The 57,130-nt window shown below is 43.4% G+C and carries 56 protein-coding genes, 2 pseudogenes and 1 riboswitch (1 of these 59 only partly in view); of the genes and pseudogenes, 34 read left to right on the top strand and 24 right to left on the bottom strand.

The annotated features are described in order from the left end of the window. The 3 genes in view from gspL to L3V33_RS17315 are tightly spaced (at most 20 nt apart) and all read left to right on the top strand, a layout consistent with a single transcriptional unit that may run on beyond the window. Positions 1–12, top strand: the final stretch of a protein-coding gene (gspL, locus tag L3V33_RS17325; protein ID WP_237290905.1) for a type II secretion system protein GspL. Its footprint begins 1,236 nt before the window's first position; the window shows 12 of its 1,248 coding nt (coding positions 1,237–1,248); the start codon falls outside the window, past its left edge; it ends in the stop codon at positions 10–12. Positions 13–32: 20 nt separating this feature from the next. Further along, positions 33–521 carry a type II secretion system protein M gene (locus tag L3V33_RS17320; protein WP_017081685.1) on the top strand — a complete coding sequence of 163 codons (489 nt, stop codon included), beginning with the start codon at positions 33–35 and terminating at the stop codon, positions 519–521. A gap of 1 nt (position 522) precedes the next feature. After that, positions 523–1,302 carry a type II secretion system protein N gene (locus L3V33_RS17315; RefSeq protein ID WP_237290904.1) on the top strand — a complete coding sequence of 260 codons (780 nt, stop codon included), beginning with the start codon at positions 523–525 and terminating at the stop codon, positions 1,300–1,302. 136 nt (positions 1,303–1,438) lie between these two features. On the opposite strand, the gene cysQ is transcribed toward L3V33_RS17315, so the two are convergent. From cysQ to L3V33_RS23265, 4 genes are all read right to left on the bottom strand, one after another. After that, positions 1,439–2,266 carry a 3'(2'),5'-bisphosphate nucleotidase CysQ gene (gene cysQ / locus L3V33_RS17310; protein ID WP_017109205.1) on the bottom strand — a complete coding sequence of 276 codons (828 nt, stop codon included), beginning with the start codon at positions 2,264–2,266 and terminating at the stop codon, positions 1,439–1,441. Positions 2,267–2,302: 36 nt separating this feature from the next. Beyond that, positions 2,303–2,854: an ADP compounds hydrolase NudE gene (gene nudE / locus L3V33_RS17305; protein ID WP_065106065.1), complete on the bottom strand. Its 552-nt coding sequence runs from the start codon at positions 2,852–2,854 to the stop codon at positions 2,303–2,305. A 344-nt stretch (positions 2,855–3,198) separates the two neighbouring features. Beyond that, positions 3,199–3,783: a Fe-S biogenesis protein NfuA gene (gene nfuA / locus L3V33_RS17300; RefSeq protein ID WP_009848013.1), complete on the bottom strand. Its 585-nt coding sequence runs from the start codon at positions 3,781–3,783 to the stop codon at positions 3,199–3,201. Between the two features lie 109 nt (positions 3,784–3,892). Beyond that, complete coding sequence (locus L3V33_RS23265) at positions 3,893–4,606, bottom strand: ComF family protein (protein ID WP_346730230.1); 714 nt, start codon at positions 4,604–4,606, stop codon at positions 3,893–3,895. A 93-nt stretch (positions 4,607–4,699) separates the two neighbouring features. Between L3V33_RS23265 and bioH the strand changes: the two genes are divergently transcribed. Both bioH and L3V33_RS17285 read left to right on the top strand, forming a co-directional pair. Then, complete coding sequence (bioH, locus tag L3V33_RS17290) at positions 4,700–5,476, top strand: pimeloyl-ACP methyl ester esterase BioH (protein WP_145570080.1); 777 nt, start codon at positions 4,700–4,702, stop codon at positions 5,474–5,476. A 339-nt stretch (positions 5,477–5,815) separates the two neighbouring features. Further along, on the top strand, positions 5,816–6,289 hold the full coding sequence (locus L3V33_RS17285) for an ATP-dependent Lon protease (protein ID WP_146454085.1): 474 nt from the start codon (positions 5,816–5,818) through the stop codon (positions 6,287–6,289). Between the two features lie 125 nt (positions 6,290–6,414). Here the strand turns inward: L3V33_RS17285 and L3V33_RS17280 are convergent, their stop codons facing one another. Together L3V33_RS17280 and greB are read right to left on the bottom strand one after the other, a co-directional pair. Continuing rightward, positions 6,415–8,745 carry a Tex family protein gene (locus L3V33_RS17280; protein WP_237290903.1) on the bottom strand — a complete coding sequence of 777 codons (2,331 nt, stop codon included), beginning with the start codon at positions 8,743–8,745 and terminating at the stop codon, positions 6,415–6,417. Positions 8,746–9,461: 716 nt separating this feature from the next. Then, positions 9,462–9,944, bottom strand: a complete 483-nt coding sequence (gene greB / locus L3V33_RS17275; protein WP_017075897.1) for a transcription elongation factor GreB — start codon at positions 9,942–9,944, stop codon at positions 9,462–9,464. Between the two features lie 178 nt (positions 9,945–10,122). Between greB and ompR the strand changes: the two genes are divergently transcribed. Further along, on the top strand, positions 10,123–10,842 hold the full coding sequence (gene ompR / locus L3V33_RS17270) for a two-component system response regulator OmpR (RefSeq protein WP_009848007.1): 720 nt from the start codon (positions 10,123–10,125) through the stop codon (positions 10,840–10,842). A gap of 166 nt (positions 10,843–11,008) precedes the next feature. Beyond that, positions 11,009–12,310, top strand: coding sequence for a two-component system sensor histidine kinase EnvZ (gene envZ / locus L3V33_RS17265; RefSeq protein ID WP_054547981.1), 1,302 nt, complete (start codon positions 11,009–11,011; stop codon positions 12,308–12,310). A 114-nt stretch (positions 12,311–12,424) separates the two neighbouring features. On the opposite strand, the gene recG is transcribed toward envZ, so the two are convergent. The 4 genes from recG to gmk all read right to left on the bottom strand — a co-directional run bounded on the left by recG (position 12,425) and on the right by gmk (position 18,177). Beyond that, positions 12,425–14,503: an ATP-dependent DNA helicase RecG gene (gene recG, locus L3V33_RS17260; RefSeq protein WP_237290902.1), complete on the bottom strand. Its 2,079-nt coding sequence runs from the start codon at positions 14,501–14,503 to the stop codon at positions 12,425–12,427. A 489-nt stretch (positions 14,504–14,992) separates the two neighbouring features. Beyond that, on the bottom strand, positions 14,993–17,119 hold the full coding sequence (gene spoT / locus L3V33_RS17255; RefSeq protein WP_004735646.1) for a bifunctional GTP diphosphokinase/guanosine-3',5'-bis pyrophosphate 3'-pyrophosphohydrolase: 2,127 nt from the start codon (positions 17,117–17,119) through the stop codon (positions 14,993–14,995). A gap of 45 nt (positions 17,120–17,164) precedes the next feature. Next, positions 17,165–17,437, bottom strand: coding sequence for a DNA-directed RNA polymerase subunit omega (gene rpoZ, locus L3V33_RS17250; protein ID WP_004735648.1), 273 nt, complete (start codon positions 17,435–17,437; stop codon positions 17,165–17,167). A gap of 116 nt (positions 17,438–17,553) precedes the next feature. Further along, positions 17,554–18,177 carry a guanylate kinase gene (gmk, locus tag L3V33_RS17245; protein WP_017109197.1) on the bottom strand — a complete coding sequence of 208 codons (624 nt, stop codon included), beginning with the start codon at positions 18,175–18,177 and terminating at the stop codon, positions 17,554–17,556. 348 nt (positions 18,178–18,525) lie between these two features. Further along, a riboswitch (purine riboswitch) is annotated at positions 18,526–18,625 on the top strand. A gap of 58 nt (positions 18,626–18,683) precedes the next feature. Here gmk and L3V33_RS17240 point away from each other — a divergent pair. Next, positions 18,684–20,054, top strand: a complete 1,371-nt coding sequence (locus L3V33_RS17240) for an NCS2 family permease (protein ID WP_065207346.1) — start codon at positions 18,684–18,686, stop codon at positions 20,052–20,054. Positions 20,055–20,278: 224 nt separating this feature from the next. On the opposite strand, the gene L3V33_RS17235 is transcribed toward L3V33_RS17240, so the two are convergent. Further along, positions 20,279–20,848 (bottom strand): porin family protein, encoded by a 570-nt coding sequence (locus tag L3V33_RS17235; RefSeq protein WP_171328759.1) that lies wholly within the window; start codon positions 20,846–20,848, stop codon positions 20,279–20,281. A gap of 309 nt (positions 20,849–21,157) precedes the next feature. Here L3V33_RS17235 and L3V33_RS17230 point away from each other — a divergent pair, with 309 nt between their 5' ends. From L3V33_RS17230 to L3V33_RS17210, 5 genes are all read left to right on the top strand, one after another. Next, positions 21,158–21,982 carry a winged helix-turn-helix domain-containing protein gene (locus L3V33_RS17230; protein WP_171328762.1) on the top strand — a complete coding sequence of 275 codons (825 nt, stop codon included), beginning with the start codon at positions 21,158–21,160 and terminating at the stop codon, positions 21,980–21,982. Continuing rightward, positions 21,973–22,467 (top strand): hypothetical protein, encoded by a 495-nt coding sequence (locus L3V33_RS17225; RefSeq protein ID WP_054547976.1) that lies wholly within the window; start codon positions 21,973–21,975, stop codon positions 22,465–22,467. Before L3V33_RS17230 ends, L3V33_RS17225 begins: the two co-directional genes overlap by 10 nt. A 393-nt stretch (positions 22,468–22,860) precedes the next feature. Further along, positions 22,861–23,286: a phosphate-starvation-inducible PsiE family protein gene (locus L3V33_RS17220; protein WP_017079068.1), complete on the top strand. Its 426-nt coding sequence runs from the start codon at positions 22,861–22,863 to the stop codon at positions 23,284–23,286. Between the two features lie 212 nt (positions 23,287–23,498). Beyond that, the gene (locus tag L3V33_RS17215; RefSeq protein ID WP_114634193.1) at positions 23,499–24,131 is read left to right on the top strand and encodes an alternative oxidase; all 633 of its coding nucleotides are present in this window, start codon (positions 23,499–23,501) and stop codon (positions 24,129–24,131) included. A 470-nt stretch (positions 24,132–24,601) separates the two neighbouring features. Then, the gene (locus L3V33_RS17210) at positions 24,602–24,814 is read left to right on the top strand and encodes a cold-shock protein (RefSeq protein ID WP_004735656.1); all 213 of its coding nucleotides are present in this window, start codon (positions 24,602–24,604) and stop codon (positions 24,812–24,814) included. Between the two features lie 313 nt (positions 24,815–25,127). Here the strand turns inward: L3V33_RS17210 and L3V33_RS17205 are convergent, their stop codons facing one another. Then, positions 25,128–25,994, bottom strand: coding sequence for a YicC/YloC family endoribonuclease (locus L3V33_RS17205; RefSeq protein ID WP_114634198.1), 867 nt, complete (start codon positions 25,992–25,994; stop codon positions 25,128–25,130). Positions 25,995–26,277: 283 nt separating this feature from the next. Here L3V33_RS17205 and rph point away from each other — a divergent pair, with 283 nt between their 5' ends. Then, on the top strand, positions 26,278–26,994 hold the full coding sequence (gene rph / locus L3V33_RS17200) for a ribonuclease PH (RefSeq protein WP_004735726.1): 717 nt from the start codon (positions 26,278–26,280) through the stop codon (positions 26,992–26,994). A gap of 215 nt (positions 26,995–27,209) precedes the next feature. Beyond that, positions 27,210–27,851, top strand: coding sequence for an orotate phosphoribosyltransferase (gene pyrE, locus L3V33_RS17195; protein ID WP_237290901.1), 642 nt, complete (start codon positions 27,210–27,212; stop codon positions 27,849–27,851). A gap of 127 nt (positions 27,852–27,978) precedes the next feature. Here the strand turns inward: pyrE and lpxL are convergent, their stop codons facing one another. From lpxL to coaBC, 3 genes are all read right to left on the bottom strand, one after another. Beyond that, entirely contained in the window at positions 27,979–28,959 is a 981-nt protein-coding gene (gene lpxL / locus L3V33_RS17190) for an LpxL/LpxP family Kdo(2)-lipid IV(A) lauroyl/palmitoleoyl acyltransferase (protein WP_146454097.1), read from the bottom strand. A 39-nt stretch (positions 28,960–28,998) separates the two neighbouring features. Next, complete coding sequence (slmA, locus tag L3V33_RS17185; RefSeq protein ID WP_016768952.1) at positions 28,999–29,589, bottom strand: nucleoid occlusion factor SlmA; 591 nt, start codon at positions 29,587–29,589, stop codon at positions 28,999–29,001. A gap of 139 nt (positions 29,590–29,728) precedes the next feature. Continuing rightward, entirely contained in the window at positions 29,729–30,970 is a 1,242-nt protein-coding gene (gene coaBC / locus L3V33_RS17180) for a bifunctional phosphopantothenoylcysteine decarboxylase/phosphopantothenate--cysteine ligase CoaBC (RefSeq protein WP_237290900.1), read from the bottom strand. A 225-nt stretch (positions 30,971–31,195) separates the two neighbouring features. Here coaBC and radC point away from each other — a divergent pair, with 225 nt between their 5' ends. From radC to L3V33_RS17150, 6 genes are all read left to right on the top strand, one after another. After that, positions 31,196–31,870, top strand: coding sequence for a DNA repair protein RadC (radC, locus tag L3V33_RS17175; protein WP_029224970.1), 675 nt, complete (start codon positions 31,196–31,198; stop codon positions 31,868–31,870). 292 nt (positions 31,871–32,162) lie between these two features. After that, positions 32,163–32,399, top strand: a complete 237-nt coding sequence (rpmB, locus tag L3V33_RS17170) for a 50S ribosomal protein L28 (RefSeq protein WP_004728407.1) — start codon at positions 32,163–32,165, stop codon at positions 32,397–32,399. Between the two features lie 13 nt (positions 32,400–32,412). Continuing rightward, positions 32,413–32,580, top strand: coding sequence for a 50S ribosomal protein L33 (gene rpmG / locus L3V33_RS17165; RefSeq protein ID WP_002535344.1), 168 nt, complete (start codon positions 32,413–32,415; stop codon positions 32,578–32,580). Positions 32,581–32,963: 383 nt separating this feature from the next. Further along, a complete protein-coding gene (locus L3V33_RS17160; RefSeq protein WP_237290899.1) occupies positions 32,964–33,512 on the top strand; it encodes a hypothetical protein in 549 nt (182 codons plus the stop codon). A 2-nt stretch (positions 33,513–33,514) separates the two neighbouring features. Further along, positions 33,515–34,324, top strand: a complete 810-nt coding sequence (gene mutM, locus L3V33_RS17155; protein ID WP_237290898.1) for a bifunctional DNA-formamidopyrimidine glycosylase/DNA-(apurinic or apyrimidinic site) lyase — start codon at positions 33,515–33,517, stop codon at positions 34,322–34,324. Between the two features lie 103 nt (positions 34,325–34,427). Continuing rightward, positions 34,428–36,410 (top strand): alkaline phosphatase family protein, encoded by a 1,983-nt coding sequence (locus L3V33_RS17150; protein ID WP_237290897.1) that lies wholly within the window; start codon positions 34,428–34,430, stop codon positions 36,408–36,410. Positions 36,411–36,501: 91 nt separating this feature from the next. On the opposite strand, the gene coaD is transcribed toward L3V33_RS17150, so the two are convergent. From coaD to L3V33_RS17130, 4 genes are read right to left on the bottom strand one after another with little or no spacing between them, the layout of a single operon-like run. After that, positions 36,502–36,990, bottom strand: a complete 489-nt coding sequence (coaD, locus tag L3V33_RS17145; RefSeq protein ID WP_237290896.1) for a pantetheine-phosphate adenylyltransferase — start codon at positions 36,988–36,990, stop codon at positions 36,502–36,504. A 2-nt stretch (positions 36,991–36,992) separates the two neighbouring features. Continuing rightward, on the bottom strand, positions 36,993–38,024 hold the full coding sequence (locus L3V33_RS17140) for a glycosyltransferase family 4 protein (protein ID WP_237290895.1): 1,032 nt from the start codon (positions 38,022–38,024) through the stop codon (positions 36,993–36,995). A gap of 13 nt (positions 38,025–38,037) precedes the next feature. Then, positions 38,038–38,853 (bottom strand): glycosyltransferase family 2 protein, encoded by an 816-nt coding sequence (locus L3V33_RS17135; RefSeq protein WP_237290894.1) that lies wholly within the window; start codon positions 38,851–38,853, stop codon positions 38,038–38,040. Then, entirely contained in the window at positions 38,843–39,901 is a 1,059-nt protein-coding gene (locus L3V33_RS17130) for a glycosyltransferase family 9 protein (RefSeq protein WP_237290893.1), read from the bottom strand. The genes L3V33_RS17135 and L3V33_RS17130 overlap by 11 nt, the downstream gene beginning before the upstream one ends. Positions 39,902–40,045: 144 nt before the next feature. Between L3V33_RS17130 and L3V33_RS17125 the strand changes: the two genes are divergently transcribed. The 13 genes and pseudogenes from L3V33_RS17125 to L3V33_RS17060 form a co-directional block, all read left to right on the top strand. Continuing rightward, positions 40,046–40,432: a diacylglycerol kinase gene (locus L3V33_RS17125; RefSeq protein WP_146454114.1), complete on the top strand. Its 387-nt coding sequence runs from the start codon at positions 40,046–40,048 to the stop codon at positions 40,430–40,432. Between the two features lie 9 nt (positions 40,433–40,441). Then, positions 40,442–41,158 (top strand): 3-deoxy-D-manno-octulosonic acid kinase, encoded by a 717-nt coding sequence (locus L3V33_RS17120; protein WP_237290892.1) that lies wholly within the window; start codon positions 40,442–40,444, stop codon positions 41,156–41,158. Positions 41,159–41,188: 30 nt separating this feature from the next. Continuing rightward, on the top strand, positions 41,189–43,024 hold the full coding sequence (locus L3V33_RS17115; protein WP_237290891.1) for a DUF3413 domain-containing protein: 1,836 nt from the start codon (positions 41,189–41,191) through the stop codon (positions 43,022–43,024). 149 nt (positions 43,025–43,173) lie between these two features. After that, positions 43,174–43,665 carry a serine acetyltransferase gene (locus L3V33_RS17110; RefSeq protein ID WP_237290890.1) on the top strand — a complete coding sequence of 164 codons (492 nt, stop codon included), beginning with the start codon at positions 43,174–43,176 and terminating at the stop codon, positions 43,663–43,665. An 11-nt stretch (positions 43,666–43,676) separates the two neighbouring features. Next, complete coding sequence (pseB, locus tag L3V33_RS17105) at positions 43,677–44,690, top strand: UDP-N-acetylglucosamine 4,6-dehydratase (inverting) (protein WP_237290889.1); 1,014 nt, start codon at positions 43,677–43,679, stop codon at positions 44,688–44,690. Next, on the top strand, positions 44,687–45,862 hold the full coding sequence (gene pseC / locus L3V33_RS17100; protein WP_237290888.1) for a UDP-4-amino-4,6-dideoxy-N-acetyl-beta-L-altrosamine transaminase: 1,176 nt from the start codon (positions 44,687–44,689) through the stop codon (positions 45,860–45,862). Before pseB ends, pseC begins: the two co-directional genes overlap by 4 nt. Next, positions 45,862–46,551, top strand: coding sequence for a pseudaminic acid cytidylyltransferase (pseF, locus tag L3V33_RS17095; RefSeq protein ID WP_237290887.1), 690 nt, complete (start codon positions 45,862–45,864; stop codon positions 46,549–46,551). The genes pseC and pseF overlap by 1 nt, the downstream gene beginning before the upstream one ends. Beyond that, positions 46,548–47,744 (top strand): ATP-grasp domain-containing protein, encoded by a 1,197-nt coding sequence (locus tag L3V33_RS17090; protein ID WP_237290886.1) that lies wholly within the window; start codon positions 46,548–46,550, stop codon positions 47,742–47,744. Before pseF ends, L3V33_RS17090 begins: the two co-directional genes overlap by 4 nt. Positions 47,745–47,808: 64 nt before the next feature. Then, positions 47,809–48,726: a hypothetical protein gene (locus L3V33_RS17085; RefSeq protein ID WP_237290885.1), complete on the top strand. Its 918-nt coding sequence runs from the start codon at positions 47,809–47,811 to the stop codon at positions 48,724–48,726. After that, positions 48,719–49,207, top strand: coding sequence for an acyltransferase (locus L3V33_RS23215; protein WP_276574021.1), 489 nt, complete (start codon positions 48,719–48,721; stop codon positions 49,205–49,207). Before L3V33_RS17085 ends, L3V33_RS23215 begins: the two co-directional genes overlap by 8 nt. Continuing rightward, positions 49,204–50,220 carry a pseudaminic acid synthase gene (gene pseI, locus L3V33_RS17070; protein ID WP_237290884.1) on the top strand — a complete coding sequence of 339 codons (1,017 nt, stop codon included), beginning with the start codon at positions 49,204–49,206 and terminating at the stop codon, positions 50,218–50,220. The genes L3V33_RS23215 and pseI overlap by 4 nt, the downstream gene beginning before the upstream one ends. 819 nt (positions 50,221–51,039) lie before the next feature. Next, positions 51,040–51,240 (top strand): annotated as a pseudogene (gene tnpA / locus L3V33_RS17065) (IS200/IS605 family transposase); the annotation flags it as partial. Positions 51,241–51,413: 173 nt separating this feature from the next. Next, positions 51,414–51,638, top strand: a pseudogene (locus L3V33_RS17060) (transposase); the annotation flags it as partial. Positions 51,639–51,852: 214 nt separating this feature from the next. On the opposite strand, the gene L3V33_RS17055 reads toward L3V33_RS17060, so the two are convergent. Genes L3V33_RS17055 through lpxM form a run of 5 tightly spaced genes read right to left on the bottom strand, consistent with a single transcriptional unit; the run spans position 51,853 to position 57,084 of the window. Beyond that, positions 51,853–52,857, bottom strand: coding sequence for a glycosyltransferase 52 family protein (locus L3V33_RS17055; protein WP_237290883.1), 1,005 nt, complete (start codon positions 52,855–52,857; stop codon positions 51,853–51,855). Positions 52,858–52,862: 5 nt separating this feature from the next. Next, on the bottom strand, positions 52,863–53,786 hold the full coding sequence (locus L3V33_RS17050) for a glycosyltransferase family A protein (RefSeq protein ID WP_237290882.1): 924 nt from the start codon (positions 53,784–53,786) through the stop codon (positions 52,863–52,865). A 3-nt stretch (positions 53,787–53,789) separates the two neighbouring features. Beyond that, entirely contained in the window at positions 53,790–55,040 is a 1,251-nt protein-coding gene (gene waaA, locus L3V33_RS17045; RefSeq protein ID WP_237290881.1) for a lipid IV(A) 3-deoxy-D-manno-octulosonic acid transferase, read from the bottom strand. After that, entirely contained in the window at positions 55,034–56,092 is a 1,059-nt protein-coding gene (gene waaF / locus L3V33_RS17040) for a lipopolysaccharide heptosyltransferase II (RefSeq protein WP_102482937.1), read from the bottom strand. The genes waaA and waaF overlap by 7 nt, the downstream gene beginning before the upstream one ends. Further along, positions 56,089–57,084, bottom strand: coding sequence for a lauroyl-Kdo(2)-lipid IV(A) myristoyltransferase (gene lpxM, locus L3V33_RS17035; protein ID WP_102482938.1), 996 nt, complete (start codon positions 57,082–57,084; stop codon positions 56,089–56,091). The genes waaF and lpxM overlap by 4 nt, the downstream gene beginning before the upstream one ends. Positions 57,085–57,130 lie beyond the last annotated feature (46 nt).

Raw genomic sequence — 57,130 nt, 5'->3', positions numbered from 1 at the left:
CCCCATCAATAACCTGCGTAAGGAGATCAGTGATGAGAAATATGATTGAACCACTCCAAGCGTGGTGGACTTCAATAAGTCAGCGGGAACAACGATTAGTCATTGGTTGTTCTATTTTATTGATACTGGGTGTTGTCTATTGGGGATTAATACAACCACTTAGCCAACGAGCCGAGCTTGCACAAAGCCGCATTCAAAGTGAGAAGCAACTTCTGGCTTGGGTAACCGACAAAGCCAATCAAGTGGTTGAACTACGAGGCAGTGGTGGCATCAGTGCCAGTCAGCCTTTGAACCAATCTGTGCCTGCTTCTATGCGCCGTTTTAACATCGAGCTGATACGCGTGCAACCACGCGGTGAGATGCTGCAAGTTTGGATTAAGCCTGTGCCATTTAATAAGTTCGTTGACTGGCTGACATACCTGAAAGAAAAGCAGGGTGTTGAGGTTGAGTTTATGGATATTGATCGCTCTGATAGCCCTGGGGTTATTGAGATCAACCGACTACAGTTTAAACGAGGTTAATGTGAAACGCGGTTTATCTTTCAAATATGGCCTGTTATTCAGCGTCATTTTTATCGTTTTTTTCTCGGTAAGCTTGTTGCTGCATTTGCCTGCCGCTTTTGCTCTCAAGCATGCACCCGTCGTGCGTGGTTTAAGCATTGAAGGCGTTGAGGGCACCGTTTGGCAAGGTCGCGCTAACAATATCGCGTGGCAGCGTGTCAATTACGGCTCAGTGCAGTGGGACTTCCAGTTCTCGAAACTATTCCAAGCCAAAGCAGAACTGGCGGTTCGCTTTGGTCGTAACAGCGATATGAACTTATCAGGTAAAGGACGTGTCGGGTATAGCATGAGCGGTGCTTACGCGGAAAACTTAGTGGCATCAATGCCTGCCAGCAACGTGATGAAATATGCGCCTGCTATCCCAGTGCCAGTGTCTATTGCAGGGCAAGTTGAACTGACAATCAAACATGCTGTTCATGCTCAACCTTGGTGCCAATCGGGCGAAGGTACGTTTGCTTGGTCTGGTGCAGCTGTCGACTCGCCAGTGGGTTCGTTAGACCTTGGCCCTGTGATTGCGGATATTACTTGTGAAGACAGTACTATTGCAGCCAAAGGCGCTCAGAAGAGCGAGCAAGTGGACAGTGAGTTCTCAGCGAGCGTAACGCCAAATCAAAGCTACACCTCGGCGGCATGGTTTAAGCCGGGTGCTGAATTCCCACCAGCGATGCAGAGCCAACTTAAGTGGTTGGGCAATCCTGACAGCCAGGGTAAGTACCAGTTTACCTACCAAGGTCGTTTTTAACCCGGTATCGACTTCTGAACTCGCATCCGCTGGTTATTAAATCACGAGATATAAAAAATGGGCACCTCAATGAGGTGCCCATTTTGTTTGAGTGCTTAACTGCTTAACTGCTTAACCGCGACCAGAGCCCTCGAGTTTAGTCTTTACCTTGTAAGATTTCTGCCCAAGGTAAGTCAGCATCGCCAAGCACAATGAAGTTTGGATTCTCTAGAGTATCCCTTTCATTGTAAGAGAGCGGCTCTAATTGAGTGCTTAGGATTCGGCCTCCGGCTTCTTCAACAATGCACTGGGTTGCAGCTGTATCCCACTCTCCGGTTGGTCCAATACGTAGATAACAATCCACAGCGCCTTCTGCGACTAAACATGCCTTAAGCGCTGCTGAGCCAAGAGGAACCAAGTCGTAGTTCCAAGCAGAGCTCATACGACTAGTGATACGGTTGATGTCTTGACGGCGACTGATCGCCATCGCGATGGATTGGTTTGGCAGTTCATGGCGGTGTGTCTTAATCTTCACACTGTCATTAAGGTCTGGGATCTTCCAAGCGCCTTTGCCACTGTAAGCATAATAGCTCACGCCTGAAACGGGTGCGTACACGACGCCCATGACCGGCTTGTTATGCTCAATTAAGGCAATAATTGTCGCGAAATCACCACTTCTTGCAATGAACTCCTGCGTACCATCCAGCGGATCAACCAACCAGTAACGATCCCATTGAGAGCGTTGCTCTAGGCTGATGTCGGCGTCTTCTTCGGATAATACGGGAATATCAGGCGTCAATTCACTGAGTTTTTTTAATATCAGCTTATGTGCTGCAAGGTCGGCACTGGTGACCGGAGTGTCATCACTCTTGGTGAACTCTTCGTAATCCTTTTTCTCATAGATCTCTAAGATGAGCTGTCCAGCCGAACGAGCGATCTCAATGACTGGAGGGAGGAGGTGAGACAAATCTTTTGTTATTGGCATAAATATTCTCTTACTCTTCGAGCGAGCCTGAATGTTCTAGTTATTGTTTAATACACGAAGGGCTAATAGTAGAGCTGTAATACTGCGAGCCTCACAGAAGTCGAGATGCGTTAACAGTTCTTCGGCTTGAGCAAGTGGCCAGCGGACAATGTCTAGTGGCTCAGGCTCATCACCTTCTAGCTTCTCTGGATAGAGTTCTTCTGCGATAAACAGTGTCATTTTGCTAGAGAAATAAGAGGGGGCGAGAATCACTTCTTTTAAAGGTGTGAGTTTATTAGCGCCAAAACCAATCTCTTCTTTTAGTTCACGAACCGCGGCTTCATTTGGCTGTTCACCGGGATCAATCAGTCCTTTTGGGAAGCCGAGTTCATAGCGTTCAGTACCCGCTGCGTATTCACGCACCAGTAGAATATCGCCTTGCTCAGTAATCGGAACCATCATTACTGCGTTGCGACCGCTGGGCTTCATGCGTTCGTAGGTACGCTCTACACCGTTGGAAAAGCGTAAATCGAGAGACTCGATAGAGAATAGTTTTGATTGAGCGACAGTTTGTTGAGCCAAAATTTCTGGCTTGGTCCTTTTTGTCATTGCGCTCGCTCCTTAGCTCATTGGAATTCTTTCTTATAAAGTCATTCTAATATAGGGGAAATAGAGTTGAGTTCCTAGATCCTAGTTTTCATATCCTGAAATTATTGAATCAGGAACCGATTGCGATCACTTGAATACCTTACTCCAAATGGTAACGGCTCGTTATTATTGGCATTGAATGAGAAATAGACGGTTCGGAAGTACTCTTGTTGTTTTAAACACAAAAAAAGGTTGATGCTTGCGCATCAACCTTTTCATTAAATCTTTAACTTTCTACTGGCTAAGACTTCATGAGTACCTAATCGTGAAGTACCTAATCATGAAGTACCTAGTCGTAAAAGAGCTTAGTAGTAAGAATGCTCACCGCGATCGTGCTCAGTTGCATCACGAACGGCAGTCAATTCACCTTCGAATTGTTGAAGAAGTTCTTTCTCGATGCCTTCTTTAAGCGTTACATCAACCATAGAACAACCGTTACAACCGCCGCCGAATGCAACGATAGCAGCACCTTCTTCAGTGATCTCTACTAGGCTAACGTGACCGCCGTGGCCAGCAAGCTGTGGGTTCACTTGTGTTTGGATTGCATACTCAACACGTTCTATCAACGTTGCATCGTCTGATACTTTACGCATCTTCGCGTTTGGTGCTTTAAGTGTAAGTTGAGAGCCCATTTTGTCTGTAACGAAGTCAATTTCAGCTTCATCTAGGAATGGTAGGCTTAGCTCATCTACGTACGCAGAGAAAGCTTCAAAAGAAAGCTTTGTGTCAGACGCTTCGATAGCATCTGTTGGGCAGTAAGAAACACCACACTCAGCGTTTTGCGTACCTGGGTTTACCACGAACACACGAATGTTTGTACCTTCAGGCTGCTGTGACAGCAGATTGGCAAAATGAGTTTGAGCGGTTTCTGTAATAGTAATATTTGACACGACGAATACCTGAGTAGATTTGTAGGTTATTAGCGCCATTCTACTCCTGTCAGATTTGTAATTCAGCCCTTTTTTGTTGGATTGCTGTACAAGTAGCGATTCACAGCAATTATTCAGAGGGCTCAGGAGTGCGGCAGATGCAGTAAATATCAATCCTTTTCACGCCCACTTCAAGTAGTAATTGGCATAATTGATACACTGTACTGCCTGTGGTTACAACATCATCAATTATCGCGATGTGAGAAGGGACAGTTCCTTGAAAGTCTTGTTTTCGAAGCGTAAAAGCGCTCTTTAGATTATGTAAGCGTGCGGATTTAGTCAGCCCTTGCTGAGAAGCGGTTGAGCGAATTCGACGGAACAGCACCTCATCTTTAACGCCAAGTTCTTGAGCTGTGTAATTAGCGAGCAGCTGACTTTGATTAAAGCCTCGATGAATATATCGACGCCAATGCAGAGGTACGCTGGTGATCAGCGGAGCTGGATGCTCGATACGTGAAGCCAATAGCTTTGATAGATCGCGTGCAAACCAAAACTTATCGGCGTACTTCATTTGTTGAATGTAACGTGCTGTTGGAAAGGTGTAGTCCCCAACGCAATAGAGACGATGCCAAGGTGGAGGTTGAGATAAGCACTGTCCGCACTGCTCTACTGTGAGCAGTGTTTTTAAGCCACATTGTTGGCAACGAGGAACTGACTCAAAGAGATTAAGACAAGAATCACACCATCGAGGGTGAGCATCGCTGTGCGACTTATCTAGCTTGCATAAGTGGCATTGAGGTGTGACCAGACGTGGTGTGTGTTTTTGAAGCCAATCAGATAACATAGCTCGCAGTGCTTTTGGGTTATGGTGTTCTTTGTACTCACCATACTGAAACGTACCCTTGATGGTGGATGAAATAAGTAGGGAATAATGAGAATGAGTGACGCGTTGTATTGGCATGTTTCAGGGCAAGGGCCTGATTTAGTTCTGGTTCACGGCTGGGGTATGAATGGTGCGGTATGGCAGCAAACTGTTACCGCTTTAGAAGCTGACTTCCGAGTGCATGTTGTCGATCTTCCAGGGTATGGACACAGTGCTCACAGCCACGCTCAAGATCTTGAAGAGATTGCTCAACAACTGTTGGTCGACGCGCCCAAGCAAGCGATTTGGGTGGGTTGGTCGCTGGGTGGCTTGGTCGCGACACACATGGCTTTGCATCACTCAGATTACGTAAGCAAATTGGTGACTGTCGCTAGCTCCCCTAAATTCGCAGCCGCAAAAGAACCCGTATTATGGCGAGGTATTCAGCCAAACGTATTAAGCGCATTCACAGAACAGTTGGTTGAAGATTTTCAAACCACCATCGAACGTTTTATGGCATTGCAAGCCATGGGCAGCCCTTCTGCAAGACAAGATGTCAAACAGCTCAAGCAAGCGGTGCTGTCTCGTCCGCTACCGAATCCTGATTCTTTGTTAGCGGGTTTGAAAATGCTGTCAGACGTTGACCTCCGTGAACAATTACCGCAGATCTCTGTGCCTATGCTGCGCTTATACGGTCGATTAGATGGGCTTGTGCCAATCAAGGTTGCAAAAGACTTGGGCAAAGCCTTACCTCATACCGAACAATACATCTTCACTCAGTCTTCACATGCGCCTTTTATGACTGAAGCAGATGCCTTTTGCAGTGAATTGGTCAGCTTCGCGCGAAAATAATCGCTAAATTTATCGCTGGCTTGGTCGATATATAACCTAATACCAATCACAGTAAGTAAGTGTTCAAAAATAGCGTAGGAAAAAGGCTTGAGAACAAGGCTGAGCTTTTTGATAAGTAGTTATTCTACAATCAAAAGTTCTAACGCCGTTATCGAGCATTTTAACAAGCTAGGATGAGCAGTTATTTACTACGATTGGTATAACACCAAGGCGTTGCATGATACTCAGACCTAACTCTCTCCTGAGCTGATTGCGGTAAGTTGGGCTATGCCTGTTGTGCTGACTCACAGTGCAACAGCGTTATAGCAATAACGATGGGCGATTCTTGAGGAGTTCGCGATGATTGTGTCACCTGCAACTGCAGTGAGTGTGCCACTGATCGCCCCATCCGTTAATGTGCAAACAGAGCAAGTTGCGCGTGATAATAGAGTTCGAGAACCTGTCGCTCCCGCCGTAGCATTGGCAAAAACCAATGCAGAGCGAAAGGTAAAACCGGACGATAAGCGAAGGCAGCAGTCGGCTTGGGATCCTTCAGACCATCCAGGTTATGAAATGGAGAACGAGTCAGAGGCCAATTCGATTAGCCAAGAAGAGCCACAAGATCCTTTTGATAGGTTGTTCAGCTTATTGGCACTGAGAACATACAGTGCTGATCAAGGAAAGGGCTATACCATGCGTTTCCGCCTGCCAAAGCATGTTTTAGATGCGGCGATTCAAGAGGGACAGATGGAGAAACGACGTAAGGTCATAAAATACCATTATGGTCATGCTGTTGCGCCTCATGCTCCATCAGAGATGCTAGTCGTGTTATGAATTGAAAATTCATGATTCGACCATACTTCGATGTCTCTTTTGAACACATAATAAAAAACCTGCATACCCTAAGGGATGCAGGTTTTCTGTTTTAGGCGAATCAGTTTGCCAGATGCGCTAACGGATTATTTTTTCGCTTTAGCAAATGCAGCAGCGAACGCACCACCCATCGCAGCGTTTTGTTGCGGTTCCTCACGGCGGCGTTGTCCACCTTGTGAGCTTTGGTTCGGGCGGTTTTGTGTGCGAGGTGCACTTGAACGTTGTGCACGGTTGTCTTGGCCGGGTTCATCTTTCATACGCATGCTCAGTGCAATACGTTTACGTTGAACATCCACTTCCATCACCTTCACTTTGACGATTTCCCCCGTTTTCACGACTTCATGAGGATCAGAGACAAAACGATCGGTTAGCGCTGAAATGTGCACCAAGCCGTCTTGGTGTACGCCAATATCCACGAACGCGCCAAAGTTAGCTACGTTTGAAACCACACCTTCTAAGATCATGCCGGGTTCTAAGTCAGACATGCTATTTACGCCATCGGCGAAGGTTGCAGTCTTGAATTCAGGACGAGGATCTCGACCCGGCTTATCCAGCTCTTTGATGATGTCGGTTACCGTTGGTACACCGAAGTTCTCATTGGTGTAATCAACCGCATGTAAACCACGTAAGAAGTCTGTATTACCCACCAGAGACTTGATGTCTTTGTGGTTTTTCTCGGCGATGGTTTTTACCAATGGATAAGCTTCTGGGTGAACCGATGATGCGTCTAGCGGGTTCTTACCATCCATGATACGCAGGAAGCCGGCACACTGTTCAAAGGCTTTTGGCCCCAAACGTGCGACCTTTTTCAAGGTAGTGCGTGCTTCAAAGCGACCGTTTTCATCACGGAAGTCCACGATGTTCTGGGCGATGGTGTTAGAAAGGCCAGCAACACGAGTTAACAGTGCAGCAGAAGCAGTATTCACATCAACACCAACCGCGTTTACACAGTCTTCGACAATCGCATCTAGGCGCTTAGCGAGCATAGTTTGGCTCACGTCGTGTTGGTATTGGCCCACACCGATCGATTTAGGGTCAATCTTCACCAGCTCTGCCAGTGGATCTTGCAGACGACGAGCAATAGACACCGCGCCACGAATCGATACATCCATGTTCGGGAATTCTTTTGCCGCTAACTCAGACGCGGAATAAACCGATGCGCCCGCTTCGCTGACAATGATTTTTTGTGCTGTTAGGTTGCCACGCTTAATCACATCAGCAACAAAGCTGTCGGTTTCGCGTGAAGCCGTACCATTACCAATCGCAATTAGGTCAACGTTGAACTGACGAACCATCTGTTCAACAACATGAGCTGACTTCTCGTATTGCTTTTGCGGTGGGTGAGGGTAAATAGTCTCTGTTGCCAGAACCTTACCGGTTGAATCCACCACGGCGATTTTCGAACCAGTACGTAAACCCGGATCCAAGCCTAAGGTTGCACGAGGTCCAGCCGGCGCTGCCATCAGCAGGTCTTTAAGGTTAGTTGCGAACACTTCAATCGCTTCGATTTCACCGCGTTCTTTCATCGCGCCCATCAACTCGGTTTCCATGTGCATAGAAACCTTGATACGCCACGCCCAACTAATCACTTGCTTACGCCATGCATCTGCAGGAGCGCTGCTCAGGGTAATACCGTAGTGATCAGAGATGATGTTTTCGCAGTAAGAACCACGTACACCTTCTTCTTGCTCTGGGTCAGCATTCATTGCCAGCGTTAGGAAGCCTTCATTTCGGCCTCGCAACATCGCAAGCGCACGGTGTGAAGGTACTTTGTTGAGTGTTTCGTTGTGTTCGAAGTAGTCTTTGAATTTCTCGCCAGCTTGCTCTTTGCCTGCCACGACACGTGAAACGAGCTCAGAGTTGCGTGTTAGATGTTGGCGAATCTTTTCAAGTAGGTTTGCGTCTTCAGCAATGCGCTCCATGATGATTGCTCGTGCACCATCCAGTGCCGCTTTGGTATCAGCAATGCTTTTATCGCTGCTGATGAAGTTAGCGGCTTCGGTTTCAGGATCGTGCTGAGGTTCATTCCAAAGTGTATCGGCAAGTGGCTCTAAGCCTGCTTCGATTGCGATCTGACCTTTGGTACGACGCTTTGGTTTGTATGGCAGGTATAGATCTTCTAGGCGCGTCTTGCTGTCGGTTTGAGTGATATCACGCTCTAATTCTGGCGTGAGTTTGCCTTGGTCTTGAATCGACTTAAGAATCGTTTGGCGGCGATCGTCGAGCTCGCGAAGGTATGAAAGGCGACTATCAAGGTTACGTAGTTGGGTATCGTCTAAGCCACCCGTGACTTCTTTACGGTAGCGGGCAATAAAGGGAACGGTGTTACCGTCGTCAATTAGGTTGACTGCGGCGATGACTTGCTCTGAACGAACATTCAGTTCTTCAGCAATCAGTCGACAGATAGCTTGGCTCATCCGATGAATCTCTTATTTAATATCATGACAAATACATGGGGGTGAGCGTACGCTTTTTCTAGCTTTGGCTGTGTAATTATCGTGTCAGAAGTCGAATTTCCGTTTGTGATATCCGCTTTGTGCGAGATCTCTCACACGTGATGTAAGCCTAAGTCGCCTTAAACCTGTCAATATGTCTTAATTTAATTTTAAGTTGTTGATTTTTAATAATATGGTGTTTTAGGGCGTATTTCTCACTCGAAATGTTTTTTGGGACTATCTAGGAAACTCGCTCAAATACCGTAATATTTAACTTGTCGACAGGGAGTTGGCAGGAACAGGAAAAAGCCTAATGGACTAGGTATCTTCAGGATGAAGATTTGATTACTTAGGATGAGTGGTCAGCAAGGAAGTAATAATCTCTGGATGAGATTCGCCAGTCAGGATGACAGGCTAGAATGGACACCGCTAGGATGGCGATGAACAAAAAGGAAATTGGTTAAAGGATTTAGCCACTATCAAGGACAGATGCAGGGAGCACCTTATCTCGAAGAGATAAACAGTAGCCGGATTGCTGCGATAGAGACTTAACCCCGCCAGGCGCAAGCCTAGCGGGGTTTTCTTTTATCTGGAGTTTGGGTTTGTCTGCTCGATATTTTATGGCCGGTTAATCATGCTAAGCCATAAGCCATAAGCCATAAGCCATAAGCCATAAGCCAAGGCATGAGCAATAAACTTTACGCGTCGTCTGCGTAGCGAATCGAGTTAATGAACCACTCTTTATCGCCTTCCGGTGTGGTTACCGTAAACTCATCATCCACTTCCTTCTTCAGCAGAGCTCTAGCCATTGGCGAGTCGATAGAGATATAACCTTTCGCACCACCGTAGATCTCTTCAGGGCCGACAATGCGAAACTTCTTAATTTCCCCATCATCATTTTCAATTTCGACCCAAGCACCGAAAAAGACCTTACCTTCTTGTTGCGGTGAGTAATCAACGATAGTCACATCAGGTAGGAATTTTCTTAAGAAACGGACTCGGCGATCAATCTGACGAAGCAAACGCTTATTAAAGGTGTAATCTGCGTTTTCTGAACGATCTCCAAGGCTTGCAGCCCAAGTGACTATCTTAGTAATTTCAGGACGTTTCTCGTGCCATAAGTGGTCATGTTCTGCTTTGAGCTTGTTATAACCTTCTCGGGTGATAAGTTTGGTTTTCATGAATCTGACTTAATGAAATGATGATCTAAGATAGAATATATAGAAAGGCAACATACGTTAACAATTATTTAGGCGACTTTTTCTCCAATAATGTTACATTTTTAATGTCTTATACCAATATACAATTTACCAAGAATGCTTAACCTTAGGTTTAAGCTTTAATAGGTGGAACCATTACATGCAAGAAAACTACAAAATTTTAGTGGTCGATGACGATGCTCGTCTACGTGCATTGCTAGAACGCTATCTGTCAGAGCAAGGCTTTCAAGTGCGTAGCGTGGCAAACAGTGAGCAGATGGACCGCCTGTTAACCCGTGAAAATTTTCACTTGATGGTATTGGATTTAATGTTGCCTGGCGAAGATGGTCTATCGATCTGTCGTCGTCTAAGAAACGCAAACAACTCGCTACCTATCCTTATGCTGACGGCAAAGGGTGATGAAGTGGATCGCATTGTGGGCTTGGAAGTGGGTGCGGATGATTACCTGCCAAAACCATTTAACCCGCGTGAGCTATTAGCTCGTATCAAAGCGGTAATGCGTCGCCAAGTGATTGAAGCGCCGGGCGCACCAAGCACAGAAGAATCTGTGGTTGAGTTTGGTGAATTCCGCCTAAACCTAGGTACGCGTGAAATGTTCCGCGGTGAAGAGCCAATGCCTCTGACTTCGGGTGAATTTGCCGTGCTCAAGTCACTGGTCACTAACGCTCGTGAGCCAATGTCTCGCGATAAGCTAATGAACATGGCGCGTGGCCGTGAATATTCAGCAATGGAACGTTCTATCGATGTTCAGATTTCACGTCTGCGTCGTCTAGTGGAAGAAGATCCAAGTAAGCCTCGTTACATCCAAACGGTGTGGGGCTTGGGTTATGTATTCGTTCCAGATGGCAAAGCAGTCTAAACCGGTTTTGTAAGCTCTATATCAGCTTCATCGGTTCTGTGAATCAGAATTCTATATTTACGGGTCATCTCATTAATATGCGATGGCCCGTTTTGTATTCAGCACAATGGTTTACAGCTATAGTTCCCATTATATCCCTTTATCATCCCCTCAATTTAGGTCTTCTATGCGCATACGTAGCTCCTTTACTCAGTCGATAGTGCTCTTCTTAACCCTGTTGGTCGCTAGCCAAATCTTTTCTTATTACGCGGTGTTTAACTATGCATTGATGCCGAGTTTGCAGCAGTTTAATAAGATCTTGGCTCATGAGTTAAATCTCGTCTTGGACCAAGGCACTGACATGGATATCGAGATTGATGCGCCATTGCGTCAGCGTGTGCTTGAGCAGCTAGGAGTGACGGTTCACGCCAAGGACAGCGAAGCCGCGGGTGAGTATTACCATGCAGTAGCAATCGACCTGATGAGTGAGGAGATGACCAAAGAGTTGGGTTCTGAAACCGAAGTGCGGCTGATCTTGGGCAAAGAGAGCTACGTGTTGTGGATGGACATCGCGCAGCTGCCTAACTCCTTGATTCGTATCCCTCTGTCTGAGCTGCAAGAAGAAGACTTTGCGCCTCTGTTCCGTAACAGCCTGATCATGGCGCTGTTGATTGTCGCGGGTGGCTGGCTGTTCATTCGCTTGCAAAACCGGCCTTTGATAGCGCTAGAGAAAGCCGCCCAAGGTGTGGGGCGTGGCGATATTCCACCACCATTGCCAGTGCAAGGTGCGCAAGAAATCCGCTCGGTAACCCGAGCCTTTAATCAGATGTCGAAAGGTATCCAAGAACTCGAAGAAGACCGCGCTTTGTTGATGGCAGGTATCAGTCATGATTTACGTACTCCGTTAACGCGTATTCGCTTAGCGACCGAGATGATGTCGCCAGAAGATAGCTATTTAGCGGAAGGGATCATCAGTGATACCGAAGAGTGTAATGAGATCATCAGCCAGTTTATGGATTACCTAAAGCCCGTTGATCGAGATTCATTCCAAGAGGTATTTGTCGATGATATTGCCCGAGAAGTTTCTAGCTCTGAAGGTGGCTACGAGGTACAAATTGAAACCGATATACCAGATTCGATGAAGCCTGCACTAGGGAACCCGATCGCGATGAAGCGTGCCGTGAGTAACTTGGTGGTGAATGCGCTGCGCTATGGCAATGGTTGGGTCAAGGTATCGACTGGCATGACGGCCGATAATAAACTGGCTTGGGTAACCGTTGAAGATAATGGCCCGGGGATCCCGCAAGACCAAGTCGGTAAGTTGTTTGAACCGTTCACGCGTGGTGACACCGCTCGTGGCAGTGAAGGTACCGGCTTAGGCTTGGCGATTGTGAAACGTATTGTCAGCCAGCACCAAGGTGCTGTTGTGGTTAATAACCGCAGTGAGGGCGGCTTAAAAGCGCAGATCAGCTTCCCTGTTAAGCCTTAAATACTATTGGGAGTTGGGGACCTGTATAGAGATCCTCGCTCTTGCTTGATGAGAGTAACGCACAGTAAAAAGGCTTCCTTGAGGAAGCCTTTTTGTCTTTTTATGCAGTGTTAGCTAAGCCTTGGAGTAAACATCGCGTTCGCCTAGCCAACGGTTGATGATCGCCTTAGCATTGTCTGGGTAGCTATCGTGAATATGTCTTGCGATACGCTGAACCTCTGGGATTAAACGTTGGTCACGAATTAGATCAGCGATCTTAAAGTCGGCCAAGCCAGTTTGTTTGGTACCGAGCAATTCACCGGGGCCACGGATTTCTAAGTCGCGCTGTGCAATCACAAAGCCATCGTTACTTTCACGCAGCACACCTAAGCGCTTCTGAGCGGTTTTAGACAGCGGAGAGTGATACAACAGTACACAATGGCTTGCGACTGAACCACGGCCAACACGGCCTCGTAGTTGGTGCAGTTGTGCTAGGCCAAGGCGTTCTGGGTTCTCGATGATCATTAAGCTCGAATTCGGTACATCCACACCTACTTCGATGACGGTTGTCGCAACCAATAGATGCAGCTTGTTCTCTTTGAACTCTCGCATCACCGCTTGTTTCTCGGCGGGTTTCATACGGCCATGGACTAAACCAATTTTTACGTCAGGCAGTTTGCGTTGCAGCTCTTCTGCCGTATCCGCTGCAGCTTGAGCTTCCAGCACTTCCGATTCATCAATCAGCGTACACACCCAGTAGGCTTGTTTGCCTTCATTGAGACACGCATTTTTCACACGTTCAACAATGTCATCGCGCTTGGTATCGGGAATCGCGACGGTTTGAATTGGGGTTCGCCCCGGTGGCAGTTCATCAATAATAGAAGTTTCGAGGTCGGCATAGGCCGTCATGGCTAGCGTTCGTGGAATTGGTGTTGCCGTCATCACCAGTTGGTGAGGGTAATAACCTTGCTTTGCGCCTTTTTCACGCAGCTCTAGTCGCTGGTGGACGCCAAATCGGTGCTGCTCATCAATGATCACTAAACCAAGGTTGTTGAACTCGACATGCTCTTGGAATAGCGCATGAGTACCGACCACCATTTGCGCTTCGCCGCTGGCAATACGTGTTAGTTCAGTTTCACGAGCCTTACCTTTGAGTTTACCTGCTAGCCAACCGACTTGAATGCCCATCGCCTCAAACCAGTTGGCAAAGTTAATTGCGTGCTGCTCTGCCAGTAGTTCAGTGGGTGCCATCAATGCCACTTGTTGACCGTGTTCGAGTGCGCGAACCGCCGCCAGTGCGGCGACTAAGGTTTTACCTGAACCTACATCACCCTGTACTAAGCGCATCATAGGGTGCGGCTTTTCCAAGTCAGCTTCGATCTCTTTGGTTACTCGTGCTTGAGCGTTGGTTGGAGAAAACGGTAGTTGAGCTAACAACTTATCTTTGAGGGTGTTTACCTGAGGGAAAGGCATCGCTTTGTCTTGTTGCCCTTTACTACGAACAGACAGCATCGACAGATTTTGAGCCAGTAGCTCTTCCATAATCAGGCGCAGCTGCGCAGGGTGTTTACCTTCATCAAACAACTCTAGGTCAATGCCTGGAGGTGGCCTGTGAATGGTATGCAGTGCTTGCGCGAGGGTAATTTGGTGGTCGTATAAACCTGATGGGAGAAGCTCGTTAACCGCCGCTTTATCTATCAGCTCTAAGGCTTGGTCAGTGAGGTTACGCAGCGTGACTTGTCTTAGCCCTTCGGTGGTTGGGTACACCGGAGTTAGGTTGGCTTCAACGTCTGGCTGTTGCCTCGGCGCAAAGAATTTGTAGTCGGGATGGACAATCTCAAGCCCCATATTACCGCGCTTGATCTCACCATAAGCATGCACTTGTTTGCCTTCGGCAAAGTTATTCTTCATGCCGGCGGTGAAGTTGAAAAAGCGTAGGGTAATAGTGCCATTACCATCACTGATCTTTACTGCGAGCATCTTACGTTTGCCGAAAATGGTATCGACGTGCATTACCTTGCCTTGCACTGCTGCCCATAAACCAGCATGCAGTTTTACGATGGGATAGATACGCGTTCGATCTTCATAGCGCAAAGGCAGGTGAAATAGCAGGTCTTGTACATTGTTAAGCCCAACCTTCTCTAGTTTCTCTGCGACTTTAGCGCCGACTCCAGATAAAGAGTTGAGAGGGATAGCAGATAAAAGCTGTGACATAACAAGGCTCATAAACGTAAGAGAGATAATCTATTCAAGCATTTTACTGGATTTTTGTACAGGGTAAAGCTTAGAAGCAGATGAGGGATGAGAGTGAACGAGATTCGAAGGGAATAAGAGTAGATGCGGGATACGGGTAAACGAGATGCGAAAAGATTAGAGCAGATGCGGGATACGGGTAAACGAGATGCGAAGGGAATAAGAGTAGATGCGGGATACGGGTAAACGAGATTCGAAGAGATAAGAGCAGATACGGGATGTGGGTAAACGAGATTCGAAGAGATAAGAGTAGATACGGGATGCGAGTAAACGAGATACGAAGAGATAAGAGCAGATTCGAGACTTGGGTAAGCGAGCTAAGAAAAGAACAGGGCGGTACAAAAAATTAAAGCAGACTCGAAATACGAAGAGTTGAGGTGGTGAAAAGCTTTTGCTCTTCGCATCTCGAGACTCGTATCTCTCATCTGCTTTATTTATCTGCTGTTAGATCTAGTTCTTACGACGTTTTACTTTCAGCGCGTGTGGCATCACACGTAGCTTTTTCATAATACTTGCAAGATGAACACGATCTTTGGTTGTCAGCAAGATAGTCACTGTGTACAGGCGTCCATCACGTTCTTCGGTTGAAATACCGTGAATGTTCGAGCCCGTTTTTGAGATAACGTTCGTTAACTCTGCCAGTGCACCTTGGTGGTTTTGGATGTCGATCTGAAGTTCAGCTGTGAACTCTTGATCGTAATCGTCAGACCATTCCACTGCCATGTATTTGTCTGGTTCTTTTTGGTAGCCACGAACGTTTGGACACGTTTCACGGTGAACCACAAGGCCACGACCTGGAGATACATGAGCAATGATGTGATCGCCTGGGATCGGGTGACAACAATTTGCAAAAGTCAGTAGTAGACCTTCAGCTCCGCGGATAGCTAGTTTCTTCCTAGGCGCATCGCTGTTGTTTTTCACTTCAGTCAGTTCGTCAGCATCACCCAGTAGGCGACGAGCAATGACGATACTCATCAGCTCGCCAAGACCAATCGATGCTAGCAAGTCTTCAACGCTTTCTAGACGTAAGTCAGACAATACATGCTCAAGGTTCTCTTGGCCAATATCGGCAATAGAGTGTTCACCAAGTGCGTGATTCAGTAGACGACGGCCTAGGGTAATCGACTCTTCACGGCGCATTGTCTTCAGAACCTGACGGATCTTAGTACGAGCACGAGAGGTCACCACGTAGTTGAGCCATGCAGCATTCGGACGTGCGCCCGGAGCACTGATGATCTCAATGGTTTGACCGTTCTTCAGCGATTTGCTGAGTGGGTAAGGGTTCATGTCGACGCGAGCCCCTACACACATATTGCCCACATCGGTATGTACCGCATAAGCAAAATCGACCGCTGTTGCACCTGCAGGAAGTTCGACGATACGACCTTTCGGCGTGAACACGAAGATCTCATCTGGGAACAGATCAGACTTAACGTTTTCAATAAATTCGAATGAGTTACCTGCGCTTTGTTGAAGCTCAAGCAAGCTCTGCATCCAACGCTGTGCTTTAACCTGTGCGGTTGTCCCATTACTACTGCGTGAGCCACTGCCTTTGTAAGACCAGTGCGCCGCGACACCTTTGTCGGCCATTTGCTCCATATCTTCGGTACGGATCTGAACCTCTACAGGTACCCCGTGAGGGCCGATCATTGACGTATGAAGAGATTGGTAGCCGTTGGCTTTTGGTACCGCAATGTAATCTTTCATGCGGCCCGGACGTGGCTTGTACAAGCTGTGAGCCTGGCCAAGTGCGCGATAACAAGTGTCTGGGGTATCAACCACTACGCGGAAAGCGTAGATGTCCATAATGGTGTGAAAGCGCTGCTCTTTGGTTTTCATCTTGTTATAGATGGAGAACAAGTTCTTTTCACGACCTACGACGCGAGCAGACAAACCGACTTCTTCAAGACGGCCTTCAATTTCGCTATGGATACGTTGGATCATTTCCTTACGGTTACCACGCGCAGCTTTCACTACATTTCTGAGTACGCGATAACGGTTAGGGTAGAGGGCTTCGAAGCCCAACTCTTCTAGTTCGGTCTTGATGTTATGAATACCAAGACGGTGAGCTAGCGGAGAATAGATCTCTAAAGTTTCACGAGCAATACGACGCTTTTTGTCAGGACGAAGTGCCCCAAGCGTACGCATGTTGTGAGTACGGTCAGCTAATTTGATCAAGATAACGCGGATGTCTTGCACCATGGCGAGAACCATCTTACGGAAGTTCTCTGCTTGCGCTTCTTTGCGATCACGAAATTTAAGCTTATCCAGCTTAGATACACCATCAACCAGTTCAGCAACGGTATTGCCGAATTGAGCTTCTAGCTCCTCTTTTGTAACTTCAGTATCTTCAATTACATCGTGGAGTAGGGCGGCTTGCAGGGTTTCGATATCCAGACGCATTTCTGCCAGGATTCTTGAAACAGCAACAGGATGGATTATGTATGGTTCACCCGTTGAACGGGTTTGCCCTTCATGGGCATTTCTCGCTACCACATAAGATTGACGCAGAGCCTCAATTTGAGGCTCTGTTAGGTATTCTTGGGCAACGTCTTTGAGGCTATCGAATAGATACAAATTAAAGGCCCGGAAGGTTAATTAGTTCGAATGACGTTGATTCTATCAGCGAGTGTGAGCGATGCTGCTTACTGCTGCAAGTTCAGCCGCTTCTTGCTCTTGTTGCTCTTGACGCTCACGAGCATCTAGTACGTCTTTAGTGATAAGACCTTCTTCGATTTCGCGAAGAGCGATAACCGTCGGCTTATCGTTTTCTTCAGGCACTAGTGAATCTTTGCCGCCAGTTTGCATTTGACGTGCGCGGCGAGCCGAAATAAGAACTAGGTCGAAACGGTTGCCAACTTTTTCAACAGCGTCTTGAACAGTTACGCGTGCCATGAGGACTCCAAATAGTAATTAACTAATAAATTTTATATGACGAGAAAGTATACAAGTTTAACTAGAGACTTTCTAGTTCACCGTATACTTATCTCAATGGAAAATCCAGTTCTAGATTATTCCGCTAGTAGTGCTGTAAGCATGCCGCTGTATTTAGCTGCTTGCTTATCTTCTTTTAAGCGTTCCGCACGAATGATTGCTCTGAAGTCCATTAAGGCTGCATCAAAGTCATCATTCACGATCACATAATCGTATTCTGCATAGTGAGAAATCTCAGATTTTGCTTCGCTCATGCGTTTCGCAATAACTTCGTCGCTATCTTGACCGCGAACATTCAAACGACGCTCTAGCTCACCATTTGATGGTGGAAGAATGAAGACACTCTTCGCTTGAGGCATTTGTTCACGGATCTGACGAGCACCTTGCCAGTCGATATCTAGGAATACATCGATACCGCGGTTTAGGTTTTCTTCAATCCAAACACGTGACGTGCCGTAGTAGTTGCCGAATACTTCAGCATACTCTAGGAACTCACTCTTCTTGATGAGATCTTCAAAGTGATGTTTCTCTACAAAGTGGTAGTGAACACCATTTTCTTCACCAGGGCGCATACCGCGAGTGGTGTGTGAAACAGATACCTTCATTGCGTAGGTTGGATTGGTTTCCAGCATTGCTGAGATCAAGCTCGATTTACCTGCGCCACTAGGTGCAGATACGATGTAAAGAGTACCTATGCCCATCTGTATATTTCCACTGTTGGTTGGATTGAGTGAAGGCGATAAACCGACACTATAAAAGATAGCACTGACCCTAATTTTTGTTCCGGTGGTGCATCTACTAATTGTTTCGGTGGTTACATCGATAAAGAGGTAACGAGTGAAACTAATCGAGACAACTGGTGAAAATTAGGTCAGAAAAATGGAGGCGAAGAGTAGCATATTTAGATGATTGAGAACAACTGGCTTGATCGTTATTTATTCTCAAAAGACCCTCAGTCTGATCTTCGTTTAGATGTAATGACTCGTCATCTTCACTTTTTTATGTGATCTGGACAAAATTTGTTGAAGTTTTAATCTCAATCCTTACAATCCGCGCAAACGATTAAATGCTGTATATATCTAGTGATATGGACTAGATGTTTCTACTACCGAGCCTACCTTGGTGACTACAGTTTTTAGTGTAGAGATCCCTCTATTCTCACAGCATTTGAATCTCAAATTTCTTAATTTATTACATAGGTTTTGTTGTGAATACCGACTCCACCCTGAAAGCCCAGAAAACGTCTGGCTCGCTTGACACCATGTTCAAACTCTCAGAGAGAAAGACCACGATCAGCACTGAGCTATACGCAGGTTTTATTACCTTCCTAGCGATGAGTTATATCTTGGCGGTTAACCCAGCAATTTTGGGTGGTATCCCGGGGATGGACAAAGGGGCTGTATTTACGGCTACCGCTCTTTCTGCTGCTATCGCAACGCTTATCATGGGCATTTGGGGTAACTACCCAGTGATGCTGGCGCCAGGTATGAGCATGAACGGCTTCTTCAAAGGCTTACTGTTAAGTGGTTCAGTCGCTGTACTTTGGAATGAAGCGTTATTCGGCATCTTCCTATCGGGTATCCTTTATCTCGCTTTCTCGTTGACCAATATCCGTAAGTCGATGATTGAATCGATTCCTGAAGATTTGAAGCTAGCGATTACCGTATCTCTCGGCTTGTTCATTGCTTTCTTAGGCCTTAAGAATGCTGGCATCATCGTGTCTAACCCGTTTGTACTGGTTGGCTTAGGTGACATCTCAGACCCACAAGTGGTTATCGCTTATGTGAGTATCTTCATCGCTCTGGGCTGTATGGTTCGTGACATTAAGCTGGCAACGTTTATCTCGTTTGTTTCAGCGATTGCATTGACGATTTTGGCTGATGTGTTCTTAGGTACATCAAACGCACCAATCCCAGATCAATTCGTTTCTATGCCGCCAAGTATGGCGGGTAGCTTCGGTGCGATCTTTGATTTCTCAGCTTTCACCCCTGAGAAAATGTTCGACCTATTGTTCATCGTCCTTATCTTCCTGATTGTCGATTTCTTCGATGGCTTAAGCACGATTGTTGGTGTTGGTCGTGATGCGGGTATCATCGACAAAGATGGCAAGGTACCAAATGCGAAATCGGCTTTAGTTGCTGATGCAGGCGGAACAGTGATTGGTTCTATTTTAGGTACCACATCGATCACCGCGTTCTCTGAATCGGGTATTGCTTCTTCTCAAGGGGCGAAAACGGGCTTGGCAGCAGTCATGGTGGCTGGCTTATTCCTAGTGTCTCTATTTCTATACCCAATCTTCTCTATCTTCTCAGCGGCTATGGTTGCACCGGCGATGGTCGTGGTGGGTATCTACATGGTTGGCCGTCTTGGTCAGATTAACTGGGAAAAGAAAGAGTCACGCATTGCGGCTTTCTTCACCATCATGTTTACAGTGCTAAGCTTCTCACCAGCAAACGGCATGGCGATGGGCTTCATCAGCTACGCATTTACTATGGTTGTGGCAGGTAAGCGCAAAGAAGTACACCCACTTATCTACGGCCTGTGTGTGGTGTTCTTAACTTACCTGATTCTTCTATAAGGTTAATTCGCCACTACCAATTAGCCACTAAAAAGTCGCTAAGTAAAAGACAAACAGATGGCTCTGCAGTGAATGTGGGGCCATTTTTGTATCTGTTGTATCTTAAATTTATGCTCGTTCTTGCTGAACGTTGAGTTCAACTTACCGCCATTCTGCTGATGTTCATCTAAAAAGGGCGACGGTGGTCGCCTCTTTACGTTTACTAGCCAACGAAGTGTTCGTTATTAGAATTTGTACGTTGCGCCAGCGTAGAAGCTACCAAGTTGGACGGTCACATCATTGTATAACCAGTGGCCAGTATCAACGCTGAAGGTATCAACTTCGTAAGCCACACGGAAGTTTAGGTTCTCAAGGCTTGCTGGTGTGTATTCTACACCTGCGCCCAGACGCAATGCTGTTTCATCTTTGCTACCATAGTCATCAACATCAAATGAAAGCTGCGTTAGACCTATGGTACCAAATGGACGCCAACCGCTATCAAAGGTGTAGCCAAGGTTTGCAGCAATAGATATGCCTGCTGTCTCGATAGCATAACCTGACAAGCCTGATGCTGTTATATTACTGTATTTGGTGAATTGTGTTTCAACGCCAACAATGCGGTTAAATTGATAGCCACCAATCAACTTAAGCGTTGAGTATTTTGTTTCTAGTGTAGAAAACGCGGCATCGTCATCGTAAGTTGTGGTACCAAAACCACCACCTAGGTAAAAGCCAGATACGTCTTTCTCAACTGCTTGCTCTTGGGCACTGGCAAAGGCAGAAAATGCTGCCAGAAGGATCACTGCTTTTTTCATTAGATTCATCTCATCGGGGATAAAAAGTGGTGTGCATTATGTGTTCAATGGCAATATAAAACTAAAGATGGAATTCATATAAACTTCATGAGTTGTCGGTTTATTGATGATTTTCCTTTTATATGTTTTTATCTTTATTGCATAATTCATTGATATAGTTGATGTTGTATTTTTTCTGTAGGAACTTTTGCTTTAGGTAGATGGATTGTACTCAATGCTTACGCAGTTGACTTGGTAATGGTAGGATCCAGTTCTTCACGCGTGTGTTTTTTTGGTTACGTGAGCCCTAATTTCGGTAATAGTGAGTGTATGCATAGAGTCTGTTTTTCCAATTTGATTCTCGATCCAACGACTCTAACTTTATCGAATGTCGATGGGGAATGTATTCAATTACGCCCGCTTCCATATGCAGTGTTGAGCTTGTTACTTGAAAACCAGGGTGTTCACGTTACTCGTGAACAACTATTTGAAACGTGTTGGGGGGGCGCATTAGTCACTGACCAAGCGATCACTAATGTCATTTCAGGTTTAAGGAAAAACTTCGAGCAGTTGGGCGCGCGTGATGTCACCTTGAAAACAGTCAGCAAAATTGGCTACGTTCTGAACATTCACCGTGGCAAAGAGCCGATTAAGAAAATAGGAAACCGAGCAATTCGGGTTGGCCAAGAGCAAGAAATCGTCTTAGAAGAGGTGAGTCTTAAGCTTGCCCCTACCTTGAAAATGAACATGTATTCTTGGCATGGGTTTGTGACGGTATTGCTGCTAGCCTGTTTGGTGTTCGTTTTTTTTACTAAGCCTTTTATCCGAAAGCCACAGTTTCTCCAGCCTAGTGAGTATCAACATTTTCAGATTGGCGTGACCGATTTTTATCTTTATGACAGTGCTTATTTAATAAGTGACGGTCGACTGCTCGCATATGAGTTAGCGACTCAATCGTTTCCAACCTGTCATGCGGATATGTATCTGCGAATCGCAGAGTCTGCTTATGACGACGACGTTTATATGATTAAAACTTTTGCTTTTGCGAAACACGGCAGTAAGAACGCAAGCTACGTGAATCATTCGGTGAGTATTGATGATTTATCAGAGACGGTGGTGAAAGCAATTAGGAGGGCTCGATCAATATGCGGATAAAATCGGTCGTCGTTTTCAATATTGCGCTTGCTACCTGTGTCATCGGTGTGGCGTTGTATCAGTGGAAGTTTGAGCAACAACAGTTAGCGGGTAGTCGTTGGGCATGTGTTCAGCTTGATGAGGGGTTTGTTTCGCAAGGGTATCGTCACTATCAAGAGATCGCTGATCGCTCTATTTTAGAGTTTACCTCAAATGACAGTTTGCTGATTTTTCAGAAAGGTTATGTTCAGACACTTGTCGGAGAAACCAAGCCCTACGAAGTCTATTATGAAGCAAACTACATTGCTGAGAATGGTCTCCTATCGGTTGCCTATCAACATATCGACTGGAATCTAAAGCCAACTGGCAATGAGATCTTTGTTCGTGATATGGACGCTCTGGTAAGAGCTAAAATTGAACTGATGTATAAAGTGAAAGGTGACCAGTTGTTTTTGTTCAGTAAAGGGCATGCAGAAGAGAGGAATCATATCTGCTATTCCAAATGACGATTTTGAATCATAGTCACTCCGATATCAGCGTGTACTATTATGACACTTTCAAACCTAGGTACTTAATTTAATTGAGTTTATTTTTATTGGTTTTGGTTTGTATAAAGAAGTGCATCCACTTATCTACGGCCTGTGTGTGGTGTTCTTAACTTACCTGATTCTGCTTTAAGGCTAATTAGCCACTAAAAAGCCGCTAAGTAAAAGACAAATAGATGGCTCTGCAGTGAATGTGGGGCCATTTTTGTATCTGTTGTTTCTTACCTTTGCTTCTTCCTGGTGGTTACCGATGAATTGATGGCGTTATCCCCAAGTCGATGCTTTGACAGTACGCGACTTATATTGATGCATGCTATTGTAGAGACTGGATTAATTATTTTTTGAAGAGTGACTATGCCTTCTAACTTGCCTAAATCTTTTAGTAAGCCGTTTTTAAAAGTATTCCACATTATGGAAGCGGTATTGCTGGTGGCGATCACACTGGCGACCTTGTTTGCGATGGTCGAAGAGTTCATGCATGTCTTCGCTGAACGCCGAGTGCAATTGACCGACATTCTGCTGATGTTTATCTATTTAGAAGTGTTGGCGATGGTTCAGCAGTTTGTGATGAACGGTAAGATCCCAGTGCGATACCCCATCTACATCGCGATGATGGCAATTGCTCGTTATATCACTTTAGGCATGAAAGAACTCGATGCGGTATTGATCGTTTGGTTATCTTTAGCGGCATTTATCTTGGCCGCAGCAACACTCTTGATTCGTGTTGGGCATCATTATTGGCCATATGTCGATCTAAGAACCAAGCAGCCGGATGAGTAAATCAATCAGGTTATAAGCTAATAAGAGCCCAGCCATGTTGCTGGGTTTTTTATTGCTCTTGGTGTGTCTAAAAGACATAAAGATGTCTCTTTTGTTGCTGAAATTGTGCTGTCAATAAGACTCTAATTGTTGTTTTTACCTTGATGTACAAGGCTTTGTGTCTTGGCATGAATGTTGATTAGTAAGTATTAGACTCATATAAGGAACACGCTATGCATTTTGAAAGCACTCATTATAAACCTGAAATCTTCTCCGAAAAGGTTGCACTTCTTGTTACTCGACTTCTCAAAAAGACACTTAACTTGTTTTATGGAAAACACTTAGCCAAACGAGCCATGTTGTTGGAAACCATAGCGGCGGTGCCGGGCATGGTGGCGGGAGTGTTCAATCACCTCAAAGCTCTGCGCCGCATGAAAGACGATGGTGGTTGGATCAAAGAGCTACTGGACGAAGCGGATAATGAACGGATGCATTTGATGATTTTCCTTACCGTTACCAACCCGTCCATTATAGAGCGCATTTTAGTGATGCTATTACAGTTCATCTTTCTACTCATCTATGGATTGATTTACTTAGTCTCATCTAAAACGGCACATAGGATTGTTGGGTATTTTGAAGAGGAAGCTTGTAATAGTTACTCCGAATATATCTCGAAAATTCAAGATGGCACGTTGCCCAATCATCCCGCGCCTGAAATTGCGATTAAATATTATCGCTTACCCGAGAATGCTACGTTTTTGGATGTGCTCTTCTGCATAAGGGAAGATGAAGCTAAACATAGAGATAAGAATCACGACATTGCCGATCTCTATAAAACCCAAGACTTACCCGATCATCAGTGCTAATCATCAAAAAGACATAATGATGACAAATAAAGCTCAACAACCAGAAAATAAGGTCGTCTTAATTACTGGTTCAAACCTGGGATGGGGTTGAGCTTTTCTATGCATCCTAGAAATACGGACTTACCTGAGGGGGAGTGCTTAGAGAGTCGTACTATGAGTAAATTTCTTAAGATCAAAGCGTTATAAATGAGCTTAATGGCGTAGTAGGGCTGTAATTTAAGCCAACCGAACAAAAAAACATCAATTATTTTCAAATAAAGCTTTACAACCCGACCCAGATCACCAAGAATGGCCTCGCTCTGTTTTCAGAGTTATTAAATGAAACATCAGTTGTAAAGTAAAACCCTTAGTATTGCTTCATTGTTATTCTCAGTGTTTCCCTTGGCTTCATAGATACATTAAATAATTCAAGCTTTCAGCGCATCGCACTTTTGGCGATTAATTTTTTATTTTTATATAAGGGACACATCATGTCTAACAAAACAAACGGCGTAGTAAAATGGTTTAACGAAGAGAAAGGTTTCGGTTTCCTAACTCAAGACAACGGCGGCGCTGACGTATTCGTTCACTTCCGTGCTATCGCATCTGAAGGTTTCAAGACTCTTAAAGAAGGCCAACAAGTGTCTTTCGAAGTAGAGCAAGGCCAAAAAGGTCTTCAAGCTGCAAACGTTGTAGCTCTATAAGATTTTAAGTCGGCGCAGGTTGCATTAGCAACTTGCGTCACTTTCTCCCTTAAATCTTTCCCCTCTAGTTCCACCTGTAATACCCCCCTCAAAATATTCTAAAATCCTTTGCTACATCCGCTTCTCTGTTCTATCTATAGCTGTATCTATCTCTTGCTCCAAACAAATCTCCTGCGTAACAACCTGCTCACTTACTCATCCTGATTGGCATTATTGTATCCATAAAAAAAGCCCCTAAAACTAGGAGCTTATCTTGATCTAATCAACACTGATTCAGCTAATGGCTTATTCACAGCGTGTTACTGACAAACTGTTATTCAATATTCTGGATCTGCTCACGCATCTGTTCGATAAGAACCTTAAGCTCTACGCCTGATGCTGTGATGTCTGTGCTGATAGACTTAGACGCTAGCGTGTTTGACTCACGGTTGAACTCTTGCATCATGAAGTCAAGCTTACGGCCACAAGCACCACCCTTCTTCAATACGACATTTGCTTCTTTCACGTGAGAGTCTAAACGGTCTAGCTCTTCTGCTACGTCTGACTTCTGCGCAAGTAGGATAAGTTCTTGCTCAACACGAGAACCTTCAAGTTCAATTTTAGCATCTTCAAATTTGGTAAGAAGGCGCTCACGTTGCCATTCTAGGATCTCAGGCATGCGTGTGCGAACTTTAACCACTTCTTCAGTGATCGCATCTAAGCGCTGTACGATTAGCGCCTTCATGTTCTCGCCTTCACGAGCACGAGCATCAATGAACTCTGCGATGGCATCGTTGAATGCTTCCAGTAGATCTTTGTTGATGGCATCCATGTCTTGCTCTGGCGTTTCCATCACGCCAGGCCAGTTCATAACTTGGAATGGGTTCAGACGGCTGTCTTCACCTGTCATGGTCATTACTTGGTTAGCGGCGTTGATTACTTGCTGAGCCAAACCTTCGTTAATGCTTAGCTCGCCTTTCGCTGCTGGGTTTGCTTCAAAACGTAGGTTACATTCAACCTTGCCGCGAGCTAGACGCTTACGGAAACGCTCACGCAAGATCGGCTCTAAACCACGGAACTGTTCAGGCATACGGAAGTAAGTTTCAAGGTAGCGTTGGTTTACACTACGGATTTCCCATACTGCTGTACCCCAATCGCCTTTTACTTCTTTGCGTGCATACGCGGTCATACTATAAATCATCGAATTTTCCTGTCTTTTATCATTCTGAAAATAACGCGCACGCATAGTATCACGATACGGGGTGCACCCGAAGCTTGTCTCTTTTCCGCGATAAATAGCCTTTCACGGTAAGTACCTTTGAGTCGTAAGTCTCCTTAAGTCGCAAGTCGCTTTGAATGGTAAATAGATTTGAAAGATAAACTGCTATATAATCTTGCCCCAATCAAAACTGTCTCACCCCTTTCTTAGGTGATGCACTCTTTCGATAGTAAATCACTTCAGACTGTTAATAAGGTAGATACCAATGCGTCCAAATGACCGCGCTGTAGATCAAATTCGTCCAATTAAAATTACTCGTAACTACACAGCTTATGCTGAAGGTTCTGTATTAGTTGAGTTCGGCAACACTAAAGTTCTATGTAATGCGACGGTAGAAGAAAACGTGCCGCGTTGGTTAAAAGGCCAAGGAAAGGGTTGGGTAACCGCTGAATACGGTATGCTTCCACGAGCAACACACACTCGTAACCGTCGTGAAGCGGCGAGCGGTAAGCAAGGTGGTCGTACGATGGAAATCCAACGTCTGATCGCGCGTAGCCTACGTGCTGTTGTTGACCTGAAAGTAATGGGTGAAATCATGATCACTGTCGATTGTGATGTTATCCAAGCAGACGGCGGTACTCGTACTGCTTCTATCTCAGGTGCAAGCGTTGCAATGGCTGATGCTATCAACAGCCTACTAGCAAGCGGCAAACTGAAAAAGAACCCAATGAAAGGCCACGTAGCGGCAGTTTCAGTGGGCATCGTTGGTGCACAAGCACTGTGTGACCTTGAGTACGTTGAAGACTCAGCAGCTGATACCGACATGAACGTTGTAATGACGGAAGACGGTAAGATGATTGAGATTCAAGGCACCGCAGAAGGCGAACCGTTCAGCCACGAAGAGCTGATGCAGCTTTTAGCCCTGGCGAATAAGGGTATTACCGATATCGTCGAAGCGCAGAAAGCTGCGTTGGCCGACTAGTTTTTAGATAGCTCCCACATCGGGGGCTATTTTTTTATCTTCGTCGTATTCGCGCCCTCCGCGTTGTTAACTGCGCTTGCTCACCCGAATCACTTACTACTCGTAAGCTCACGAGGTTCGCAAGCTTGTTGCCTAGCGGAAAGCACGACTACTTAGAAGATACTAAGAAGAGTTTAAGTTAATTAAGTTTTATTGAATAAACGTAGAGGAAAAACATGAAAGCATATCAACGTGAATTTATTGAATTTGCACTAGAGAAAGAAGTACTTAAGTTTGGTGAGTTTACTTTAAAGTCTGGCCGTAAGAGCCCTTACTTCTTCAATGCTGGATTGTTTAATACAGGTCGTGACCTAGCACGCTTAGGTCGCTTCTACGCAGCAGCATTGGCAGATTCAGGTATTGAGTTCGACGTACTATTTGGCCCTGCGTACAAAGGTATCCCAATTGCAACGACAACAGCGGTTGCACTTGCTGATCACCACGATGTGGACACGCTTTACTGTTTCAACCGTAAAGAAGCGAAGAACCACGGTGAAGGTGGCAACCTAGTGGGTAGCGAACTTGAAGGTCGTATCATGCTAGTGGATGACGTGATCACTGCAGGTACAGCGATTCGTGAGTCGATGGAAATCATCCAAGCAAACGGCGCTGACTTAGCGGGCGTGCTTGTTGCGATTGACCGTCAAGAGAAAGGCAAAGGCGAATTGTCTGCGATTCAAGAAGTAGAGCGTGACTTCGGTTGTGCGATTATCTCAATCGTTAGCCTGACTGATTTGGTGACCTTCCTTGAAGAGAAAGGCACCGACGCAGCACATCTTGAATCTGTAAAAGCGTACCGCGCTCAATACGGTATCTAATTCGTAAGCTGAAGAAGTTGAACCTGATGGTTTAGCGCTCTAGGTTAAGAATCGAAAAAGCAAAAAGGCCCGAGAGATAACTCTTTCGGGCCTTTTACTTTTCTATTGAGATGAGCTGCTTTCTTATCTATTTATAACGAATGCCGCGTTCCATTTCTGGGTCTTCCATGGTTTTGAAGCGCTTGTGTAGCCACATCCATTGTTCTGGTGCTCGTAAGATAATTTTCTCAAGATAGCGGTTTAGATAAGCGGCTGCGGCTTTTTCATCTTTGCGTGGATAGTCATCTTCTATTGACTCATCCGCCATGATTTCATACTTACCATCGGCATTTCTAAACCCTGAACCCGGAACAAGAGCGCATCGGCTAGTGTAAGCCAGAATACTGGTGCCTGTTGTGGTACATGCATCTTCTACTGCGAAGAAAGGCACAAACACAGACTTGTTACGGCCGTAGTCATGATCCGGCAGATAGAAAAGGATCTCACCCTGACGCAGGATTCGAATCATACGCTTAACGTCTTTACGATGGATAAGGCGGTTGCCGTTCTGAGTACGACCACGGTATTGAATGAATTCGTAAGCTGGGTTGTTGTGCGGGCGATAAACACCTAAACCAGAAATACCAAGAACGGCCATTGCTCGCGCAGTGATCTCTAGGTTCAATGCATGCACACAGCACAACAAAACACCTTTACCGTTGGCTTTGTGAGTTCGTAGTGTTTGGGTGTCTTTATCTACTAGGATTCTTTTGAAGCGCCACGTCGGCCAAAACCAAGTAATGCCGGTTTCGATCAGCGCCATACCAGTATTCTTAAAATTCTCACTGACCATGGCAGCGACTTCGTCTGCTGGCTTATCTGGGAAGGCGAGTTCCAAGTTACGTGTTGCGACCGCTACGCGCTTTTTACCATAGCGAGCCCCAAGAGAACCCAATGAACGACCTAGCAGTAATAATATACGGTAAGGGAGAACATTAACGATAAGCGCCAATAGCCCAAAACCGAACCACACTCCCCAATATTTAGGGTGGAGCAGTGCCAGAGTAAAAGGTGGCTTAGTAATAACGTGTTGTGCAGTGCTGTTTGTCGGAGAAGTTTTCGTCGTCATAACCATCACTTAAGATTTGATTGCTACTTAATTTGATTGCTACTTAATCTGAGCGCTTAACAGAGCCCAGTAAGCATCAAAATTTTCGGTTGGTTGATATTTGAAGTCAGAACGTACAAATCGATTCAGACTGCCTTCAACCTGACCGAGCAGTTGAGCCGCTAAGATCTTCTCATCAACAGGGAACGATTTCCCTTCACGAAGCTTCCTTTCACGTAAGATCTGGCGAAGTTGAGTCTCAATACGCTCAAAAAGCTGATTGATGCGTTCACGCAGGCGCTCATTCTCAAACATTAGGGCATGGCCCGACAAAATACGAGTCAAACCAGGGTTGCGCTCAGAAAAGACTAAGATAAGTTGCATCACGAGGCGGATACGCTCAAGAGTGTCTTTTTCTTCATCGAGAATACGGTTGATTCGAGACATCAACGCTTCTTCAATGAACTCTATTAGGCCTTCAAACATGCGAGCTTTGCTTGGGAAGTGGCGGTAGAGCGCAGCTTCAGATACGCCGACTTGCTTGGCCAACTTTACCGTTGTGATACGAGAAGCACCTTCGGTCGATTCCAACATTTGTGCGAGAGCTTGTAGGATTTCTTCACGACGGTTTGATTTTCGAGTACCAGCCATCTATTTACTTCCTTTCCTAAAGATGAGGATTGAGTGAAGCAGGATTATAAACACCATTCAATTCTGTTTCCTAGTTTTGTGAGCCCTAGGTCAACAGAATCGAGAGGTGTCAGCAGATTGTCAGAGCAAATTTGTGCGTTTATGCACCAATAAGCTGTTGGATCTGATCGAGGATCTGGAAACCAAGTGTGTCTTTACTATCCAGTGGCAGAGATTTATCACCGTCTTTCCAATAAAGGTGCAATTCATTACTGCTGCTATTGAAGCCTTGGCCTTCGACAGAGACATCGTTAGCACAAATCATATCGAGGTTCTTTCTTTCCAGTTTGCCGCGCGCGTACTTCTCAACGTCTTGAGTTTCTGCAGCGAAGCCGACAGTAAATGGACGGCCTTCTGTCATTGAGGCAACAGAAGCGACAATGTCTGGGTTCTTAACCATTTGAATGGTCATGTCGTCTTTACCATCGACCTTTTTAAGCTTTTGGTCTGCAATGGACTGTGGACGATAGTCGGCTACTGCAGCGCAGCTAATGAATATATCGTGTTGAGCTGCATTGGTACTCACAGCATCAAACATCTGCTGAGCGCTGTCGACATCAATGCGATTAACCTTGTTTGGCGTCGCAAGTGAAACAGGGCCACTGATTAGAGTCACTGTTGCACCTTGTTTAGCGGCCGCTTCAGCCAGTGCATAGCCCATCTTGCCCGAACTGTGGTTAGTAATGTAACGCACAGGATCGATAGCTTCACGAGTTGGACCTGCAGTAATTAACACCGAACGGCCAGCAAGCGGCTTAGGTTGGAAGAAGTCTTCGCAACGGTGCACGAGCTGCATTGGCTCTAACATACGTCCCATACCCACATCGCCACAAGCTTGTTCGCCTGCAGCAGGGCCCCAGATTTCACAGCCACGACGTTTTAGCGTCGCGATGTTCTCTTGAGTTGCCGGGTGGCTGTACATCTGTTGGTTCATTGCTGGAGATACCGCAACTGGCGCATCGGTTGCTAAAAGCAGAGTGGTTAACAGGTCGTTACCCATGCCCGCTGTCATGCGAGCAATAAGATCTGCGGTAGCTGGCGCTAATAAGACTAGGTCAGCCCATTTTGCTAGCTCGATGTGCCCCATCGAAGCCTCAGCCGCAGGATCAAGCAAACTATCAGACACTGGCCTTCCAGAGACCGCTTGCATGGTGAGAGGAGTGATGAACTCCTTGGCCGCGTTTGTCATCACGACTTGTACCTGCGCTCCACGTTCAATTAAGCGGCGAGTCAGTTCGGCACATTTATAAGCTGCGATACCGCCACTAATACCGAGTAGGATTTTTTTCCCTGCTAGGCCTTGTTGGTCAGCGCTGCTCAGTTGATTAACCAATGTTTGCATGATTCTGTTCCTTAATTTCTCTGGGACTTACGATATCAGAACAAAGGATTAGTGCCTAGAAGCAGAATTGGAACAGATTTGACTCTCATCAAGTTGGCGCTATCAAACTTATCAATTACATGGTTTTTCTAGCGACTCGTTCCCTTTTCTCTTTATTAAAGGATCACTCGCGATAAGCTTATTAATCTGATGGGTCGTGTTTATGACCAACTGATTAGCTTTTATATGCCTATAAGTAAAATGCCTGCTGAATCGATGCCGAGAGAAAAACTACTGAGTCGAGGGCCTGATTCCCTGAGTGATGCAGAGCTGCTCGCGATATTTCTTCGAACCGGAACACAAGGAATGAACGTTTTAGAGCTATCTGACAAGTTGATCAAAGATTTTGGTTCGCTGCGTAGTCTTTTTTCAGCAACCGAGGCCGAGTTCTGTGCTCATAAAGGGATGGGGCAGGCGAAATATGTCCAGTTGCAGGCCGTTTTAGAGATGACGCAACGTTATTTGGCCGAAACTTTATCTCGAGGTGATGCACTCACTAGCCCAAGCCATACCAAGTTGTATCTTTCGAGTATATTGCGTGATCGCCAGCGAGAAGCCTTCTATATATTGTTCCTAGATAATCAAAACAGGGTAATAAAGGATGAAGTGATGTTTGAAGGAACCATCGATGCTGCATCGGTTTATCCTAGAGAAGTCGTCAAAAGGGCGCTTTACCATAATGCTGCCGCGTTAATCTTGGCGCACAATCATCCTTCGGGTGTTGCAGAGCCTAGCCAAGCAGATAGGCGAATTACCCGCAGATTAACCGATGCATTGGCGCTGGTTGACATCCGAATCCTCGACCATTTTGTTGTCGGAGATGGTGAAGTAATCTCTTTTGCAGAGCGTGGATGGATTTGAATCACATTTTAGGTTGTTAGTTGCGTTAAATCTGCTATTATTCCGCCCACATTTTAGAACCTTAAATCAGCTCTGATTACTCAAATAGCTGTACTGTTCAAAAAAAGATCACGAAATCCTTAAAAAGGATCTGTTCGGGTCTTGAGCAATGCATGTCAAGTTAGTATAATACGCGACCTTTGATAGCCTTGAATGGATTTTCCATTATGGTTTTTACCTCTATTTTCAGAATTGATAGAGAGGTTCGGCCACCAAGGTTGATATCGAGCTGAAACGATTTGGAGAGACATTCATGTCCCGAGTATGTCAAGTAACTGGTAAGCGTCCAGTAACGGGTAATAACCGTTCACACGCACGCAATGCTACCAAGCGTCGTTTTCTGCCGAACCTACAAACTCACCGTTTCTGGGTAGAGAGCGAAAAACGTTTTGTTAAACTACGTCTAACTGCTAAAGGCATGCGTATTATTGATAAGAAAGGCATTGATGCTGTTCTTGTTGATATCCGTGCACGTGGCGAAAACGTTTAAGAGGAATTAAGCAATGGCTAAAGGCATTCGTGAGAAAATCCGTCTAGTATCTTCTGCTGGAACTGGTCACTTCTACACAACTGACAAGAACAAGCGTAACATGCCAGGCAAATTTGAGATCAAAAAGTTTGATCCAGTAGTTCGCCAGCACGTTATGTACAAAGAAGCTAAAATCAAGTAATTGATAGCCCCTTTGTCTCTTCTTTTATAGAAGAATAAATTAAAAACCCAGCTTATAGCTGGGTTTTTTTATGCCCAAAATTTGGAGAGCCTCAGTGTTTTGAGAAGCCTGAGGATTTTTGAGAAGCTTAAGTGTTTTCGAAAAGATTAAGTGTTTTTGACAAGGGTAAGCATTATTGGCTCGATTTTGTGCCTTCTGTGCCTTCTGCGCCTACTGCGCCTACTGCGCCTACTGTGCAGACGTTGCACTTGTAGGCGGGCGTATTTGATAGAAAATAGCTCAGCATAGAAAGTATCGCCTTTTTCACGATATACTGAACACTCAATAGGTTAGATGAGCAGAATCAGATGAGATATCGTGGACGTCGATGGAATAACATACTCATGTTAAGCGTGATTGCTTTTATTGGGGTGTTAAATCTTCCAACCTTGATCAAAACGTACCTTATCGAACCTGAATCTGAACTTCAGGTAAGCAGTCCTTATCCTTACCTTTTAAACCCAACAGCCGAGCTTCAAGCTTTGCACTTTGCTGATTGGTCAGTTGTGCTAGAAGACAGTCATTGGATTTATCAATTTAAAGACACAACACTTCCTCAAACTACCAGTGCACAAGAGTTGTCACAGCGATGGCAGGAACTTGTAGGCACCGAAATCGACTCACAGACCTATACCGACCTATCACCACAACTGAATACCCCGCACACCATCGAGGTGTGGTATCAAGATCAAGAAGAGCCACAGCGTATTACCTATTATCAACTGCCTGAGTTTTGGTTGCTAAAAAACTGGAATGATCAGTGGCTGGCGGTGTCTATTGAAGAGAGCTACTTGTTTCCAAGCGTTGGCTCAGAAGATTCATTTAAATCAGACCATCTCTTTAAAGTAGACAAGCTATCTATATCAGACAAACCACCTAAATTGGACGACTAACTATGCCTGAATTACCCGAAGTTGAAGTAAGCCGCATGGGGATCTCACCTCATTTAGTTGGTGAGATGATTAAAACTCTTACTTTTCGCACGCCTAAGCTACGTTGGGATATCCCACAAGAACTTAAGCGATTAGAAGGGCAGGTGATTCGCTCAATCTCGCGTCGCGCAAAGTACTTATTGATTGAGACAGATACAGGCACAGCAATTGTTCACCTTGGTATGTCTGGCTCACTGCGCGTGTTAGACGCAGATTTCCCGCCAGCAAAACACGATCACGTGGATCTTAAGTTAACCAATGGCAAGATATTGCGTTACAACGATCCGCGTCGCTTTGGTGCGTGGTTATGGTCGGCGCCTGATGAGATACATACTGTATTATTGGGTTCTGGTCCTGAGCCACTAACTGATGACTTCAATGCAGACTACATTGCTGAAAAGGCAGAAAAGCGTAAGGTTGCCGTCAAACAGTTCATTATGGACAACAAAGTAGTGGTAGGCGTGGGAAACATCTACGCCAACGAAGCATTATTTTCTTCAAGAATTCATCCACTTCGCCCTGCTAACAAGATAACTCAAGCCGAGTGGATCTTGTTAACTCAAGAGATTAAAGAGGTACTTGCCACTGCTATAAAACAAGGTGGCACCACTTTAAAAGATTTCGCGCAAGCAGATGGCAAGCCGGGGTATTTCGCCCAAGAGCTACAAGTCTATGGGAAAGCCGGTGAAAAGTGCCCTAACTGTGAAGCTCTAATCCAAGAGTTAAAAATAGGGCAGCGGAATACGTTCTTTTGTGAACACTGTCAAATCTAGCTGTTTGGAAAGGTCACTTTTTGATTAATGAGCCGAGTGTAGAACTCGGCTGTGGTAGCATGCTCCGTTATATTTCAAACCACTTTATCCACAAGCATATCATATGGATTTTGACCAAAACTATCGTAAGTTAACTCGCACCCTCATAGTGCTTTTTTTTACTGGCATTGCACTCTTATCGCTTTCTCGTGCAATGTTCTACTTTCAGATTGTCGACTCTTCAGAACTGATAGGTATTGAGGCGGATGTCTGGCGTGCCTTTTGGGTTGGTTTTCGTTTTGATGCCAAAGTGGTCGCAATTGGATTTGCCCCTTTGTTACTAGTAGGGCTGATTCTTTCTAGCTTCTCTTCTATTTATAAAAAGTTCACTCGAGTTATTCCTAGCTATAGCGCCTTGATATTTTTCTTGTTGTCGGGAATGTCGATTGCCAATTATTACTATTACGTCACTTACGGGACTTATATTGATGTCTTTGTGTTTGGCTTAGTTGATGATGATACTGAGGCCGTGCTTGAAAATGCTTGGGCAGACTATCCGATAGTACGTGCATTTCTTACTGCGGTTTTCGCCGGTTGGTTAGGCTATGTCGGTTCAAATAAACTTATCCCTTATGTTGATAAAAAAAGTTGGGCAGGTCGTCGCTGGTGGCAGGTTACCGTGTCTGTCATTATGGTTATCACCATCACAGTGGTCATCGCTCGTGGCTCTATTGGCACATTACCTCTAAAACGCTACCACGCTAATGTTTCTCAATATCAGGCCCTTAATGTCATTACCCCCAATGCATTTATGGCTTTAGATTGGGCAAGAAGTGATTACAAAAAGCAGTCCAAATTTGACTTCATCTCTGATAAGGCCGTTAAAGACCAGATGCTAAAAGTGCTTGGTCAACCCACCCCGGTTTATCAAACACCTAAAAATGATTATCTAGCAGACAATCCCCCTCATGTTGTGATGGCGCTTATGGAGGGAATGGGAAATAACGTACTGGTTGAAGACGATCCAGAAACCAATGACTTATTAGGTGAGTTAAGGGAAGGCTTCGAGAACGATTTTGTGTTTAAACGTTTCATGGCCGGTACCTCTGCAACAATAGACAGTATTGTTATGATGCTATTCCATAGTGATGTACCAACGTTAAGTCACTCTAGTGCTCAGCGAGTCGCCTTATCGAGCTCGGCGGTGTTACCTTACAAAGAAGCGGGCTATGAGGTCGTGTTCATTTATGGTGGAAATAGTATGTGGCGCAACTTGGCAAACTATTTACCTCGCCAAGGGTTTGATAAAGTCTACGATGAAAACAGCATTAAAAAGGCCTTTCCAGAAGCGGAAGAATACGCAGATACCTGGGGAGTGTCTGATGAATATACGTTCAAGTTTGCACGTAAACTGTTGGATGAAGCAAGCCAACCAACGATGATGTATATCATGACGGTGACCAATCACTCACCGTTTAGAGTGCCGGGCAACTATCAACCTCGACCTGTTCAAGTAAGTGAAAGAGTCAATACTTTGCTCGGTGCGATGAAAGATCAAGGTGAAGCTATGTTAAGCGTTTATCAATATGCGAGTCATGCTCTAGGCTCGTTTGTGAAAGGAATAAAGGCATCGACACTGAGTAACAACACGATAATTGCTGCTTCTGGTGATCACCGTATGCGTTATTTAACCACGGATCACACTGAAGAGTTTGGTTTAACTTATGGTGTGCCTTTGTATATGTATATCCCCAAGGATATTTTAGAGCATACCAATTATGTATTTGAAGAAGAAAGAATCGGCTCACATCGTGATGTTTTTCCTACATTGTATAATTTTAGTCTTTCAGACCAGAGCTATATATCGTTAGGAGGGGAGAACTTACTCTCGACTAAAATGGTAAGTAACATTGGATATAATAGTGCCCGAACAATAAAAGCCACCGGTGCGTACAGTAACCCAGAGCCAGAGCTTTTGTACTTATGGGATGAAAACAATGATTTACTGTCCAACCCTCAAGCGGTGTTGAATGAGAGTGCTGATTGGGGACGTGAGTATCACAAGCTACAAAACTACTATTTACGCTCACAAATAACGGAACATTAGTGTAAGTAGTTGTATTTACTTATCTAGCGAAAGAGCCCATGCTTGGGCTCTTTTTAATAAGCGAAGGGTAGAAGAGCGTCTAAGGTGACCGTTATTGACCACGATGGGTGTTATGATGCAGTGCGTCCGCAATAATCTCAGGAACGAATGGCGTAACGTCCCCACCATGTATGGCAACTTCTCGTACTATTGTCGAAGAAATAAATGCGTATTCTTCAGAAGGCGTTAAGAACACACTCTCCAATCCCGGCATAAGTCTGCGATACATATTAGTCAGCCCAAATTCATATTCAAAGTCGACAGTGGTGCGCAGCCCACGTATCAGTATGTTTGCATCAACTTGCTTCGCAAAATCGACCATTAATCCGCTAAACCCTTGAGCGGATACATTACCTAAATGTTGAGTCACCTGTTTACAAAAATCGACGCGTTCCTCTAAGCTAAACATAGTGTTTTTACTAGGGCTTGCTGCGACGGCAATGATCACCTCATCGAACATCTTAGAGGCTCGCTCAATCAGATCGAGGTGTCCATTTGTGAGTGGGTCAAAGGTTCCTGGGTAAAGAACTTTCTTGTTCATGATTATTTCTCAAACTGTTGGTAGAGTGATTGATAAGCTTGAGCCGTGGTTGCGATCTCAAATATATTTAGACGCTGAGTCGCACCATCGATGAGCCTATCTCGCAGCTCTTTCGAGTGGTAGATAGATTGAATGTGTGCGCTTAATTCTTTGGCATCTGCTATTTCAAACAACAATCCTGATTCATCATGTGTAATAACATCAGGGATTCCTCCTGCTTTTGAACCCACGACGGGTAGGCCTGCTGCCATAGCTTCTAAAATAACAGAGCCCATCCCCTCGGTGTGAGATGTATGAATCAGTAAATTGGCAGCTTCAAACCAGTTACCAATCTCTTTCTGGTTCCCCATGAAATAAACATTCGATGTCCCAGTAGCTTGTGCTTTAAGTGCTTCGAATTCAGGGCCGTCACCAAGCAGAGCGAACTCTATATTTTTGTTGATGTTATTCAGTAGTATTGCAGCTTCAATAGCGATGTCAAAGCCTTTGTGTTTGTACATTTTGGCCGCTTTTATAACGAGAAACTTGCCTTCAAATTGCTCACGTATTTTTTTTACCTCAATTGGATCTGATGTATATCTTGCTGGAGAGTCCGGTATGAAGACAGCGTGAGCCTTGGGGTGCCTTCGCTTGACCACTTCGACTACTTTGTTACTAACACCTGTAATAGTAGAAGCCGCTTCATAAGCTCGTAGAGATAGCGCTTTATTCTTCAAAGGATTATCGATACGACGGGTGATGATATACGGTTTTTTGAAGAGCAGTTTTTGTATGTAAGCCCAGTAAATAGCACGCCCCTCATGTACATGCATGACGATGCAATCTTCAGTAATGATAGATCGGTGGCCCAACAAAAAGTGTTTCACAGCGAATACTCGACAGTTGAGTTTTTTAACTTTTTCAAAAAAAGGGCTGTTAGGGTGAGCGACCACAGTTAATATGTAGCCGAGCTTAATTTGTTCTTTAATTAAGACTAATGTTTGTCGTTCTCCACCGCTAAATCCAGTAGCAAGATTGACATGGCAAATGTTCATTTTTATTTCTCGCTTACTTCGTATCTTGATTTTGGTAATTATGCAGATTGTGTTTTTTTGTTGATGTTCTGATCCACAGGTCGGAATACTTCACAATAGTGTAGTGTGTCGAGAGCATCGATAGTAATAACCCTTGCTTACCATCTAAGAATCCCGCTTTCAGAATGTACATCTTAATGAAGCAAGATAAAGCATGAGTAATGATGCTAGAAAAACGACCTTTTTTACCTTGTTTAGCTTTATCAGCACTCCAAGCTAAAGCATAAGAATTGGACTTTCTGAGGTAATGTTCAAGGTCGTTATAGGTATAGTGAATCGCGTCACCAGAAAGATTTTTGACCACCATTGATGTATCAACAGATACTTTTTCATGGACTTGAGCAGTATCATATTGAGTTAGGTTTGTCGGATATAAACGTACAACGCGATCAGGATACCAACCACAATGGCGAATATAACGACCGAATACCCAGCTCAATCGGCAAATACTGTAAAGTGTCCGAGCTTCATTTTTCGTAACGGCTTCTTGGATGCTGACCTTTAACTCATCGGTCACTCGCTCATCAGCATCAAGCCAAAGCACAAAATCTGACTCTACGAATTCTTGTGCGATGCGACGCTGTGGTCCAAAACCAGGCCAATCGGTATTGATATGAAACTTCTCAGTATATTGACGTGCAACCGCTTCTGTATCATCAGTACTTCCTGAGTCGAGTACAACAATCTCATCTACCCAATCCGCGACAGTTCGTAAGCAGGCATCAAGGTTTTGAGACTCATTTTTTACAATGAGTGCGACAGCGAGGGTCGGCTTTGAATTAGTTTGCATTAAGCGGTTTACCTTGTGTAATGATAGTGAATGATTGCACTACAGCATCAAGTGAGATATCGGCCATAACATGCTCACCTTTGACTCGAGTACTCCATGGTAATTCAGATGCTAGTTTTTTATGCTGTAGTTGTACGTGTTTTTCATACACACTCACGACAGATGATAAGTTGTTATATGGGCCAGTTCTTAGAGGGTTACTATGCCCATACAGTCCAATCACAGGTGTACCTTGAGTAGTGGCCAAATGTGCAGGGCCTGAATCAGGAGCAATAACAACAGCGGCTTCTTTTAGAATAGCCGTTAGTTGTTTTAACGAGGTTTTTCCAACAAGGTTTAGAGCTGGTTGAGTCATCTTTTCTGTGATCCCCTTCGCTAGAGTGACTTCTCGTTCAGCTGGAGAGCCACAAATTGCCACTTGATAACCTTGGGATACCGCGTAATCGGCAAATTCTGCGTAGCGCTCAGGCAACCAGTTACGCTCATCTTTACTTGCTGCTGGGCTAATGACAACTGTAGGGGTTGGACCTAGAGATTCTTTTGCAAACTGAGTATCCCCTTCATTAATGGGTAAGCTCCACTCGGGCGCAGAACGCGGCACACCTAGATATTCAATAAATGCATAAAAGCTATCAAGAACGTGTTGGGATTGTGTATCCAATATTTTTTTATTAGTGAATAGCCATTGGGCTTCTTTTGCCCGTTTAAAATTAAAGCCGACCTTATACGTTGCCTTGATTCCTAGCGTGAGAATACTGGATCTTAAAGCGAGTTGCATATGAACTAAAGCATCAAACTTACGCCCTGACAGTTGTTTCCACACATCTTTCATGCCGGATAGTCCCGCTTTCTTATCAAATACGATCAGCTCAACGCCTTTCAAGCCGTCTAATAATTGAGCTTCAACCTTACCTATGATCCAAGTGATCTTGGTTGTAGGCCATTGTTTTTGAAGGGCTTGTACTGCTGCAACGGCATGACAAACATCGCCAATGGCAGACAAACGCAAAAAACAAACAGATTCAGGTGCTTGAGTAAAAAGTGGCATACAAAACGCTCATAAATTTAATTGTCTAAGATTATGCAGAGAGTGCCGATAAATGTAAAATAGAGCTCGTTTTGCATGAAACAAATTTTAAATACCAAGCTCTTAATATTAACCCCCAAACACCTAATAGCAGATGACTTACATATGACGACAGAAAACCAAGGCAAACCGGGGAATACCGGGCTCAAGCGAATCATTAAAGCAACGGGCTACTCTATTCAGGGCTTAAAAGCAGCGTTCAAACATGAAGCGGCGATTAGGCAAGAACTGGTTTTGTTGTGTGCCGCGATCCTGTTATTAGTTTGGTTGGATGTCAGTGTGATAGAAACCATTCTGATGTTAGGCGTTGTGGTGTTGGTTTTGGTAGTTGAGCTAATGAATTCTGCGATAGAAGCGGTTGTCGACCGAATCAGTGTTGACCACCATGAGTTAAGCGGCAGGGCAAAAGACATCGGTTCAGCTGCTGTGTTCGTTGCGCTATTATTTGCCGGTTTTACATGGGCTTTCATTCTAATCAATCATTACTGGTAAGCGTAAGCCATGATCAAGACGCTGCATTTAAATAACACGGTAGTATGGTTTGACGACCAACTATTGAAACACCCTCCAGAGCGAGTGTTTGATATCGAGTACTGGCAAAGCCAAGACCGTGTGATAGGTAGTGCAACAGGCCGAGGCACAACATGGTTTGTTGAGACGGGGAAGTTACCGGCGGCGCTTAGACACTATCGCCGTGGTGGCCTATTTGGCAAATTGGTTCAAGACAGTTATTGGTTTAATGGTTGGGATAAAACACGCAGCTATATGGAAATGCAGCTTCTGAATGATTTGATCGAATCCGGTGTCAATGTTCCGAAACCTATTGCGGCAAGAGCGGTCAAAACTGGGCTCACATACCGAGCAGACTTATTAAGTGAGAAGATTGCTGATGCGACAGATTTGGTTGGAATCCTATCAAGTCACTCTATTTCTTCAAATGGGCATCGTGATATTGGGCATCAAATCGCGAAAATGCATCACGCAGGAGTTAATCACACCGACTTGAATATCCATAACATTCTTGTTGATAAGCAACATAAAGTGTGGCTTATCGACTTTGATAAGTGTGGCTACGGAGAAGGGGCGACATGGAAACAATCAAACCTTGATCGTCTCAAGCGTTCTTTTGTTAAAGAACGCCATAAACGTCAGATAAATTGGCAAAAACAGGATTTTGATGCTCTTCTTGCTGGATACAATGATTATTTTGCGAAATAATCGTTTATAAAATTATTTAGGATAGTAAATATGTCTTTGAAACAGAGGCTACACGCACATGGCTGGTTTATTCTCATCAATGCGCTTGTCGCCATGTTGGTTGCGTGTCGTTATTTTTCATTTTTGCCTGAGTTTCCGTCAGAACCTTTGGCCATTATTTTCATTGTTGTGTCTGTTTTTGGGCAGATGACATTAATTGCTGCGCTCGTTGGCCTTGTTGCTCTGCCAAGTATTTTTCTTCCTAAGACTCCGCGTAACCTAGTACAAGCGGTGATCGCCTCAGTGGGCGTGGCAACGTTATTTATTGATACGTTGGTTTTTGCTCAATATCGCTTTCATATTAACGCGGTTGTACTCGACCTAGTATTGTCAGGTCAAGTTGTCAGTTTTCCTCTAGTTACTTGGTTTATGGTCATTGGTGGCGTGTTTGCATTAGTGATTAGTCAATGGTTATTGGTTCGCTGGTTAGAGAATGAAGCGCCAATTCGTAAGTTAAAATTGGGCCGAAAATTCGCCTTTTTGACGTTTCTTGCCTTACTTGCAACGCATGGTATCCATATTTGGGCTGCAGCTAATGCCTACCAACCTGTGACAATAGTCAAACGCTACTTACCTCTGTTTTACCCTGCCACTTCGAACAGCATGATGAAAAAATATGGTTGGATTAATGAGGAGGTGATTGCTCGCCAAAAAGCATTGACGATGAATCGTAAGAGTGATTTGAATTACCCTCTTGCTCCATTACAAACAGAAGTGGTACAGAAACCAGTTAACATTATGTTTTTAGTTGTGGATTCATGGCGTGCTGATACTTTTAATGCAGAGAATACTCCCGTGATGTGGGATTATGCTCAATCTGGTCTTATCTTTAATGATCATATTTCGACTGGTAATTCAACTCGTACGGGGATATTTGGGTTGTTTTATGGTATCCCTGGTACATATTGGCATGGTTGTTTAGCCAACCAACAAAGTCCTGTACTTATCGACCGACTTCAAGAGCTGGATTATGACTTAGGTATTTTTACCGCCGCTCAATTGAGAAAGCCCGAGTTTAATCAAACTGTTTTTACTAACGTTGAGAATCTTCGTATTGGTTCAAAAGGTAATCGACCTTCAGCACTGGATGCCGATTTAACAAAAGATTGGCTTAAGTGGTATGACAGCCGCGATCAATCGAAGCCTGCATTTTCATTCCTGTTTTATGACGCACCACATGGTTATGACTTTCCTAGAGGCTTTGAGCCTCGTTATGAGCCAATACTGCAAGTTGTTAACTACTTGAAGCTGAATAATGAAACTGACCCTCAGCCATTCTTTAATCGCTATAAGACGAGCGTGCGCTTTGTTGATACAGTCGCGGCGCAAGTTCTTAATAAGCTAAAAGAAACGGGAGACTTGGATAATACTGTTGTTGTCATCACTGGTGATCATGGCCAAGAAATGAATGATAATAAGCTAAACTTCTGGGGGCACAACAGTAACTTTACCGATGCTCAAGTTAAGGTGCCGTTTGCGATATTTGGCCCAGGGGTCAATCAGTCTGGTAATGAGTGGGATTTAAATAGTTTAACAAGCCACCAAGATGTCGTGCCTACTATAATGAAGCAGTACTTAGGTGTGACTAATGATGTTAAAGATTATTCTGTTGGTGAAAATTTGTTAGGAGAACCCAAGACACGAGATTGGGTTATGTCTTCGAGCTATAGTGCCTATGCCATTATCTCTAATGAGCAAATTTTAGAAGTGAATGCTGCTGGACAATATCAGTTAATGGATAAAACTAACCGTCAACTTAAGGACGAAACCCCTAACTTTTTATATATGCAGGAAGCGCTAGAAGCGATTAGCCGATTTAGTAAATAAAACTGACGGAAAATCAAAGAAAAATATCAACTTACTGGTCAAAATCAAGCTTATTACCCATGGTTAGATAGAGTTATCGATACGATGAAGCATTGGGTAAAGGTGGGGTTAATAAGTGTGAGTTAAGGAAGAAATCGTAGGTATGGTAAATGATCAAACTGTTGTTTAATTTATTGAGAACATCCGATCCATCACGAAAATTCAGAATAGAATTGGATCTAATGTTCTGGGGAAGTAAGCACTCTCGCCTTGTTAGAAAGTACTTTCAACGGCGCATTTTTTATGTTTATAACTGCGAGATAAGCCATACTGCAAAAATAGCATCATCTGTTGAATTTGGACACCCAATTGGTGTTGTTATTGGTTCTAATGCGGTTGTGGAGGATGGTTGTAAGATTTACCAACAGGTAACCTTAGGTTCAAATCTTGTTGGACATAATGAAATGCCTATTATTAGATCTAACAGTATTATTGCTTCAGGAGCAAAGGTTGTAGGTGGTATCTCAATAGGTAATAATTGTATTATTGGTGCGAACTCTATTGTGACAAAAGATGTACCATCTGCGACCATTGTCGTAGGGGCTAACATTCATAAGAAGCGAACTAGTGTACTGAGTAGTGCACAAATTATAGACGAATAAAGTGAGACATTATGTTAAACAATAAAGCTGTTTTGATTACTGGTGGCACTGGTTCATTTGGTAAGCAGTTCATAAAAACAATCCTTGAACGATACCAAGATGTTAAAAAGATTATCATCTATTCTAGAGATGAACTGAAGCAGTTTGAAATAAAGCAACAATACCCACACAAGGACTTTCCTCAGCTACGATTCTTTATTGGTGATGTTCGTGACCGTAACCGCATGATTCAAGCCTGTGAAGGCGTTGATGTAATCATTCATGCAGCAGCAATTAAGCAAGTTGATACAGCAGAATACAATCCGACGGAGTGTATTCGTACTAATATTGATGGGGCTGAAAACGTAATTAGTGCGGCACTACAGTGTGGTGTAAAAGATGTGGTAGCACTATCTACGGATAAAGCGTGTGCTCCGATTAACCTATATGGCGCAACTAAGTTAGCTTCTGATAAATTATTCGCAGCCGCTAATAATATTCGTGGATCTAAAGATATTCGTTTTAGTGTTGTTCGTTACGGCAATGTTATGGGCTCTCGAGGCTCAGTTATTCCGTTCTTTATGCAGAAAAAAGAAGAAGGTGTATTACCGATTACTCATGAGGAGATGACTCGCTTCAACATATCTCTTCAGGATGGTGTAAACATGGTGATGTACGCTATCGAAAATCATATTGGCGGTGAAATTTTTGTACCTAAGATCCCATCTTACAAAATATTAGACATTGCAGAAGCTATTGCGCCTGGTATGCCAACTAAAGTTGTTGGTATTCGCCCTGGTGAAAAGCTTCATGAAGAAATGATTACGGATACTGATTCTCTTAATACGATAGATCTAGGGCGTTATTACGCGATTCTTCCTTCTGTCTCTTTTACGTACACAGAAGATGAGTACATGAATCATCATAAGGCTGAAAAAGTACCATTTGGCTTTAAATACAACTCAGGCACGAATACTGAGTGGGAAACGATTGAAGGTCTACGTGACCTAATCAAAGAGCATGTTGACCCTAAATTTACAGTGTGAGCAAAACAGTGATTCCATACGGCAAGCAAGATATCACTCAGCAAGACATTGATAGTGTAGTTGATGTCCTTAAGTCTGATTTTTTAACGCAAGGTCCGCAAGTACCTGCGTTTGAAAAAGCGCTAACAGAACATACTGGATCTCAGTATGCGTTAGCAGTAAATAGTGCAACATCCGCTCTGCATATTGCTTGCTTAGCTTTAGGCTTAGGCGAAGGTGACTGGTTGTGGACAACACCTGTGACTTTTGTAGCATCTGCTAATTGCGGTCTTTACTGTGGTGCTAAAGTTGATTTCGTTGATATTGATTCGGCGACTTACAATATGTGCCCTGAAAAATTAGAGCAAAAGTTAATCGCAGCTAAAGCAAATGGAACACTGCCAAAAGTTGTTGTGCCTGTTCATTTGTGTGGACAGCCTTGTGATATGGCTGCAATCGGTAAGTTAGCCAAAGAGTACGGTTTTAAACTTATTGAAGATGCTTCGCATGCGATTGGCGGCCGATATCAAGAGCAGCCGATTGGGAATTGCGAATACTCAGATATCACGGTATTTAGTTTCCACCCAGTAAAAATCGTGACAACTGCCGAAGGTGGCGCTGCTCTTACTAACAGTAAAGAACTGGCTGATAAAATGGCGTTGCTGCGTAGTCATGGTATTACACGTGATCCAGAGTTGATGCGTGGTGAATCTCACGGTGGTTGGTATTACCAACAGGTTGATTTAGGTTTCAACTACCGTATGACAGAACTTCAAGCTGCATTAGGTGTCACTCAAATGCAACGACTTGATGAATTTGTTGCGGCACGCCATGTGTTGTCTAAGCGTTATAATCAAATGTTATCTGAATTACCTTTAGTGCTACCTTATCAACTGGAAAACACGTACTCAGGTCTGCATTTATTCGTGATTCGCTTGAAATTGGATGATATTTCACTCAGTCATCAACAGGTTTTTGATGCGTTACGCGAGCGTGGTATTGGAGTGAATTTGCATTATATTCCAGTTCATACCCAGCCGTATTATCAAGACTTAGGTTTCACTGAGGGGAATTTCCCAGAATCCGAACAGTACTACCGTGAAGCGATTTCTCTGCCGATGTTCCATGGTATGACCGAAGTTCAACAGAATACGGTTGTTGACGTGTTAACTGATATTCTAAAAGGTGCGTAATGAAAATAGCGATTATTCCAGCTCGTGGGGGGAGTAAACGCATCCCACGAAAAAATATTAAAGATTTTCATGGAAAGCCGATTATTGCTTACTCTATAGAAGCCGCATTGGCATCTGGATGCTTTGATAAGGTTATCGTATCAACAGATGATGATGAAATTGCCGATGTTGCTAATCAGTATGGGGCAGAAGTGCCATTTATTCGTTCGATGAAGTCTTCTGATGACCATGCAACACTTCATGATGTTGTTGTTGAGGTGCTTGAGAGACTTACAGAACACTCTACTGTCAGTAACGTAGCGCTTATTCTTCCAACATCTCCTTTGCTGAGTATTGCTACAATCAGTAAGGCCATGAATCATCTAAACAATGAAGATTATGACTCTGCATTGACAGTTGTAGAGTATGAAACGAGCCCAGATAAGGCGCTGGGTTTATCCAATATAGGCTCAATCGTACGTCAAAATATTGGTCAACTAGTTAAGCGAAGCCAAGAACATCAGGCGTTTTATCATGATGCCGGGCAAATTTATGCGTTTCGCGCTAACGAGGTTTTAGCAAGAAAAACGTTAACAGGTAATCAATGTAAAGCAGTCATACTTGAACGTATGGGTTGTCAAGATATTGACACTCCAAGTGATTGGGTATTAGCAGAAATGAAGTATAAGTTAGGTCGAATTCAAGAATGAAAAAAGTGATGATTGTAGGTACCGGTTATGGTCAGCTTCCTTTAATTGATGCATGTAAAAAACTTGGTTATTACTCAATTGGCGTCGATTTTAACGAAAGATCTACGGGGGCTAGCTTAGTAGATAAATTTTATCATGCAGACATAAAAGATATTTCAGCAGTATTAAGCGTTGCACGTTCGGAAAATATCGACGGCATTGTAACAATGCAATCTGACTTACCTGTCCCTACTATTGGTATGGTTAATCAAGAGCTTTGTTTGGTTGGAGTGACTTACGAGACCGCGATGGTTTGTAGTAACAAAGATCAAACACGAACGGCTCTAGAGCAATACAGCGTCACACAGCCAGAATATCATATAGTACGTAGTATAAAGGAAGCGACGGATGCTGCTGAAAAAATTGGCTATCCTTGCATCATTAAAGCTCCTGACTCTTCCGGTAGTCGCGGTGTTAGCAAAGTAAAGAGCTCAGCTGATGTAGTGGCTGCTTTCAAAGATGCATGCTATTACTCACGCAGCTGTGAGATTTTAGTTGAGCAATTTATTGAAGGAATAGAAATTGGCGCGCAAACTTTCTCGCAAGATGGCGAGTGCATTTATTGCCTAATTCATAATGATACGCTGTGTGATAACGGCTTTATGGTACCGAACGGTCACTCCTACCCATTTAATCAAGTTTCTATTGATGAAAAAGCTGTCCAACAAGGCATAGGTCAAGCATTGAATGCCGTAGGTCTTTTGAATGGGCCAGCAAACATAGATTTGATAGTTACTCCTGAAGGGGAGGTACATATTATCGAGATTGGTGCGCGTATAGGTGCAACATGTTTACCTGAGTTGACTTCAATTTTCACCGGTCTCTCATGGGAAGAACTTGTAATTCAAAATGCATTAGGCGAAAAGCATAAACCCCTAGAAATAAGAGGAAAAGCTTGCGCTGCGTACGTTCTAGAAGCACCGAAGGATGGTATTTTAGAGGCAGTAAATCATAATTACTCAATTGAAGATTATGCAGCTTATCACCCTATTATCGAAGTTACAGTTCAAGTTGGAGATGAGGTCAGTATTTTTCGTAAAGGTACGGATCGTATCGGCCGAGTGGTCGCACAAGCTGATACATTAGAAGATGCCGAGAGAGTAGCTCTAGAGCTGAGAAGACAGATTGAGTTTGTTGTAAAAAATAATGAGTAGGATTGTCTTTGTAACAAGAGCTACGAAAGACTCGGGGAAAGGTCACTTTTTCCGAGTCTTTCGTATGATGGAAAGTTTGTCACTGAATGTTGATTGTACATTAGTTGTGGACAAAGAAGCTATCACAGAAAGTGAGAGTTTCAACGTATATCCATTTAATCAACATAAGCCAGAAAGTTTCATTCGTGAATTAGGGCTTGATTCAAATGACCTAATTTGGTTTGATATTCCCGATTCTCAGTATGAAATGTTAAAGAATTTCGAGGGACAAGGAATTCCATTAGTCAGCACTAACATGTTTGAAAAAATAGGAGAGCGAAGGTACGAAGATATTGCGATATACCCTGTTTTTGAAAAATATAAAAAATCTGTTGTGACAGAGAAAACGGTTCAACTTTCCGGTGTTGATTTCATTAGCCTTCCAGAAGAGTTTTTCTCTGAAGGTGATAGTAAATCTCCCTATGTACTGGTATCTATGGGAGGAACCGACCCTATGGGATTTACCCATTTAGTTTTAAAAGCGATTTCTCAACTCGAAGATTGCCAATATATTTTTAAAGTTATTCTGCCTAAAGGTGCGTTAGTCGAGCAAGTTTTAAGTGAGTATGGACATTATTCTCATCTTGAGTTTCTTGAGTTTGGTAGTTTTGATTTTGCAAATACTCTCAAACGCTCGCAGTATGCAATAATAAATGGCGGAATGACTCGCTATGAATGTATTGCTGCCAAAACTTTCTTTATTGCTCTATCTATTCATGATACCCAAGCGGCGCTGTCCGAAAAAGTGACCCGATATGGTTTAGGAGAAAACTTTGGTGTATTTAGTGAAAACGATATAGAACGATTAACTGAATTATTGCGTCAGCTGATCCACCCGCTTACGCATTCTATTCATTGCGATAAAATGCCGTCATTAAGAGCAAATAGAGCGAAATGGATTTATGATCTAGTGGTTAGGGAGCTAAAGAATAAAAATGAATAATTTTTATCGGTTGATAACAAAGTGGGTCGGATTCTTTATCCCAGATGGGCCTTATGGAGATAAATACAGAGGTATGCTTTATAAGCCATTTTTGAAAAGTTGTGGTAAAAATTTCAAAGTTGCAAGCCAAGCATTTATTTTCAATCCCAATGGTCTCAGCGTTGGCGACCATGTATATATAGGTTTTAATACTTACCTTGGGCAAGGGGAGATCACGTTAGAGGATGAAGTCCTAATTGGTAATGGTGCATCTCTTACAGGGAGTAATCATACCAAGAAGGGGGATTCATACCGTTTTGGTGGCTTTGAAAAAGCAGAGATTGTAGTTAAACGTGGCGCTTGGATCGCAGGAAATAGTTCAATCATGGCAGGAGTCACTATTGGCGAAGGAGCATTAGTTGCTGCTGGCGCAGTAGTTACAAAAGACGTACCTGCAAACTCTACAGTAGGCGGGGTGCCTGCAAAGGTAATAAAATTATGAGCAAAACATTTATTATTGCTGAATTATCCGGCAATCACAATAACGACCTTGAGTATACAAAACAAACTATTTCAGCAATGAAAGAAGCTGGAGCTGATGCTGTTAAACTACAAACTTATAAAGCCGACTCATTAACTTTGAACGTTGATAATGAGGAATTTGGCCCAAGAAAAGAAGGTTTGTGGAAGGGTAAAAAGCCATATGATGTGTTTTCAGAGGGAGCATTACCTTATGCATGGCATAAAGAGTTATTTGAATATGCAAACAGTCTAGGCTTAGTTTGTTTTTCAAGTCCATTTGATGAAGATGCAGTTGATTTCTTAGAAACATTGAATAATCCTATCTATAAAATAGCATCATTTGAAATACAACATATACCTTTAATTAAAAAAATAGCTGAAACAGGAAAGCCTGTAATTATATCAACAGGAATTGCAAAATTAGCTGATATTGAAAAAGCATTAGAGTATTTTCCAGATAAGTCTAGAGTAACACTATTAAAATGTACATCTGCTTATCCGACACCTTATTCAGAGGTTAATTTGAAAGCAATAAATACTCTTAAAGATACTTTTGGGGTAAATATAGGATTATCAGATCACACCTTAGGTCATGTGGTACCTGTTGCAGCTGTTGCTTTAGGCGCTAAGGTGATTGAAAAACACTTTATTTTAGATCGAAATATAAAGAGTGTTGATTCGGATTTCTCAATGACACCAGAAGAGTTTAAACTTATGGTTAATTCAATAAAAATCGTTGAGCAAGCTTTAGGATCTCATGAGTTTCAATTATCAGCGGGCTCTAAAAAAAGCAGATTAAGGGGACGTTCTATCTATGTTTCAAATAACCTTAAGAAAGGGGACCTAATAACCAGAGATAACGTTAAGGTAGTACGTCCAGCATCTGGTTTAGCTCCTAAATACTTTAGCCATATTTTAGGGAAACATGCTTCTCGTGATTTACTGGCCGGAGAGCCGTTATTACTTTCAGATATTACAGATTACATCTCTTGATGTTCATTTATACTCAAAGTAATCAGGGGGAAATCATGAAAAACCCTTATGGAATAAAGGGTGACGTGAAGTAATACTTTCACTAATTGATACACTGAAGTTTCAATAATTTAAATACATTCAAGATCGATTTGATGAACAGATTTAGGTGTGATCATATACTGTTGTTTTTACAGTAGATATTTAGCCTAATGAACAGATTAAACTCTGACTCTTATACACAAATTGGCTGCTAGGGATTGATCTAGCAGACGATTTGGGAGCTCATAGATTATTACCAACCTCAACAGCTTTAATATCATGCTTCCACTCATTCACAATATAACCGATTGGGCTCAAGCCATGTTCAGTGCTGCCTAGATCGGTGATAATTGCAGAACTGAGCGCTTAGTCGATATTACCCGTCACTTCGTCGTCAACATAGGCCGTTCAGCGGCTTACGCTCGTGAGGGTTAGGGCAGTTTGGTTGAAGACACCTACCGTTTTATTCGCAACGAGAAGATCGACGCCAGCACTTTTTCGTCGTAAAGTTTTTAATCCGACATTCCGCACCTAATTTAGGAATAAATTGCTTCATACAGCTTACCTAGCAATCGACTCTGATGGGCTTGAATGTTGGTGATAAACCATTGATCGCCGAACTCAAGTTTATCGATCCCTTCAAACTTTAAAAACACACAGCGAGCGGTTGGCTTAGATGTGGTTTATTGGCTACTCAAAACCACCGCCTAGGCCGCTGGTGATTGTTCCTTGAGGCTATAGCCTGAAGAAGTGCCCATATTAGAAGTAACCTCTTAGTCACCACAACGAAACAACCACATGGTCGATTACAGAAGTTCATCATATGTCTATTGTCGTTGGAAATACCATATAGTTTGGACTCCAAAGTACAGATATAAGATTTTGAAAGATAAGGTTGGAGAGGAGCTTTATCGTTCAATCTATATCTTGTGCAATATGAAAGACTGCGAGGTTTTAGAATTAAATGTTCAACCAAATCATGTTCATCTTGTTGTCATCGAGTTCGGTACTTTCAGTATCATTGGTCGCAAGGATAAACATGTTGTAACTTTAAGCTTCGTGAGTTTACTTTGTCTAAATCAGTGAACGGATTTGCTTCAATTTTGTAGTGGTACCTTGGATCCTCATCATTTTTAGGGTGGCCTCGGCTAGCAAACTCGTGCACTTGCCGCATTTCACTTTGCTCGAAACTCAACGGAATGACGGCATTATATCGCCAAGTGACGAATATGGGCTGTCTCGCTCGTGCTCGGCGTAAATTCATGGACGCTAAGAAGTTACAAGGAAAAGGAAAGTCGGGCAAGGTCAATAAAGTGTTGGCAAAAATCCAGAAGTTCTATGGGATAGAGTCGAGCCTAAAAGGCATTTCTGCGAAACAACGGAAATCGAATCGCAAGTGCATAAAGGAGTTGGCGAAAGCCGAGCCTGACCCCTAACTTGGAACTTCAAACACTAGTAATGTCGCCTCATGGGGCTATGAGGCGTGTACAGTTTATTAATTGCTTACAATAGCTAGGCTGAATGTTATCAGTTGTACAAGAGGTATTGTGTAGAATAGTCGCCTAGATACATAATATTTTAAGGCTCTAGGAATCTTATGCCTATCAATGGTTAAATTTTAATACTCTTAATCCCCTGAGCTATAAATAACCGACGTAGCCTATCAGTTCGAACGATACTTTGTTTTCTTATGTTAGCTACCTCAACGCCCGATTCAAGGTTAAAAATTGGCATATCTTTATAAAGCAAAGTAGAGGTGTATTGAACGGTAGATAGGATACCAACTAGTGATGAGAGCTTTATCTGCTTATCAACTAGTTCGATCTCTAGCGGGAATTCACTAGCGTGATAGCGAAGATTCGGTATTTTTTCTACTTCTTTTCTTAACTCGCCTGATTCAGTCCTGTGAGGGAAGTAGAGAATTGGCTTTTGACTCTCATGTGAGAAATGCTTAATCTCAGAAATGTACTGTTCAATGGTTTTTCGTCTTTTATGTCCAATTGCACCTTGTCCAATGAAACCGATAGGCGCTTTTTCATCAAATAGATTTTGTGTTTTATATTTTTTTTTAAAAACAGTAAGTTCATTTTTTGTTATATGATGTTTGGGATTTTTAATATCAAATACAGTAAATAGTTCAAGGTTCTTCGATTGAGATAGGCGACCAATAGGCTCACATCCTTTCAATCTAATGAGCAAATCTTGAATTAAACGCGGGCGGTAATAAACGGCCTCTGTTCGGATAGACTCTTCATACTCATTAACCGTTAACGTACCATCATCAAAATAGACTTCTTTGCTTATAGGTAAGTTCCGGATTATCAGTTTCGTTCTCCAGGCCATGTATTCAGCATGAAAGAAGTGTTGTATCGGTGAGGCGTTAATTAAACTTTTTATTTCTTTGATCGCGTTTGGTACATGCTTGCTTCGAGAAACTCTTGGGATCTTAATGACGTGATCCCATTCACTTTCATTGACGATTTTTTTCTGTTGGCTTAAGCCAGGTTCGGAAGGTTGTTCAACAAGAAGTAGAATATTATTTTTCGTTTTATAATGTGCTTTTGCTTCATTCGCACAAATATATTGAAAAGGTGAAGTAACCAAAAATAAGTTCAATGTGTTCACCTATATATCTTGTTTAATCTTTTAATGCAAATTAACAAATATCCCAAATATCCTAGTTTTGATGTGCAAAAATAAAATGATTTTTTCTTTAAGCTTGCCTCTTTAGGTATCACAACTTCAAGGTTTTTGAGTATTTTTGACTTTAATGATTTAAATTCTTGGTAGTTGCCCCATTTTCTAAAGCATAATGATAATGCTGGTAAGTATGCTAAGTTAAATGCAGTTTCCGTAAAATGTTTTTTATTATCTTCATATAAGCCTAATCTTTTAGCATTATTAACTAAAAATATAATAGATTCGACTCTATCCGATGCATTTTTTAAACTTGAGGAATTACTTTGACTCCCACAAGTATATGAATATTTGTATAGTGCCTGATTGAAATGTTCTCTGCTAGAGCTAATGTTATACATGAGAAAGCAAACTGCATTATCTTCATAATTTATTCCTTCAGGAAATAGTATGCTATTATTTTTTATTTTTTCTCTATCGAAGAATGCACAACAAACGGGCCCGCTAGGTTTTGAATGAGGACTTATTATTGTCTCTTTATTTTTCTTATCATACTTAATTAAATTAAATGTTATTATTTTTGTTGTGTGTTTTTTTAATGGCAATAAGTAGTCTTCATCAACTAGATCATCCGAATCAACAAACGAGATGTATTTATATTTTGCACTTTTAATTCCAACATTTCTAGCGCTACCAGCGCCTTGATTTTCTTGGTCTATAACTTTTAGATATGAATATTTTACCTTTAAAGAGTTTAATTTTTTTAGAGAACGGTCTTTTGAACCATCATTTATAGCTATCACTTCACCTAGAATGCCAGGGTTCCTTTTATTCGCTAGTTCTATTGATGCAATACATTTGTCAATGTATTCTTCAGAATTGTATACAGGAATTATAATGCTTAACATAATCTACCTATTGTTGATTAAGTTTAGAGTTTTCTTTATAGCGCCATTGTTAATAGAAGTCACGCCTAAATTTTCATTTTTTTTATCAAAGAATGAGGTAATAGTTTGTGATGATTCTTTTAATTTTAGTATGACAGTGACTTTATTTTCAAAAATTAAACCTTCTACTATTTCTTTAAAATTAAAATAACTTGGCCCAGTAATCACAGGGACACCTAAAGCTGCTGGTTCCAATACATTATGGCCGCCAACTTTATCTCCGATTAGGCTTCCACCCATGAAGCAGACATCAGCAGATCCAATTAAAATCAACATCTCTCCCATAGTGTCACCGATGTAAACTTGTATTTGTTCAAACGAATCAATACGAGAGTATGTTCTTCGAGTTGTGGTAAACCCTAAACTTTCGCAAAGCTCAAAGACGCTGTCAAATCGTTCTGGGTGGCGAGGAACTATAATAAGAAGTGCATCTGGGTGTGATTCTAGAATTTTTTGATGAGCTTCTAATACTTGTTCATCCTCACCTTTATGGGTACTGGCGGCTATCCACACGGGACGGTTTATACCAAGATCAGCTCTTAGTGTTTTACCTTTTTCTCGAACTTCATCTGAAATTTGGATATCGAACTTGATGGAGCCAGTTACGGCAAGCTTGCTTTTATCTACGCCTAAGCTCTCGAAACGTAAGGCGTCAGATTCCGTTTGGCAGAGAACCTTGGTTAGGCAAGGATGAAGTGAATCAAATAAGGGTTGAACCTTAGCGTAGTTGTTACGCGATTTCTCAGACAGGCGAGCGTTCACGACCGTAATTGGTACACTAAACTGAGAAACGTAATGAAGTGTGTTTGGCCACAATTCCGTTTCAATGATTAGCATCTTCTTCGGTTGTACCGCTTTAAAAAAGCCTTTTACAGCGAAGCCGAAATCAATTGGCATGTAACGGTGTTCGACTAATTCACCAAGTTTCGAGATTTGCTCAGCGCCGGTACTGGTTGTCGTTGTGACGACAATCGTTTGGCCTGGGTTTTGTTTTTTGAGTTCTTTGATCAGAGGTACAGCTGCGATACTCTCACCAACAGAGACAGCATGAATCCAAATAGGACGCTGATTTGATATTAGCTTAGGTGTTATGCCAAAGTGCTCTTTCCAGCGTTTACCAAACTTCGGCTTATTTGGCTTACTTTTATACAAGCCAAAGAGTAATAGCGGGGCCACAAGCGCAAGAAGCAGAGTATAAAAAAACCGGACTAACATGCGCTCACCGAAATGGCTTCCAGTTTATGGATACTATTGATTACTTGTTGCGGTGACAGCTCCGTTAAACACTTTAAGTGCTTGAACTCACATTCACGCTTAAAACATGGGCGGCAATCAATATCAGTATGCACAATCTCGACTTTCTCAGCGAGTGGCGGCGTATATTTGGGCGATGTTGAGCCGTATACCGCAACAACATTACAACCAACAGCAGCAGCAACGTGCATTAAGCCCGAATCATTAGCAACGACAGTTTGGCAGGCACCAAGCAGATCAACGGCTTCAATCAAGCTGGTTTGACCGGCTAATACATGAATTTTTGATTGTAACTGTTCAGGAACAAGTGCCTTTATGCTGTCACAAGTCTCTAGATCTTTTTGAGAGCCAAACAACCATACTTGCTTGCCCGCTTTACTCATAGCCGTTGCGACTTCTGCATAATGCGTTTCTGGCCATTTCTTTGCAGGGCCAAATTCTGCGCCTGGACAAAGCCCTGTAATGGCAGCATCTACAGTAAGTTCGAATTTGTTAGCCGTAGACAGCTGTTCATCTTTCAAAATGGTTAGAGCAGGTCTAGGCAAATGCTCTAGACCGCCTAGGGAGCTGGAGTCGATCATCTCTGATCTTGGATGAGCAAGAGCCACATAGCGCTCAACCATGTATTGGAAGGATTTCTTATTTGGGCGAAGATCGTTTAATAACCCGTAGCGCATTTCACCTTTCCAGCCAGTGCGCTTTGGAATGTTTGCAAACCAAGGAATCAATGCTGATTTGGCTGAGTTTGGACAGATAAAAGCTTGGTCATATCTCGTATCACGAAGCGTTTTACCAATGGCTCGGCGCCCAAGTAAATTGAACTCACCATGGCCAAGAGGCATCTCAATCGCTTGATTGACTTCAGGCATACGCTCAAGAATCGGTTTACACCAACCGGGTGCAATTACGTCAATCAGTGCATTTGGGTGTTGTTGCTTGAGTGTAATGTACAACGATTGTGACATTACCATGTCGCCCACCCAAGAAGGACCTATGATCAGAATTTTCTTCATCGTGTATAGCCCTTAATCCACAATTTAGGATCATGGTATGGTGAATAGGTGCTGTCAGGGTCTTTTGGTGTATTGAGGAACTTAAGGATCCACATATATTGCTCTGGCGTTTTAATTACGGCCTGCTCGATAAAGGCATTCATACGACGAGTGTCATGGTGTTCATCTTTTGAAGGATAATCATCCCAAGGTGGATAAATATCGATAACAAACTTACCTGTTTCAGCATCAAATATGGAGAAAACAGGGATAATTTTCGCTCTACTGACTTTAGATAGTTTACCAAGACCTGGTAGCGTCGCTTTTGGGGTGTTGAAAAAATCAACAAAGATGCTGTGTTCTCGACCATGATCTTGATCTGGTAAGTAGTAACCTAGGTACCCATCCCTCACTGATTTGATAAAAGGTTTGATGCCATTGTCTCGTTCGTACACTCGGCCACCGTATTGGACACGCTGGCGATGCATTAGCCAGTCCATTACGGGGTTTTTCTGACGTTTAGCCATTGCCGAAACAGGTAAACCTTGAGAGGCGAAATAAACTGCTGGAATATCGATTCCCCAAGAATGAGGCACCAGTAGGATAGCATTGTCACCTGAATCTAGAGTTGATTGTATGTGCTCCAGCCCATTTACCGTTGTATTGTTGACTAGCCACTTCTGACTACGCAATGACAGGGAAGCGAAACTTAATAGAAACGTACCTGCAGTAACTAGAGTTTTTTCTAATAACTGTTCTCGCTCTTTTTTTGATAGGTCAGGAAAACAGAGTGCAAAGTTTACCCAAGCGTTGTTAATTGTTCTACTCGGCCTTTTAGTCAATGCCCTGGCAATCTTTGTAGCAAGCTTAAGTTTTACTTTATGGGGAGTTAAGGCCAAGGGTAGGCCTAGAAACACAACTAGCCACGTTCCCCAGTGCTTCGGAGCAAGGAAACCCCACTCGAAAGCGGGGTTGTAGGCATTTTCATCGAAGTCGTTACGTTTCTCAGTCATTGAAAACTCTCAGTTCTTAAATGCTCTTAGTTCTTGGACAGTAAGA

The sequence above is a fragment of the Vibrio sp. A2-1 genome (assembly GCF_021728355.1).
Taxonomy (GTDB): domain Bacteria; phylum Pseudomonadota; class Gammaproteobacteria; order Enterobacterales; family Vibrionaceae; genus Vibrio; species Vibrio splendidus_K.
Note: the sequence above shows the minus strand (reverse complement) of the source record. Positions and strands in the feature narration are given on the sequence as shown.

Excerpts from the sequence above, each read along its gene's own strand:
- L3V33_RS17320 (WP_017081685.1), top strand. The coding sequence starts at position 33 with ATGAGAAATATGATTGAACCACTCCAAGCGTGGTGGACTTCAATAAGT.
- cysQ (WP_017109205.1), bottom strand. The coding sequence starts at position 2,266 with ATGCCAATAACAAAAGATTTGTCTCACCTCCTCCCTCCAGTCATTGAG.
- nudE (WP_065106065.1), bottom strand. The coding sequence starts at position 2,854 with ATGACAAAAAGGACCAAGCCAGAAATTTTGGCTCAACAAACTGTCGCT.
- L3V33_RS23265 (WP_346730230.1), bottom strand. The coding sequence starts at position 4,606 with ATGTTATCTGATTGGCTTCAAAAACACACACCACGTCTGGTCACACCT.
- bioH (WP_145570080.1), top strand. The coding sequence starts at position 4,700 with ATGAGTGACGCGTTGTATTGGCATGTTTCAGGGCAAGGGCCTGATTTA.
- L3V33_RS17285 (WP_146454085.1), top strand. The coding sequence starts at position 5,816 with ATGATTGTGTCACCTGCAACTGCAGTGAGTGTGCCACTGATCGCCCCA.
- L3V33_RS17280 (WP_237290903.1), bottom strand. The coding sequence starts at position 8,745 with ATGAGCCAAGCTATCTGTCGACTGATTGCTGAAGAACTGAATGTTCGT.
- greB (WP_017075897.1), bottom strand. The coding sequence starts at position 9,944 with ATGAAAACCAAACTTATCACCCGAGAAGGTTATAACAAGCTCAAAGCA.
- ompR (WP_009848007.1), top strand. The coding sequence starts at position 10,123 with ATGCAAGAAAACTACAAAATTTTAGTGGTCGATGACGATGCTCGTCTA.
- envZ (WP_054547981.1), top strand. The coding sequence starts at position 11,009 with ATGCGCATACGTAGCTCCTTTACTCAGTCGATAGTGCTCTTCTTAACC.
- recG (WP_237290902.1), bottom strand. The coding sequence starts at position 14,503 with ATGTCACAGCTTTTATCTGCTATCCCTCTCAACTCTTTATCTGGAGTC.
- rpoZ (WP_004735648.1), bottom strand. The coding sequence starts at position 17,437 with ATGGCACGCGTAACTGTTCAAGACGCTGTTGAAAAAGTTGGCAACCGT.
- gmk (WP_017109197.1), bottom strand. The coding sequence starts at position 18,177 with ATGGGCATAGGTACTCTTTACATCGTATCTGCACCTAGTGGCGCAGGT.
- L3V33_RS17235 (WP_171328759.1), bottom strand. The coding sequence starts at position 20,848 with ATGAAAAAAGCAGTGATCCTTCTGGCAGCATTTTCTGCCTTTGCCAGT.
- L3V33_RS17230 (WP_171328762.1), top strand. The coding sequence starts at position 21,158 with ATGCATAGAGTCTGTTTTTCCAATTTGATTCTCGATCCAACGACTCTA.
- L3V33_RS17225 (WP_054547976.1), top strand. The coding sequence starts at position 21,973 with ATGCGGATAAAATCGGTCGTCGTTTTCAATATTGCGCTTGCTACCTGT.
- L3V33_RS17220 (WP_017079068.1), top strand. The coding sequence starts at position 22,861 with ATGCCTTCTAACTTGCCTAAATCTTTTAGTAAGCCGTTTTTAAAAGTA.
- L3V33_RS17215 (WP_114634193.1), top strand. The coding sequence starts at position 23,499 with ATGCATTTTGAAAGCACTCATTATAAACCTGAAATCTTCTCCGAAAAG.
- L3V33_RS17210 (WP_004735656.1), top strand. The coding sequence starts at position 24,602 with ATGTCTAACAAAACAAACGGCGTAGTAAAATGGTTTAACGAAGAGAAA.
- L3V33_RS17205 (WP_114634198.1), bottom strand. The coding sequence starts at position 25,994 with ATGATTTATAGTATGACCGCGTATGCACGCAAAGAAGTAAAAGGCGAT.
- rph (WP_004735726.1), top strand. The coding sequence starts at position 26,278 with ATGCGTCCAAATGACCGCGCTGTAGATCAAATTCGTCCAATTAAAATT.
- pyrE (WP_237290901.1), top strand. The coding sequence starts at position 27,210 with ATGAAAGCATATCAACGTGAATTTATTGAATTTGCACTAGAGAAAGAA.
- lpxL (WP_146454097.1), bottom strand. The coding sequence starts at position 28,959 with ATGACGACGAAAACTTCTCCGACAAACAGCACTGCACAACACGTTATT.
- slmA (WP_016768952.1), bottom strand. The coding sequence starts at position 29,589 with ATGGCTGGTACTCGAAAATCAAACCGTCGTGAAGAAATCCTACAAGCT.
- coaBC (WP_237290900.1), bottom strand. The coding sequence starts at position 30,970 with ATGCAAACATTGGTTAATCAACTGAGCAGCGCTGACCAACAAGGCCTA.
- radC (WP_029224970.1), top strand. The coding sequence starts at position 31,196 with ATGCCTATAAGTAAAATGCCTGCTGAATCGATGCCGAGAGAAAAACTA.
- rpmB (WP_004728407.1), top strand. The coding sequence starts at position 32,163 with ATGTCCCGAGTATGTCAAGTAACTGGTAAGCGTCCAGTAACGGGTAAT.
- rpmG (WP_002535344.1), top strand. The coding sequence starts at position 32,413 with ATGGCTAAAGGCATTCGTGAGAAAATCCGTCTAGTATCTTCTGCTGGA.
- L3V33_RS17160 (WP_237290899.1), top strand. The coding sequence starts at position 32,964 with ATGTTAAGCGTGATTGCTTTTATTGGGGTGTTAAATCTTCCAACCTTG.
- mutM (WP_237290898.1), top strand. The coding sequence starts at position 33,515 with ATGCCTGAATTACCCGAAGTTGAAGTAAGCCGCATGGGGATCTCACCT.
- L3V33_RS17150 (WP_237290897.1), top strand. The coding sequence starts at position 34,428 with ATGGATTTTGACCAAAACTATCGTAAGTTAACTCGCACCCTCATAGTG.
- coaD (WP_237290896.1), bottom strand. The coding sequence starts at position 36,990 with ATGAACAAGAAAGTTCTTTACCCAGGAACCTTTGACCCACTCACAAAT.
- L3V33_RS17140 (WP_237290895.1), bottom strand. The coding sequence starts at position 38,024 with ATGAACATTTGCCATGTCAATCTTGCTACTGGATTTAGCGGTGGAGAA.
- L3V33_RS17135 (WP_237290894.1), bottom strand. The coding sequence starts at position 38,853 with ATGCAAACTAATTCAAAGCCGACCCTCGCTGTCGCACTCATTGTAAAA.
- L3V33_RS17130 (WP_237290893.1), bottom strand. The coding sequence starts at position 39,901 with ATGCCACTTTTTACTCAAGCACCTGAATCTGTTTGTTTTTTGCGTTTG.
- L3V33_RS17125 (WP_146454114.1), top strand. The coding sequence starts at position 40,046 with ATGACGACAGAAAACCAAGGCAAACCGGGGAATACCGGGCTCAAGCGA.
- L3V33_RS17120 (WP_237290892.1), top strand. The coding sequence starts at position 40,442 with ATGATCAAGACGCTGCATTTAAATAACACGGTAGTATGGTTTGACGAC.
- L3V33_RS17115 (WP_237290891.1), top strand. The coding sequence starts at position 41,189 with ATGTCTTTGAAACAGAGGCTACACGCACATGGCTGGTTTATTCTCATC.
- L3V33_RS17110 (WP_237290890.1), top strand. The coding sequence starts at position 43,174 with ATGATCAAACTGTTGTTTAATTTATTGAGAACATCCGATCCATCACGA.
- pseB (WP_237290889.1), top strand. The coding sequence starts at position 43,677 with ATGTTAAACAATAAAGCTGTTTTGATTACTGGTGGCACTGGTTCATTT.
- pseF (WP_237290887.1), top strand. The coding sequence starts at position 45,862 with ATGAAAATAGCGATTATTCCAGCTCGTGGGGGGAGTAAACGCATCCCA.
- L3V33_RS17090 (WP_237290886.1), top strand. The coding sequence starts at position 46,548 with ATGAAAAAAGTGATGATTGTAGGTACCGGTTATGGTCAGCTTCCTTTA.
- L3V33_RS17085 (WP_237290885.1), top strand. The coding sequence starts at position 47,809 with ATGATGGAAAGTTTGTCACTGAATGTTGATTGTACATTAGTTGTGGAC.
- L3V33_RS23215 (WP_276574021.1), top strand. The coding sequence starts at position 48,719 with ATGAATAATTTTTATCGGTTGATAACAAAGTGGGTCGGATTCTTTATC.
- pseI (WP_237290884.1), top strand. The coding sequence starts at position 49,204 with ATGAGCAAAACATTTATTATTGCTGAATTATCCGGCAATCACAATAAC.
- L3V33_RS17050 (WP_237290882.1), bottom strand. The coding sequence starts at position 53,786 with ATGTTAAGCATTATAATTCCTGTATACAATTCTGAAGAATACATTGAC.
- waaA (WP_237290881.1), bottom strand. The coding sequence starts at position 55,040 with ATGTTAGTCCGGTTTTTTTATACTCTGCTTCTTGCGCTTGTGGCCCCG.
- waaF (WP_102482937.1), bottom strand. The coding sequence starts at position 56,092 with ATGAAGAAAATTCTGATCATAGGTCCTTCTTGGGTGGGCGACATGGTA.
- lpxM (WP_102482938.1), bottom strand. The coding sequence starts at position 57,084 with ATGACTGAGAAACGTAACGACTTCGATGAAAATGCCTACAACCCCGCT.